This is a genomic window from Bacillus sp. FSL E2-8887 (assembly GCF_038007205.1).
GTDB lineage: Bacteria > Bacillota > Bacilli > Bacillales > Bacillaceae_G > Bacillus_A > Bacillus_A mycoides.
In genome coordinates this window covers 2306859-2364529 of the sequence record NZ_JBBOWS010000001.1, presented here as the reverse complement: position 1 = coordinate 2364529, position 57671 = coordinate 2306859, and the positions used below count along the sequence as shown (strand labels likewise).

The window sequence follows — 57671 nt, the reverse complement described above, 5'->3', positions numbered from 1 at the left end:
GTATTATATTCATGCATAAAGTGTTTACCATACTATTTAAAATGTTTTACAAGCTTTATACATACTTAGCTCTTGTAAATAGTTACACGATTGTCAAATGAATAGTAATAAAATGAGAATTAGATGAGAAAAGTTTAAGCCCATTTTCATATTGATGTTGTATACTGTGTAAATCAAGAACACTTGTATCTTTATTTAAAGTACAATGAGTAATAATAAGGAGAGAGTAATATGAATTACACAGTATTTCAATGGATTAATAACTTTGCTGGATCATCCAAGCTATTAGATACGCTAATGATCGCTATTACAAATAGTGCTGCATATGTAGCTATTCTATTTATGCTTATCCTATGGTTTAATAATGGAAAGAAAGAGAATGCAATTAGAAAACAATATACAGTGTTATATACGACACTTTCAGTTAGTATTGCATTATTAGTAAATGTTCTTATACATGCGGTATATTACCATCCGCGTCCTTTTATAACACATCATGTAAATCAATTAGTACCGCATGCAGCAGATTCATCATTTGTAAGTGATCATTCTGTACTCGTATTTTCGATTGCTTTCGTATTTATTCTAAGAGGAGAAAAACTTAAATATATCGCGTTAATATGGGCAATATTAGTCGGTGTATCACGCATGTACGTAGGCGTTCATTATCCTCTAGATATACTGGGTGCTGCGTTCTTAACATTTATTACAAGTGGATTAGTGATGCAAAGCGCACGTATATTTGAACCGTTAGCAAGTTTTATTTTCAAAATGTATGCACTAGTAGCAAAACGAGTTCCTTTTTTAGCGAAATATAACCACATAGCGTAAACTTAAGAACCTACCAAAAAGTAGGTTCTTTTTATTTGAAGATTCGAAAAATTTCACTCACCGTATTTTATATTAAAAAATACAAAATTAATAAAAAATAAATAGCAACAGAACTGGTTTTCTTATTGTTATAGAGGAATTAGTAAAAAAACTTCGAAAAATATAGTATCTACTATATTAAAGAACATATTTAGTAGCGCATTAATACATTGTAAAGGAAAGGAGATTAGTATGCATAAACTTCAAACGAATAAAGGCGCTCGATATATGATGATTGCTTTTATTGTTTTGTTTCTTACTATGCTTTTACGTATATTTTATATTCAAGCAGTAGGAGTCGTGCATAATGTTAATGTAAAGGATCTTGCGAAGGAACAACAAAACAAAAATGGAGTTTTAGAGGCAAATCGCGGGACAATTTATGATCAAAACGGTAAAGTATTAGTCCAAGACTCAACGACATATCGCATCGTTGTAAACTTAAAAGGAAAAGATAAATTAAAAGATAAAGAAGATACTGCACAACGTTTAGCAGATGCGCTTGAAGTTGATAAAGAGGAGATCATGAAAAATTTTCATGAAGGACGTACGCAAGTTGAAATTGGTAAAATTGGACGTAACTTATCTAGAGAAGCGAAGGAAGAACTTAAAAATTTGAAAATACCAGGTGTATCGTTTACAACAGAAAAAGCCAGAGTATACCCAAATGAAGACTTCGCCTCGTATATACTTGGTTTTGCAAGACCAGATGATAAAGGTAATGCGGAGGGCAAGTTTGGGCTTGAAGAAAGTTTGGATAAATATTTACGCTCTACAAACGGAAATGTAAAATATGTAGGTTCACGAAATGGTATCCCACTTACAAATGATATAGGAAAAATAGAACCTGCTAAAAATGGAAATAACGTATACCTTACGCTTGATAAACAAATTAATAGTTTTTTAGAAGACGCGATGAATAAAGCGGCGCAACACTATGACCCTTCTATGTTAGTAGGAATTATTGCAGATCCAAAAACAGGTAAGATTTTAGCAATGTCTAGTAAGCCTAGTTATAATCCTAACAAGGGAGACATTGAATATTTTTTAAACGATCCAATTGCGAATGCATTCGAACCAGGGTCTACAATGAAAGTTTTTACATTAGCTTCTGCAATTAATGAAGGTGTATATAACGGGAAAGAATATTTCCAATCAGGAAAATACGCAGTTGGTTCAGCAGAGATTAAAGATCATAATGGCGGCTATGGATGGGGCTCAATTACATTTGATGAAGGGTTTGAACGGTCATCGAACGTTGCTTTTTCTATTTTAGAAGACCAGTTACTGAAACCAAATAAATTCAAGCAATATATGAATAAATTTGGTTTCAATCAAAAAACAGGGATAGATTTACCTGGAGAAAGTAAAAATACATTATTGTTAAATACTCAAATTCAACAAGTTACTACTTCTTTCGGCCAAGGCTCAACTGTAACTCCTATTCAAATCGTACAAGCGGCCACAGCTATAGCAAATGACGGGAAAATGATGCAACCTTATATTGTTGATAAGGTTGTAAATCCAACAAATAAACAAGTTATTATGGAAAATCAACCTAAAGAAATAGGGAATCCGATTAAAAAAGAAACTGCAGAAGAGGTAAGGAACTTAATGGAGCGAGTTATTACTTCATCAAAAGGAACGGGAACGATGTATAAAATTGATGGCTATCCGATTGGTGGTAAAACAGGGACAGCGCAAATTCCGAATCCTGAAAATGGACGATATATGGAAGGGAAAGATAATTATATTTTTTCATTCTTAGGAATGGCTCCAATTGATGATCCACAATTAGTCGTATATTTAGCCATTAAGCAACCTAAATTAAAGGGGAATGAATACGGTGCTCAGCCTCTTGCTGAAATTTTTAAACCAGTTATGAAAAATAGTCTAGAATATTTAAAAGTGAAACCATATACAGAAAAGCAAATGGCAGATGCAACAAAGCAATCTGAAATAAAAGTACAAAATTATGTAAATCAAACAATGGATACTGTAAAAAATATTGCAGAAAAAGAGAAACTTCAGCCGGTATTATTAGGAGAAGGAAAGATAATAAAACAATATCCACAGACTAGCGAAGTAATGAGTGAAGGAGATCGCATACTTCTAGTAGGAAGTAATGTGAAAATGCCTAACCTAAAAGGTTGGTCAATGCGTGATGTTATGTATTTCTCCAAGCTATTAAAATTAGATTTAAAAACTTCAGGTATGGGCTATGTAACGAGTCAAAGTATTGAAAAAGGACAAGATTTACAAGAGGGTGACACTTTAGAACTAGAATTAGAACCACCGCTACAACCGTTAGTAGAGGCAAATACGAATTAATTTGGACATTTTGAAGGGCCTATATATAATTGGCTCTTTTTTTAGAGATTCAACTAATTTCACGCACCGTAATTTTTAGAAAAAATAATAAATAAGACTATTAACATTGGCATAACTTAAAATATCTGATTATTTGTTATTTACAGTTAAATGAATATGTGATAATATGGAAAAAATCAAATGCAGTGAAGAGAAGAGTAAATAAAATGAATTTTTCACAGAGAGCTCCATTTAGCTGAAAAGGAGCAAAAATTCTTTATTGAATCAAGCCTCTGAGCAGCACATCGGAACCTTTTAAAAGTGGATGGTGTGACGGGAGCTCCCGTTATAGAGCTAAGGTATAAGCATGAAAATAGTGCAGTACCTGATAAGGTTAATATGGCGACATATTAACAAACTAGGGTGGCACCGCGATGATAAATCTCGTCCCTAAGACTAAAAGTCTTGGGGGTGGGATTTTTTTGTTTTTTTAAGACAATTTAGAAAGTGGGTGCCTAAAGTGAAAAAATTACTTAAAGATTGGAAATATCCTTTATTACTATTGTCCGGAGTTGGTATTGCGAATTTAGGTGCATGGATTTATTTAATCGCACTGAATGTACTTGTCTATAATATGGGTGGCTCAGCCTTAGCTGTCGCTACTTTATATGTGATAAAACCATTAGCCACTTTATTTACAAACGCTTGGTCAGGAAGTATGATAGATCGTTTAAATAAACGAAAGTTAATGATTCACCTCGATATATATCGAGTAGTATTTATCGCTATTTTACCCTTGGTTCCATCCCTTTGGATTGTCTATCTCTTAGTATTTTTTATAAGCATGGCCAGTGCGATTTATGAACCAACTGCTATGACATATATGACGAAATTAATTCCAGTAGAGCAAAGACAACGTTTCAACTCACTACGTAGTTTAATAGGATCTGGTGCATTTTTAATTGGTCCAGCAGTAGCGGGGATATTATTAATAACTGGTACACCAGAGTTTGCTATATATATGAATGCTATAGCATTTCTGTTATCAGGGTTCATTACATTACTTTTACCTAATCTTGATAAAAAAGACGATTCTAATACATCCAATGATAAATTTTCACTAACTGTATTAAAGAAAGATTGGAACATAGTTTTAAATTTTAGTAAAAAATCTATGTATATTGTTTGTGTTTACTTCTTATTTCAAGGGATGATGGTTTTAGCTACCGCTATAGATTCACTTGAACTATCGTTTGCGAAAGAAGTTTTATTGTTAACAGATAGTGAGTATGGCTTCCTAGTTAGTATCGCTGGAGCGGGTTTTATTTTAGGAGCTATAACAAATACAATTTTATCAAAAAAATTAGCACCTTCATTTCTAATTGGGATAGGATCATTATTCATTGCAATCGGATATTTGATTTATGCTTTTTCAAGTGAGTTTTTAATAGCTGCTATCGGATTCTTTATTCTATCTTTCTCTATGGCATATGCAAATACAGGATTTTACACATTTTATCAAAATAACGTTCCGGTTCATATGATGGGACGAATCGGGAGTATATACGGGCTCATTATAGCTGTTTTAACAATTTTTATAACGATTCTGTTCGGCGTTGCAACTCAATTCACTTCTATGCAACTTGTGGTCATTGTAGGAGTACTGGTAATGCTACTTATTACTATCATATTGTGCGTGTTTACCTTATTACCATCGCAGTCTAAGATATATTCCGCTGAATCAATAAAATCGAAATAGTTACCTTGATTTTTATTTGAAACTAAAGGGTGGGTGAATAGGAGGTTTCTTTACCCTATATATGGAAAAATAATAAGGGGAAAGAACAATACCAATAAACAAGGGTGGTTATTATGATAAAAACAAAAGATCAAATAGAGAAAATTGTAAAAGAAATACATCAGAATATAGATTTTTCTGGGGTAGTCTTAATAAAAAAAGATGATGATATTATCTATGAAAATTCATTTGGATATGCTAACCGAAGTGAATGTATAAACAATACACTACAAACAAGATTTGGAATTGCCTCAAGATGCAAATTATTTACTGCTATCATAAAGGGGCAGGACCTGAAAAACTAATGGTAGAAATAGAAGTAGCTTTTTAATTACATGGATATAAAAATTAGTGCATATAAAAAAGAAGACGAAATAGGCTAGGTACGTTGCCGTGCGTTATCTTTTTTAGATACAGCATATTATGACAATGTACTTAGAGCGAAAGAAAAATATGAAAATCCCGCAATTGAACTAGTAGCTATATATGAAGACCAAGTAGTAGGAGACGTATGAGTAAAAAGTACGTCTTTTTACTTTTATAAATAATGCTTAAGGCTGATGGGAAATTACATTCCATATTATACAAATTAAAGTAGCTATCGTATTTCAAGTATGATATGAACAGAGACGAATATAATTTTCAAAGGTAAACAAGTATATAGGAGGACTCTAAATGGATATTCTATTTGTTATTCTACTTGTTATTCTTATAATTGTATTAATTCAAGGTAAGGAATACAAAGTGAATATTAATCGTATTTGGCTCATTCCGGCTTTGCTGTGCTTTGTAACAATCCAGTCCATTATTCATATGGGACAATTAAATATATTGCAAGGACTTCTCTTCGTTGCAATGCTTGGAATTGGATTGGGTCTTGGAGTTATTAGGGGAAAAGCTTTAACATTTCGATTAGATAGTGAAACAGGTCATGTATTACGAAAAGGAAATTGGTTAAGTACAATTATTCTCCTTGTTATTTTAGGTGCAAAAATCGTGATTAAGCAAAGTATGTTTCCTGGCAGTACTCACCACACATTAATGGTTGTAACGAATGCCTTTTTATGTATTACATTAGGTACCGTAATTAGTAGACGCTATTATATTTGGAAAAAATATAATGAATTAACACAAAAAGCGTAAATACATTCGTCCCTTGTTTAACAACGCTGTGAACGGTAATACTAAATAATATTGAACTTTTACAACAAGGGATGATAATATGATATTCATTTACACAGATTTCGGTGGAACGCATTCAACTGCACTCGCTGCAGCTTATCATTTAAATAAATTACCAACAGATCGTAAGTTAACGAAAGAAGAAATATTAAATGTAGATTACTTTAATAAATTGAAAACAGAGGATATGGGAAAGATTATTTTTCATGGACAAGATGAATATGAAAATCCTGTATATACAATTGGGTGCGGGGCATCCAAAGTCGTTGTACCTGCGATGAAGCATTTAGGAGAGATTCTGCAAAAACATTATCATAGCCATGAAAAGATTATCTTTTCTAATACATCACCAACAGTTCCTTTACCAATGACTTTCGGTGGTCTGTTTTCTAGAAGGTTCCACATCGACTTTATCGGCGTACCATTACTCGTATGGGGAGCAAAACTTAGCTGTGATAACATACAAAGGCTTGTTAATTATACGAAAGAAGCTGGCCGATTGACGAATGATTATGTTGTAATTTTAGATAACGAAACATTTAAGTAATGTTAAAAGAAGGCCGGGAAATTTTGTGGTTTTCTTTTTTTTGATAAATAGACAAAAAACATTCACATTTATTATTACATCTACTATAGCCAAAATAATAAAGTCCTGTTACTATTACAGGGGATATTCTCTTTTCGTAAGATAAATATATAGAAAAGTCAGAAAAGAGGAACAGAATAAGGGAGGAACAACATGAAGCGTGTTGCTTGGTTTACTGATAGTACAACTGCGAGTTTTACAACAGATGGTGATAACTTTGTTATCCCAATTGAAGTTATTATTGATGGAGTGTCTTATAAGGATTGTGAAGAAGGAGTTCATAAACGTCTTTATGAAGCGTTAAATGATGGAAGAACAGTTACTACTTCGCAACCTAACATAGGGGAAATGGTAGAATTATTTACTAAATGCAAAGAAGAATATGAAGAAGGCTTTGCAGTTGCTATTAGCGGAAAAGTAAGTGGGACCTATCAAAATATGAAGTTAGCTGCTGATATGGCAGGTTTCCCTTTAACTGTATTAGATAGTGAAACGACAAGTTATCCAATGGATGAACTTTTGAGAAAAGCTAAAACGTTATACAATGATGGTATGACTTTACAAGATATACATAAAACATTAGTAGATGAAAAAAGAAGGCCTTTTTATGTATTTCCAAAAAGCTTAAAAGGTTTATATGCAAGTGGTCGAGTAAAGGGAGTTCAATTTTTACTTGGAAGTTTATTAAGTGTCAACTTAATCTTAGAAGTAAAAGGCGGGGAACTTTTACTTGAAAAGAAAGTGCGTAAAATCCAAAAATGTAGAGAATACATTAAAAATGAGCTTGAAAAAGAATTACCAAAAGTACTTCATATGTTCTATGCTAACGATAAAGATGGAGCTGAAGAATGGATTTCAGATATTAAACAATCATTTCCTGAAATGGATTTCAAACTGTATCCATTACCGATTTCATTTGCTGTTCATGCAGGTGAAGGAACAATAGCAATTAGTTATTAAGAGGAAAACCCGTGAATAATTCGCGGGTTTTTTTATTATATAAAAGCTTCATTACATCATTCTCGTATCATAAATAATAATGTATAGATAAAAGGATTTTCTACTAAAAAAAAGAAGTATGTATAAACAAATATTATAATGGTAGTGATATTATGAAAATCGGAAAGTTTGGAGAAAAAAATAATATAAGTATAGATACAATTAGACATTATATGGATCTCGGACTAATTATTCCTGAAAAGAAGGGTAGCCATTATTTTTTTGATGAGTATTGTCAAAAAGATATAGAGCTTATATTAGAGTACAAATGGCTAGGTTTTAGTTTGAATGAAATTAAAGAACTTTTTCTTTATCAAAATTTAGCAAAATCTATGAATTACGAAAAAGATACTCTTTACCAATCTTTATTTAAATCGAAATACGAAATGTTTGAACAAGAAATACAAATTTTAGAGGAGAGAAGGGATAAATTAAAAGAAGTGTTAAATGATTTATCGCTAACAAATGAAACTCCGAATTCTATTATTGGGATAGATTTAAGCGTACTTCATTTACTTACATGTTCTAAGTGTAGCAAAAACCTAATTCTTCAAAATGGAATTATTAATTGCAATCAAATTACAGAGGGAAAGTTAATTTGTAACTGTGGGGAAGAATACATTATTACTTCAGGTATTCTAACAGCTGGAAATTTATTTAAAGCATATGAGCGATCTTCACTTGAAAGTTCTATTTCAGATTATATTCATGAAACTGATACTGCATATTTGGAAAATATGCATAGAGAAGGAGAATGGGCGAAAAAGAAACTAATGCAATTAGATTTAAATAACAAAATACTACTTGATATAGGATCGGGTCTTGGGTTCTTTTTGCGAAATATTTATGAAGAACTACCCGAGGATTGCTTATTTATTGCAGTTGATCGAGATTTGAATAAACTACTATTTTTAAAAGATGTATTAGAAAGAAGAAATCCGAAAAGAAACATTCTCTTTATCTGTGCTGATTTTTTAAGTATACCTATTCAGAATCAGTCTGTTGATATTGTAATTGATCACTCTGGTACGAGCAATTATAGTTTTGAGCATGAAAATTTTTTATTGCACGAATTAAACTATCTATTCAAACCTGATTGTTATTTATTAAGTTCATTTATTGTATTTAAAAATTTTAGCATAAATAGCCAAATTACAACTAGATTAAGAGATAATTTTACGTCTTCAAAAGTCAAGGGAGAAATCCAAAAGCTACAGTTTAATTCCATAGATGAAAGAACTTCAGAATATATTGAACGAGGAGGAAAATACGAGGATTTCTTTGTTCAAGGAGAAGAAATTTATACATATTCATTTTTCAGAAAAAGATGGGGTTAACCCCATCTTTTTTAATTTTTCTTTTAAAAGTTTTTAATACTAGCATATTGATATTGGGTTGACCCGAGAACTTACACTGTACGTAATACAAAGTTCAGCGGGAGGGAAATGTTATGGGAAGTTTACGATTACATATAGAAAATAAAAAAAGAAACCAAGAACTAAGAAATATTTGTTTATATTCAATTGCAAAAACAGTATCAATATTCGGTAGCTCTATATATAGTTTCGCATTAGGATTATATGTTTTACAAATAACCGGATCTGCGTTAAATTTTGCGATTACGCTCATTTTAGGAACGATTCCAATGATTGTTATGAATCCATTTGCCGGTGTAATTGCTGATAAGGTTGATAAAAAGAAACTGGTTATTTGTATGGATTTACTAAGTGGATGCTTATTAATAACTGTTTATATATTAAGCAGCTATTATGGATTAAACTTATTCATCGTTTATACTACTACCTTTCTTATGACGGTATTTACAACATTTTTTGGAATAGGATTAGAAGCCGCAAAACCAAATATCGTCTCTAAAGAGCGGCTTATGAGTATTAACTCTATAAGTAAAATTATCGATTCTGTATCTTTAATTCTCGGTCCTATGTTAGGTGGCATCGTTTTTGCAGTCTTTGATATTAAAATTTTTATAATTATAAACGGTATTTCATTTATTCTTTCGGGTATATCCATAGTATTTATTCATTTTAAACTGTTCGAGTTCAATATAAATGAGGAATGCCCAAAAAGGAGAATTAATTTTATTAAAGATATAAAAGAGGGGTTTTCATACTTAATTGAAAAGGAAAGCTTAAAGAATACGTTTCGAATTTTAATTTCACTTAATTTCTTCTTAGGGTTTGCTGTAACTGTTCCATTGCCATACATTATTAACACAGTTCTCAATCTTAGTTCTAAGCAATTTGGTATCATTCAAGGGACTTTTCCAGTAGGGATGATAATTGGTGCAATTTTAGTAAAAAAGATAACTAATCGTTTTTCTTACTCTTATCTTTTGAAAAAGCTAAGTTCAATGTTGGCAGTTTTTATGATTATTTCAGGAATTCCAGTTCTATTCAAAAGTTTTGAAGTAAATGATTTTGTATACGTTATTATGTATTGTGTCGTTATGTTCTTTTTAGGGCTAATAATAGCGTTAATTGATATTCCTTTAATTTATTTCATGCAAAAAGAGATTCCTGATGAATATAGGGGGAGGGTACTCAGTATTGGATTAAGTATAGGTAAAATGATGCAGCCAATAGCATTGGCATTATCAGGATTAGTATTAAATTATATCCCTGCTTACACGCTGCCAATTACAGGAGGGATAGTATTTCTTATTTTGAATAAGGCTTACTCAAATAAGTTAAATTTAGAAATTCATTCAAAAGATTATAGTGTTTTGCGTAGCTAAGTGAACTTGTTAAGTAACAAAAAAGATGCTTATTTTGCAATAAAGTCCTTTAAAAAATAATAATGTTGTTTAAAAATCCTTCTTTAACTAAAGTGATAGGTGGTCGAAGTAAAGGCACTTTTTTAAATACAAAATTTATTATTTGATTTCGGCTGTGGAATTTGATTTATCTATTTTGTATTTACTAATAAATGTGTTAATGCTTGCTTTAATGGTGTAGCCTGACGTTCTAATAAGAAATTCAAATGGGTATGTGTTGATTCTAATCCTCCTTCACGAATCCCTTTTTGAATCATTACTAACATTGGAAGGTAGGCTTCAGGTACTCCAGCACCTTTTAACATTCCTTCATAAGAAGAGTCATCTACTTCTAATAAAGGAATTTCTTTTCCTAATACTTCACTTAATGTATCAACAAATTGCTGTTGTTTTAAATTTTCACCAGAAAGTTCATAAATCTTATTTTTGTGACCATCAGCTACCAAAACATTCGCTGCTGCTTCAGCTAAATCCGGACGATATACCCAACCGATTTTCCCTTCTCCTGCAGAAGTCACCCAAGGGGCACCAGCCATACAGCTTTGAATTGTACCAAGTTCATTTTCTACATACCAGTTGTTACGCAGAATCACATAAGGAATACCTGATTCAATAATTGCTACTTCACGTGCTCTATGCATGCCCGCTAGGAAAAAGTCATTTCCTTCTGCTCTTGTAACACTTGGATAAATAATTTGTTTTACACCTGTTGCTTTGGCAGCTTCTACTGCATTTGTATGCTGACGTATAACTGTATCAAAGTCACCAAATGTTGACATGATGAATAAACGATCAACATCTTTGAATGCTGAAAACAAGGTTTCTTGATTTTCAAAATCCGTTACACGTACTTCTAAGCCTTGTTCCTTATAGCTAAGTGCTTTTTCAGACTTGTCATCACGTACCCCAACAATTATTTCTTCAATTGATAATCTGGTAAGTAAATACTCAACAATTTTAGAACCTAAATTTCCGTTTGCACCTGTTACTAAAACTTTCATACAATCTCCTCCGTTACATACAGCGTTATTTTTGATTTTTGTATACATTACATATGCTATTTCTTAAGAAGGATTTATGTAAGTAGGCACAATTTAATAACATAGTCATAAAAATAGTACTTAGCGAAAAAGGAGATTTTATTATGGCACGTTTTAGTTATCAAGATGAATCGGTTTCTGAAGAAACACAGCAAGAAATTTGTCCATTAACAGTTACCCAAAATGCAATTGCAGGAAGATGGAAAATCGTGATTTTGTGGCATTTAAGCAAAAATGAAATTATTAGGTTTAATGAATTATTGAGGATGTTACCTGGCATCTCAAAAGGAATCTTAACTAGACAATTAAGAGAGCTTGAAGAGGACGAGCTAGTACACAGAGAAGTTTATAAAGTTGTTCCACCAAAGGTAGAATATTCTTTAACAGAGCAGGGGGAAAAGTTTATACCTGTATTAGAAGCAATGCAAATCTGGGGTAAAGATTTACTAAATAAAAAAATAGAGATGTATGAAAAGCATAAGGGCTAATAAATTATTAATACCTTCCTATTGGCAATAGGAAGGTATTAAGTTTAAATTAAATACTGAACAATTTATTAATGTGAGTTGTACTGGAAAACTATCGTAATTCAGCCGTCTTTCTAATAACAATCTTATCAATATCATCCTCTTCATCACCAATAAATAATCCACGTTCTTTTAAATATGTTTCGAAGTATAAATCTGCTTCTGCACGTTCATCGTATGGCTTTACAGAAAGAACGAAACCTAATTTATTTTGCTCCTCTAAATGAGAAGTGGAGATGTAAGCCGGTACATTGTGGCGTAAAAAGAGCTCTTTAACCGGAATAATCATATCTTTCATTAATTTCGTTAACATACCCATTTCAAACTCAAAATTAAAGCGATCTATACTAGATAAATCCGCGAATACTACACCAATAAAACCTGTATTAAATACTTCTTGATATTCTACTTCTTCGTTACCGTAAAAATTCTTTTCAATTAAATAATTTATAAAATAAGAAACACCATCACTTTGTTCAAAAGGTTTTGTTGAAAGAACGAAGCCGATTTTCTTTTGTTTATGTAAATACACACATGACATGTATGCAGCGGTATTATGTTCTTTAAATAATGCACTCGTTGCTCCAGATAGACCATCTAGTACGTGATGCACAATTTGAAGTTTTTTACGAGCGAAATAATAGGATTTCTTTTGTAACTCCAATGTATCAATAAAGACAGAGCCGATAAAGCCTGTATTTGAAATAATAGGTGTTTGCTTTTTTCTTCCTCTGCGCTTTGCTTGAGTCATTGTTGAAATCATCCCTTCATGTACAAATAAATTAAAAAGAACATTTGTTCGTATATTTATATTTTACTATTAAAACGCACTAAAGTAAAGGGTTTTTGACGAAAAAACAATAAAAAAGACACCTATAAAAGGTGCCTTAAACGTTGCAGGGAAGAGGTTTCATCCCATTATTTATATTAAGATACAGATACAATCTCTTCTGTATCTTCTACATCTAAATGACAGTCCATAGTACGAACATCTTGATCTTCATGACTTCCGAAATAAATAGTAATTTTCATATGTATCGCTCCTTTATTCTAGGAATACCTAAAATAATTACTAGTAATGTTAATATTTATTATATACCACTTTTTTCATTCCGACAACGTTATATCATTTTTAATTCTTTTAGGGCGCAAAGAGTGATTTATAGAGATATTTTTATAGAAATAGGTACATTTCTTATATGATATATTTAATACTGAAGGATTCGAATACGAATTTTTATGAAAGGAGCAAAATGAATGAATTATAAACAGTTACTAATAGACAATTTTACATATAAAACCTCATATATTGCGCGGCAGGTAAATGGAATGGATGTAAAAGAAACGAAGGATTACATTACTGTCGACTGCGGATTACCTGCAGATACATTTAATATTATCACACTACTAAATAGTAATGTAACGGAAGGAATCGAGAAATTATATAAGGAGGTAGAATACTATAATCAAAAGAAATTTCCAATGAGTGTTTGGTTTTGGGATGATAAGCAAGAGCAGACTATAAAAAGCGAATTAATCAAACTTGGTTTAAAAGAAGCTGAAAAGAATATCGCGATGGTAGCAGAATTAAAAACAATTCATCCAAGAATAAACATGCCAGTAGGTTTTACGATACAAAAAGCATCTTCTTCAGGACAAATCAAAAAGTTTGGAGAAACGTTAGCTAATCTATTTGGTACATCAGAGGAAGGTAAAAATGTACAAGCATACTATAATCAAATTTCTTCTTTAAATTTATGGAATAGCGATAATATGAAACTATACTTAGGTCTTTATAAAGGTGAGGTAGTATCTGTTGGCTCTTTAGTATGTACGAAAGATAGTGTCGGTATTTATGATATAGCGACTAAAGAAGAAATGAGAGGAAAAGGTTTTGGCTCTACTATGTTTAATTTCCTGCTGCAAGAAGCAAAACAATTAAAAAATACGTATTGTGTATTACAAGCTTCACCTGATGGAATAAATATTTATAAAAAATCCGGCTTTCAAGTTGTAGGACAAATGACTGTTTTTGAAAATCGGCATTTATTTGAGTAAATCATCCAAGTCAAATTGTTTTAAATATAGGAGTTAACATACCGTTATGAAAAAAACATCTATAATTACAATCATTTGTTTCTTCACAGTAATAAGCATCTTTGTTTTTCAGCAAGTAAATGAACAAAAATATACAAAAGCTATTAATCAATCAAATCATATTAAAAATATTGCGCATAGAGGGGCTTCTGCATATGCACCGGAACATACATTAGAAGCGTATCAATTAGGACAGCAATTAAAAGGTGACTATATAGAAATAGATCTCCAAATGACAAAAGACGGACATTTAGTAGCTATGCATGATGAAACATTAAACCGCACAACAAACGGTACTGGTTTTGTAAAAGATCATACATTAGATGAAATAAAACAACTGAATGCAGATTCTTTTTTCAATAAAAAGCATCCAAATTTAGCAAAGAAAGAATTTGAAGATACTAAAGTTCCAATATTAGAAGAGATTATTGAAACGTTTGGACATAATGCTAATTATTATATCGAAACAAAATCACCAGATGAATATCCTGGAATGGAGGAAAAACTATTAGAAATTATTAATCACTACCAAATAAATGATAAAGTTATTATTCAATCATTTAGTGAAGAAAGTTTGCGAAAGATTCACAGTTTAAATGATAATATACCGTTAGTACAATTATTATCATATAAAAAAGCAGTTCAATTAACAGACTCAGAAATAGAAAAGTATAAAACATACTGCATAGGTCTTGGTATGAATTATAAATATATTGATGCAGCCTACGTAAAAAAAATAAAGAATTATGGATTAGAAGTTCATCCATTTACAGTAAATAATGAAAAAGATATGAAAAAGTTACTTTCTTGGGGCATCGACGGGATGTTTACTAATTATCCGGATCGTTTACATTCAGTATTAGATTTGAAAAGTCATAATTAAAAAGTATTATTCTTAAGGGAGTAATAAACAAAAAAGAATCCAATAAACATATTGGATTCTTTTTTAGTTCTATACGCCAAACTTGATATAATACAATATTGATTATTATTTTTCATAAGTTTTGTCAGAAAGTAATCAAAATGTAATTAATTTTTCCTTTCTTTTTTATATTTTTTTGATACACTGGCTACGAGAGGAATACCGATTATAGTAGGTAAGAACCAAAACCATATTGGTGGAAGTAGATTTAAAATAGAGATATACATACCAATGTTTACTAAAAGTGCGGTAACTGCACCAATATAAGAGCCTAACATACCTCTAATATGGTGTTGCAACCAATTTCTCCATCGTTTTTTTCTTGCGAGATATCCGTAAATCGCAAATGAATAGGAGATAATTGCTACATAAAATAAATATGCGATTTTATCCCAGTTTAAAATAGACAATATAATTGCAGTAAGGGTTATGACAATATAGGGCGCATGGTATATTTCGCCCCATTCCGTATGTTTTCCTTTCTTTTTTTGAGCAACCATCGCTACAATACCAGTAATTAAACATATGGTTCCAAATAATATGTGTATGGTCAAAAGAATGTTGAAAATGCTCATAAAAGTTCCTCCTTTTTTATTTTTATAGTATTGCAGTATAGGAGAAAAGTTGAACAATATAGTTAGTTTGCCTTAATATATTGAAATAAAGGTACTCCTAGAACAAAATGGAATGATTAAATTTTTTCTCAAATTTAGTGAGACGAGTATTACGTTAAATGAAGGAGAGACTTCTATGTTTACATCTATTACATATTTACAATCTGGGAATGATAAGCAACAAAAAGTTTACGAAGTTATTAATAAACTAAACATAATAGAGGATTTAGCTTTATATAGCCCTGTACTTTGCGGGACAATCCCTATTAGAGTTGATACCCTTCATTCTGACTTAGACATTGTAATGGAAGTACATAATTATGATTTTTTTGAACAGGAAATTAGATCATTGTATGGCTCATACGAAGGATTTGAAATGAAAAAGAAAATCATTAAAAATATCTTAACAATAAAGGTGAATTTTCAATTTGAAGGTTTTGAATTTGAATTATTTGCTCAACCGCGGCCAGTACGTAACCAAAATGCATATAAACATATGATAGTGGAGCACATGCTATTAATGCAGCACCCACACATTAGAGAAGAAGTAATTGAATTAAAAGAACAAGGGTTAAAAACAGAACCGGCTTTTGCTCAAGTATTAAACATTGACGGTGATCCCTATAAAGAACTTATTTTATTAGGACAGGAAATGAGATTATGGTAAAAAAGGCACACAAAAAATCCTCTTTATAAAAAGAGGATTTTTTTATTATGCCATTAACTTACGAATCAAATTACTTAATATAATAATACCTTGAGTAATTTGTTCAGGGGAAGAATACCCATAAGATAAACGTATAAACTGATCTGATTCTTCTTCATAAATACGTCCCGGGTTAAAAAGAACTCCCTTTGATTGAGCCTCTGAAAATATTTTTTTCATCGAAATGTTAGGCACTACCCTTAGCCATATAAAAAATCCACCACTAGGAATATCCCATGTAGTAATGTCAGCGCAGTACGTATTTAGTGCTTGTATCATTATTCGTCTTCGTTTTTTTAGGTGAATCCTTACGTTCGCTACGTGATCCTCACAAAACCCTTTACTTAACCATTCTGCAGCAACTCTTTGAGATAAAGAACTTGACCCATAGTCAGTTTGCATTTTTATGTCTGATAATCTCTCAATAACAGGCTCTGGTCCGATAATCCAACCAATCCTAAGTCCTGGGCTAAGTGTTTTAGATAGACTACCGATATATAAAACATGTCCATATTTATCCATCGACTTTAAAGGAGGGGGCGGTAGTTCATCCATCCATAACTCACGGTAAATATCATCTTCAATGATAGGCAATTGTTCTTTTTCGCATATTCTTAGTATTTCTTTTCGTCGATCCTTGGACATTAATACACCCGTCGGATTTTGAAAACAAGGAATCGAATATAAAATATTTTTCTTTTGACTATAATTAATTTTTCTTAACAAATCATTAGGGATAATTCCATGTTGATCCATCTGTATTCCAGAAAGGTGAATATTAGCCGATTGAAATACGTGAAGAGAATATAAGTAAGAAGGTCGTTCAAGTAAAACAGTTGACTCTCTATGTAAAAGACCGATTGATATTAATTGTAATGCCTGTAATGCACCAGAGACTATTAATATAGAGCTTGGTGATGTATTTATTCCAAATGATTTTACATAATTACTTATTGCTTCACGTAAAGGGAGATATCCTTTTTGTTCTTCATATCCGAAATAATCTAGTTCCTCACATACGTTACGCATAATGAATTGCATAGTTTCTAACGGGAAAAGATGAGGTGCAAGTTCTCCTTTACTAAGATGAATCAATTTTTTATTTGCTTCTGCTTCATTTATTTCCCGTACCATTAACTTGCTTGGTTTATGAATACCAGCCTTTACATATTCACTCCAATCGGGCGGGGGATTGGTGGCTAATAATGACCATGTATTATTCGTTACAATTGTTCCTGACCCGATTTTCCCTTGAATTAAGCCATCTGCCATAAGTTCTTCTAGTGCGGTTATTACAGTACTACGATTTACATGAAATAATTTCGCTAACTGCCGCTGGCTAGGAACCTTACTTCCAATCGGCCATTCTCCGTATTCAATTTTTTCTTTCATATAGTCTATTATCTGCCGATATTTAGGCAGTTTTTTATCAGTAGACATATTAAAAACTCCCTCATTCATTTTAAAAATGCAAAGTGGTTGGTTTTTTCGAGGATTAACTGGTTGAAGACATTGTATCAACTATTAAATATGATGAAAAGAAATAATTGGCAATTAGAAAATGGCTGGTTTATTGGAGAGGGAGAGAAAATATGCATAATAAAAAATGGGATTTTCGTATTGTATGTGCTCACGCTTTTACGATTCTTATATGGGGAACAGCTTTTCCAGGAATTCGGATGGGGCTTGAAGCTTACACCCCTGAACACCTTACTTTGCTACGATTATTAATCGCTTCTTTGATTCTTTTTCTGTTTTCACTTATATACAAATTACGTTTACCTGATTTGAAAGATATTCCAGTGATTTTTATATTTGGTGCTCTTGGATTTACAATTTATCATATTGCACTGAACTACGGTGAAAAGAGTGTGAATGCTGGACCTGCTAGTTTAATTGTATCAGTAACACCTATATTAACGGCAATTCTTGCTTCTGTTTTTTTGAATGAAAAAATGAAATTAAATGGTTGGATCGGTGGTGTAATTAGTTTTGTAGGAATTGCTTTTTTATCGTTAAGTCAAGGAGATTCCATTCAATTGAATAGTGGGGGATTACTAATTTTATTGGCGGCAATTTCAGAAAGTCTATTTTTCGTTTTTCAAAGGCCATACTTAAAAAAGTACGGTTTCTTGCCATTTACAATATATACAATTTGGTCTGGTACTGTATTTATGCTTATTTTTTTGCCAGGGATTTATGAAGAAATTGTAGCAGCTCCTATAGAAGTTACTTTGAGTGTTATATATTTAGGTGTGTTCCCGACAGTACTGCCGTATATTGCATTAGCATATATTACATCCCATGCCAGTGCTTCTGAGGCAACAAGTTCTCTATATTTAACACCAGTAACTGCATGTATTATCGCTTGGATATGGTTAGGTGAGGTGCCAACCTTTGTTTCGATAATTGGAGGGGGAATTACTATACTTGGAGTTGTGATTGCTCATTTAACATTTAATAAAGATAATTATAAGCAAATTGAGAGTGAAAAAGTATGGTAAGACATCCCTGCGAGTATTTGCAATTTAAATGCAAAATTTCGGATTAATAACAGGCTTTCCATTCTATAAATATAGTGAAAAAAATCTATATTAAAATCAGCTAGTCCAATATTTGTACGAGATTTAATTAAACTGGTAGATTATTTATCTGCAAAAGAACTAGCATAATGCTAGTTCTTTTTTATCAATACATTACTCACCATTAATATTTGCTTAGAACTGTATAGATTTAAATTATTTCCACATATACATAATTATCTTACCTATGAAAGGAGTGCATTTCTTGGAGAAGGTTTTATTTTTTGGAGACCCAGGTATTGATGATTCGTTTGCAATTATGTATGGCTTACTGCATCCTGAAATTGAAATCGTTGGTATCGTAACTGGATATGGAAATGTTGAACATATACATGCCGCTCATAATGCCGCATATATTTTACAGTTAGCAAACAGACAAGATATTCCTGTAATTAGCGGTGCAACAGGCCCACTTACAAATGAAATTACAACGTATTACCCTGAAATTCATGGACCAGAAGGATTAGGGCCCATCCATGTACCGGAAAGTGTGTTATCTATTCCTATATACAATTTTGGTAGTATTGCTGCGATTCTTGTAAAGTATGGAGAAGATTTAACAATTGTCGATGTAGGAAGATCTACCTCATTAGCGATTGCTTTTAATTTATGGAACGACTTGATGTTAAATATAAAAGGAATTTATTTTATGGGTGGTGTCTTTTTAGAAGCAGGGAATGTTACTCCATTAGCAGAGGCAAACGTGTACGGAGATCCTATAGCAAGTCAAATTGTATTTCAGCAAGCGAAAAATATAACGTTATTCCCTTTAAATGTAACAAATAAAACGGTTTTAACCCCAAGTGTATTTACTTATATTTTAGTTAATACACAAAATCCATTTAAGCCGATTATGAAACCCCTGTACGATTATTATTTATCAGCATACCAAAAACTCAATCCATATATTGAAGGGCCATTATTACACGATGTACTTGCTATAAGCGGTTTAGTGAATCCTACATTTTTAAATTATACATCCCGAAAAGTGACTGTGGATATATGTGGCGAAACGAAGGGACAAACTTTTGCTGATTTTCGTCCACACTCTAAATCTGAAGGGGCGCGTATAGCGTTACAATTAGATGAGGAAAAATTTATTCAGGATTTTATGAAAATCATGTTATAAGTTGATGTCGAAAAAGGGAATCATTTCACTCCGTTGAATATAAAAGATAAATTCTCTTTTTAAAGGAGCTTAAAATAGTGAACGTCCAATTAAAAATTGTTACGAGAGAAAATTGGGAAGACGCATTAAAGTTACAAGTTAAAGAAAACCAAATACACTTTGTTCCGGCAGTGGCAGTATCACTTGCTAAAGTATACATAAAACCAGATGGTGAAAATGTCGAATATATTCCATTCGCTATATATGATGGTGACCTTATAGTTGGTTTTATTATGCATGCTTTTGTGCGAGAGTCAACAGATATGTATTGGATTAACGGATTTATCATTGATGAAAAAGAGCAAGGAAAAGGATATGGAAAAGCAGCATTACAGGAAATCATTAACTTAATAAAAAATAACTTTAAAGAGTGTGAGGAAATTAGATTAACTGTCCATAAAGATAATATTTCTGCAAAGAAACTATATGAATGTTATGATTTTAAACCATTAGGAAATGTATATGACGGTGAGGAAGTATATCGCTTATTGTTATTGAAATAAAGATATACTGTTTTGAAACAATAAGTTGTTCCGTTAAAGGGTCATATCGCGGAGAATTGGTTGTACTAATTCATATAAATTATCGCAAACTCAATTCACGCAATTATTTAAACATTTTATTATAAAACAGTATTTATATATACTTAAACTATCATTAATAAAAACATCAATGGAGGAACTAATATGAAAGAAAGCAATAAAAAAGAGTTGTCACTAGAGCAACGTGAAGAATTACTACAAACATTGAAAGATCGTTTTGAGAATAATATGAACCGTCATAAAGGTTTAGAATGGGCTAATGTTCAAGAAAGGCTGGATGCTAATACTGAAAAGTTGTGGTCGCTCAACGAAATGGAACGAACTGGTGGCGAACCTGATGTTGTTGATTTTGATAAAGAAAAAAGCGAATATATTTTTTATGATTGTTCAGCAGAAAGTCCTAAAGGTCGTAGAAGTGTTTGTTACGATCTTGAAGCGCTAGAATCAAGAAAGAAACATAAACCAGAAAATAACGCTATTGATATGGCAACTGCCATGGGTATTGAACTATTAACGGAAGAAGAATATCGTACATTACATAATCTTGAAAATTTCGATATGAAGACGTCGAGTTGGGTGGAAACACCTTCTGATATTAGAGAACTTGGCGGTGCCCTTTTTTGCGATTATCGCTTTGGACACGTCTTTGTGTATCACAATGGGGCAGAATCTTACTATGCCGCAAGAGGCTTTCGTGGTTCGTTAAGAGTCTAAAATTTGTACAGGCAGGTAAATTTGAAGTAGAGAATAGATTTGCTTAGGGAATAGTAGTGATTGCATACTTTAGCTACGGATTCGATTTTGAGGCCGCAAAGAATAGGGCTAATCAAACCTTATTGTAAAAGAATGAATCAACTAAAAATATTAAGAGTATGTTTTGATAATTTTCTTCATAAACATACTCTTTTTTAGAATCATTTATCAAAATCATTAGTTTTAATTAACGTATAAACGAGAACTTGTAAAAGGTACTCTTGCAATTATCAATGAAATTCACCCATATGAAACACCTATGATTTATATTATCCCGCTTTTAAATGAAAATTTTCGAGCAAGTATAAAGTGAATGATTAGGAGGAATACAAAATGAAAAGTAAATTCCATCATATTGTACGAGCTATCATGATAAAAGATGAAAAACTACTAGTCGCTGAATACATAGGCCATCACTATTTTTTACCCGGTGGTCATGTTGAAATTGGGGAATCAGCAGAGAATGCACTAATAAGAGAGTTACGAGAAGAACTTGGAGTAACTTGCAGTATAAAACAATTTTTAGGCGTCATAGAAAATCAATGGCAAGCCAAAGAAACCCTCCACCATGAAATTAACCACATTTTTGAAATAGATTCAAATGAGTTAAAATCCGATTTCACTCCAATATCTAAAGAGTCCCATTTAGCATTTCACTGGATTGATTTTAATAAAGAAAATATAAATTCCTATACAATAATGCCGACACCTTCAGTAAAAGAATTACTAGAAAGAAAATTAAGTGATGAACTATTAACTTGCTGGATTAGTAACTTTTAATTGTCTCTATTTATATTAATTCCGTCCACTAAAAGAATATAAAGAAAATAGGCTCATAAACAAGGTACATCACCTAGTGTAAAGTCATATTTTGTTGATGTACGCATTTAGTCTATAGCCTTATTTCTACTTTATTTTTAAAAGTAAATAAACTCGGAAATTTGGACGGAATTTACATTTGTAAATGGAGGGTTTCATAATGAATGAGTTTCAACAAGAACTACAAGCGTTAAACCTTAATGCTTATCAACCTGGTAATGTTGTGTATTGGGATCAGCAACAAAATCAATATCCATATTACTACATTCAAGACGATGCACGTCGTTGTGGCGGATGCGGTGGCGGCGGACGTTGTGGCGGTTGTGGTGGTCGCTGTGGTGGTTGTGGCGGCGGACGTTGCGGCGGTTGCGTAGGTTGTGTAGGCTGTGGTGGTTGTTTCAGCTGTTCTAATTGCTGGAACTGGTGGATTATTTAAGTACTATAGATCAATAATATTTCACATGAAAGAAAAGTGCAGATGCAAAGTTATAATGTATTGAAACTTTTCTTTCATGCTGTTATTTTTATATGTTTTAGGGGGATATTTATTTGTACAAATATAAAAAATTAATTTCATGGGTAGAAAACATTAAAGAGACAAATCAAAGTTCTACGGCAGCACTTTGTATTATGAAAGATAATAAGATTGTGCTAGAGCATTATAGTGGAACGCATTCAAATATTCCTACTAGTAAAAAAGTAACTATATCTTCACAATTCAATGTCGCTTCCGCAAGAAAAAGCTATTTAGGATTAATGGTAGCTTATGCAGTTTATGAGGGGAAAATAAAATCTCTTGATGACGAGGCTGTAAATTATTTTAAAGAATATGATCCTTCATTACTTGGAAAGACAACGATAAGACATTTAGTAACTCATTCACACGGTTTAAATGAAACCGATGATGGGACAGCATTTCGTGAATTTGAGCCAGGACAAGCTTGGGCGTACAGAGATATTAATGTAAGAATGGTGACGCAGCTTATTTATCACTTGTATAACAAAAGTTTTCCTGAACTATTAAAGGAGCGTGTATTCATACCTGCTGATTTCAAAGAAACTGGATGGAGAATAAAACAAGATGATAATTTAGTTAAGGTTGTTGTAAACCCAGATGAAGATGCAATAAGTAGTGTTGGTGCAGTAGATGACGGCTCCGAGAAAAATCTATTTGTCTCTGCGAGAGAATTTGCATTTTGGGGTAACCTTCATTTAAATAAAGGGTTTTTAAATGGTAAACAAATTGTGCCAAAAGAAGTTATAGCACTTGCTACGAGCTTACAAAGTCCAGAGTATACAAATAAAGAACTACCTCAAAACGGGTTGTTTTGGTTCGTTCAAAATGAACCTGCTTTATTTAGCGAACTTGGTGAGCGAGTTCCTAAAGGTTCCTATCAAATATTAGGAATTACAGGACCAACGATATTAGTCATTCCAGAATATAATGTCGTCGTTGCTAAAATGTACAATAAAAGATACAACTATGGTGGGGATAATTATTTATATTATTTACGTGAATTTAGCAATTTAGTCGCTGATACATTTAGTAGCAGTAAAAATACTATGGTTAGGGTATAACTACTCCTATAATAAAAAGGAGTGAACTTTAATGAAAAATGAAGTGAATAAAAATAAAAAGCAAAATATAAAGGATGTAAACACAGAACAAAACGCGATTTATAGCGATCCGAAAGATTTTGAGGAAATTGAATATTAATTTTCTCTCCGACTTATTTATGAAAGAAAAATACGTCTTAAGTCTCATCACTTTCAGCAAATTATTTGATAACATATATACATAAGCATTCGAAAATGTCTTATCTTAACAAAGCTTTCTTTAAATGCTGTATATAACCTACAAAAAGGCACTTCTTGATGAAGTGTCTTTTTGTGTAAGCTAACTCAATTTCCATTTTCCGTACAGTATCTTGCAATTTATCATGGATATACTAACTGTGAAAATTCATGTCATGATAAAAGAAGGGGACAGTTAGCATGAAACAAACATCTATAAATCCATTGCTAATTGTTCTAGGTACAATCATTGTTCAAATTGGCCTAGGAACAATTTACACATGGAGTTTATTTAATCAACCCCTTGTAAGTAAGTTTGGATGGAACCTCAATTCAGTCGCGATCACGTTCTCAATTACGAGTTTTTCTTTATCATTCTCAACTCTATTTGCAGGAAAGCTACAACAAAAATTTGGACTTCGTAAACTTATCGCTACTGCAGGAATTGTTTTAGGACTCGGTTTAATACTTAGTTCACAAGTTTCCTCATTACCATTACTTTATTTATTAGCCGGTGTTGTCGTTGGATACGCTGATGGAACAGCGTATATTACATCACTATCTAATTTAATTAAATGGTTTCCAAACCGTAAAGGACTTATTTCTGGTATATCTGTTTCGGCATATGGAATGGGAAGCTTAATCTTTAGATATATAAACGGAAATCTTATCAACAGTCTTGGAGTATCACAAGCATTTTTATATTGGGGTATTATCGTCTTACTATTAGTGTTGATAGGATCATTCTTCTTACGTGAAGCAATTGTAAGTAACACTGCAACTGAAACATTACACAATGATTATACGCCGCGTGAAATGATGAAAACAAAACAAGTATATCTCTTATTTTTCATGTTATTCACATCATGTATGGGCGGACTGTATTTAATCGGTATGGTAAAAGACATCGGGGTGCAGCTCGTTGGTCTTAGTGCAGCGACTGCCGCAAATGCCGTCGCAATGATCGCAATCTTTAATACAATAGGTAGAATTATTCTTGGAACGTTATCAGATAAAATAGGTCGATTAAAAATCGTCTCTGCTACATTTATTATTATTGGATTGTCCGTCTTCACTTTAAGTTTTATTCCACTAAATTACGGAATTTATTTTGCTTGTGTAGCAAGTGTTGCCTTTTGCTTTGGTGGTAACATCACTATCTTCCCAGCAATTGTCGGAGACTTCTTCGGATTAAAAAACCATAGTACAAACTACGGGATTGTTTACCAAGGTTTCGGATTTGGTGCACTTGCAGGATCATTCATTGGAGCACTACTTGGCGGATTTCAACCAACCTTCATTACAATCGGTGTTCTATGTGTTATATCTTTCGTTATCTCTATAGTAATCCGCCCTCCAAATGCAGAAAAGAAGAAGGAAATAAAACAGTTAAATCGAAAAATAGCTTAATGCTAAGAAAGAGTCCTTATGCTAGGGCTCTTTTTCATTACAGCATAATGTATAAACAATGGATGCCATTCAAAAAATCTAATTTTGTCCCTGTACTTACTACATAACTAACATTAAAGAAGATAGGAAATTCCGATTATTAATGTAAAGGGGCGTGATAGTTAAAATGCAAATAGTAAAGCAATGGGTACAAGAAGATAGTGATTACATAAGAGAAAAAGTAATTGAATATAACCAAAAACAACTTTCAAATGAAGAAAAAACACCTTCAGAAAAGATTAGTTTTATAGTGAAGAATGAAAAAGAAGAAATAGTAGGAGGGATAACGGCAATCACATTTTGGCACCATGTATATGTTGACTTCCTATGGGTTTCTGAAGAATACAGGCATGAAGGTTATGGAAGCAATTTAATGAATCTTATTGAAGAATTTGCAATAAAAAAAGAATGTAGGCTAATCAAATTAGATACTTTTAGTTTCCAAGCCCCTAATTTTTATAAGAAGCATGGATATAAAGTGATAGGGATAAGTGAAGATTATCCTAAAGGGCATAATCATTACTATTTAGAAAAAAGGTTATAAATGAATCATTAAAGAGTGTATTATGATTAATCTTTTTCAAAATATGCTCTTTTCTTTTGTGTGTCTATGAACACGATATCGTTTCGTATTAGTTATTTACTCAAATTACTTTTTATGAATCAAAACAATTTAATGATAGAATAAAATAAAGACAGAAAATTTTCACCATTCCAGGGGGTTACATATGAAAAAAGTAAATGTTACATACGCACTTCTATATGATGAAACTCATGAAAAGCTATTAATGGTTAAAAACAAAGGGGAAAATGGTTCTTATTACACTTTACCAGGTGGAGCAGTTAAATTCGGGGAAACGTTAGAAGAGGCAGCAATTCGTGAAGTGAAAGAAGAAACAGGGCTAGACATATCCGTAAAAGGGGTTTGTTCCATTAGTGAAGCCTTTTTTGAGGAGAGAGGACATCATGCAATCTTCTTTAATTTTTTAGGAGAAATAATGGGGGGGGAATCTGTATATCACGGCCAAAAGAGATTGAGGAGATTACCTGGATGGAATTAGATTCAGCAGAACCTTATTTACGTATACCAGAACACTTAAAAAGCCTTTTACAAAAGAAAGAAACAGTTCCTTATATTTTTAATGGAACTATTATTCATCAATCTTCATAAAGATAGTATTTCATTTAAGGCGGGGGAAAAATGGAGTTTATCGTTAATCACAAACAATTTACACAAGCTCTTTCAGAAGTAAGTAAAGCTATCACAACAAAAACTTTAATTCCTATATTATCCGGAATAAAGATAACAGCAGATCAATCTGGAATTACTTTAATCGCAAGTAATTCGAATATTTTCATTGAAAAATTTATACCTATTTCAATTGAAGACGAACAAATTACAACTATTTTAAAAGCAGGGAGTATTGTTGTACCAGCAAAGTATTTCATTGAAATTATTAAGAAAATGCCAAGTGAGATTTTAATAAAAAGTATGAATGAGCAGTTGATTACAATTCAATCAGATGAAATTACTTTAAACTTAAATGGACTCTCGGCAAATGAATTTCCTAATGTACCATTTTTAGACTCACATACAGAAATACAAGTAGAAACGGAACAGCTGATTGAGGTATTCAAACAAACTGTCTTTGCAACTGCTAAAAATGAATCTAGACCAGTTCTTACTGGCGTACATTTCGTTATTGATCATAACAAATTAATTTGTGCTGCTACTGATTCGCACAGACTGGCTTTACGTAAAATACCCATTTCTTCACATGCGAAATTAAATTGCATTGTACCAAGTTCCACTATTAGTGAACTACTAAAATTAATGAACAGTAATTCAAATTTAGTATACATATATCTTTCAGAAAGTCACATTATTTTTAAATTCGGTACAATTACGTTGTATTCAAGACTTATTGAAGGAAAATATCCTAATATATCCGGCCTAATTCCAAATGAATCCCAAACGGTTATTAATATAGATAGAAAAAAGATTTTACAAGGTGTAGATCGTTCAAGTTTATTAGCTAGTGAATGGGCAAACAACAACGTTAACTTAGAAATCATCGACGAATTCACAATACAAATCTCTTCCAACGCTTCTCAAATTGGTAAAATATCCGAGACACAACAACTAGATGCTATTCACGGTGAAAAGCAATTAAATATATCTTTTGATGGACGGTATATGGTCGATACTTTAAAAGCAATAAAAGAAGATAGAGTTACTTTAAGTTTTGGCGGTTCCATGAGACCGATATTAATTGAAGCAGGTGAACAATCTGCAGCAGTATATTTAATATCACCTGTTAGAACTTATTGAGAACAAAGGAAAGAATTAAATTATGTACAAGCACACTTTATGTTTTATAAAAAGAAATGAAGAAATACTTATGCTAAATAGAGAATATGATCCTGTAAAAGGATTATGGAATGGTGTAGGAGGGAAGATAGAAAAGGAGAAACACCGTTTGAAAATGCAATTCGTGAAATAAAAGAAGAAACAAATATAGATGTTGAACAAAATCAAATTCAATTTAAAGGCATTATTAAATGGGAGGATTCCTCATATTTTGGTGGCATGTATGTCTATTTAGTAGAGCTACTTAATGAATTTACATATCACACTCCAAAAAAAGTCTCAGAAGGAATTCTAGATTGGAAAGAGGTATCTTGGATTCTAAGTGACTATAATTACGGCGTAGGAGAGATGATACCTAAATTTTTAACTGAAGTACTTTATAATGAATTAATATTAGAGCACTCTTGCGTTTTATCAAATCATAAATTAATAGAGTATAAGAATAAAGAATTAGCTAAGCAGACCAGCATAGTAAAGTAGTAATTAGGGGAGATTAGTATGTAATTGAAGGAGGAGCTCATGAAAAAAGGAAATCAATTATTTTGGATATATATAACTAGTATTACTATTATAATACCTTTAATTATTTACTTAGCATTGGCAGCCTCTAGCGAAAAAGATACTCTTACTCAAGTGAAAAAAGCTCCCAATATCCCATCTGTTATTCAAGATTCAAACGATATGGAAGACCCTACAGGATATTGGACAACAGAAAAGATGAAAAATGCAATTCCAGTAGATAAAACAAAGAATTTTAATAGATGAGTCATAAATGAATAAAAAGCGAACCATCAATATTAAATTGGTTCGCTTTTTATTATACTTACACTTCTCGCCACCAAGCAGCCGTAGGATAATCTTTAGATTGTAACGTAATAGCTTCACCGATTTGTGGCGTTGCAATATTAACCCCTAAACGATTTGCTTCTTTCGTAACACGTTCAATAGGATCACTCCATTCATGTAATGCTAACGTAAAAGCACCCCAATGAATAGGAACGAGCAATTCTCCTTTAACGTCAATATGAGCTTGTACTGTTTCTTCTGGCAACATATGAATAGCAGACCATCTCGTATCGTACTGTCCGCATTCCATTAAAGTAAGATCGAATGGACCATATTTCTCACCAATTTCCTTAAAGTGAGGCGCATAACCACTATCACCACTAAAGAAGACTTTAGTTTCTTGACCAAGAATAAGCCATGAACACCATAACGAACAATCTCTATCTGTCATACTTCGTCCAGAGAAATGCCTTGCAGGTGCACAAACTAACTTAATATTATCAAACGTAATTTCATCCCACCAATTATGCTCACTAATTTTACTAGGTGAAATACCCCATTTAATAAGATATTGCGCAACTCCCGCTGGAACATAAAAGTGCTTTGCGCGATCTTTTAACTGCATAATACTCTTGTAATTTAAATGGTCATAGTGATTATGAGAAATGATAATCGCATCAATTTCCTTGAAATCTTCACGTTCTAAAGAAAAAGCACCACTATAACGTTTACTATTAAAAACAGGGAACGGGGAAGAGGCATCGCCAAACATAGGATCTAACAACAGCTTTTTACCTTCTATTTTCAAAAGAGAAGCAGAGTGACCAAACCATGTAACACTCTCTAAAGACCCATTATCTTTATTCGGTAAAACGATAGATAAGTCTTGTATAGGACGTAGCTTTGTTTTCATTTTAAAGTAATCAGTCATTAAACCGATAATATCTTTTGGTTTAAAACTTACATCAGTATGAATTTGATTTATATATTTCTTTTTCATTAGTTCTCCTTTTTATGTTTAACAATATACGTATGTTGTTATTCTAGCCGTTATTAGTGTAAACTATATCATTTTACCTTTCATCTTTAATGCAGTACATTTCATAAATTCTTCAAATTTATTATTTATATATATAAAATAGAATTCATTTAGCAGCAGCTAAAACTAATATTATGTATTTGTGAATTGTTTTGTTTAAGTAAATTCTTTCTTATAAACAACAAAGACCGTATGTTTCTTTATATGTTATAGAAGCAGATAGGTAACTAATTATCCACAGGAAGGAGAGTCTATAAATGCTTGAAGAAAGAAAAAAGAAGTCTAAATATAAACTATTAAATAGCAATAACTAAATATAGAATTCTAGATAACCTTAGTATAGGTATTAACATAGCTATACTAAGGTTTTTTATTTGAAATCATTAAAGGATACTTATTTTTATTTATAGAACATAGTAAATACATAGATTTTACAATTAAATTACTAAAAAAGAAGGGATTTTAAAATGCTTGCTAATTATACTTCGGAGAAAATACTTAAAACAACTTATGAGACAAAAATGATTTCATAAGTTGACAATTATCCAACTTTAAAAATAAGCAGAACAAACCTTCAATATTTACTTGTAATGCTCCATCTGGGCATAGAATCAAATACTATAAAAACGAAGCTAAATTGGACTAGCGAGGAATTCGAAAAACAAATGCACGCATTAGAACTAGAAGGTTTATTGAATAAGACAGAAGGGAGTTACTATCCAACATGTATGGTTATAACAGCTAATGAAGGAGAAAAGCTGTATAACCTATGTGAGCCTCTAATTAAACCTACACTTAACATAATTGAAAAATATTCTAATCAAATTGATGCTATGTCTAAAAGAATCGAGACATTTAATCATTTATCTAAAGAATCGTATAGTCTTTTACTATATAGTGGTGTGTTATTAGATTTTGGACAAATAATTAACATTGAAGAAAACTATTTAGAAACAGAACGGCCTTTGAGAAACAATAAAAGATATTATTATGCGATTCTAGAACAAGAACAAACAGACAAAGAGTCCTTTGGAATGTATGTTAATACGTATTTAGATTTAGGGGAATATCAAATTGGTCTTTATGGAAACACTCGATATACAACTTTGAATTTAATAACTGCGAATGAAGAAACGTTTGAAGCATATTTTCACGATGCTATTATCGATATTAATTATACGAAAAAGCAATTAGTTGAAAATTTTGTAGCAGTAGATAGACAAGTAGACTTAAATTCAAATGTATTATACGAAAAATTAGGCTTATATAAAAATTCACAACCTGTTATCCCAGTGTTTACAGCCGTAGATTTATCTATACTTAACGAAATCGCGAACACGATCAGTGAAGATTTGATTTTATTATGTAAAGAAAATGAGAAGCCTTTAAAAGAATACTTTGCAAGCAGCAGATACTCAAAAGAAATAACTTACGAAGAATTTTTTATTTGGTGGTATCACTTTTTCTATATAAAAGTAACTGAAGAATTAATACAAAAAGGCGTAATTATAACAAGCGCTCAAAAAAACAAACGTACATAATCTATTAAAAACTTTAAATTAAAGTGACTAATATCCTTTTGCATATGTAGCAGCTGAATGATGTATAGACAATAAATTAGTAAATAGAGGATAATCCAAAATTAAAACCTAATATAAAGAAAATAAGATATTAAAAGGAGAGAAGAGCCATGCAAAAGAAATTTATCAATCCAGAAACAATGCCAGCAACTTTTGGATACTCACATGTAGTCGAAGTTAGTAATGCTAAACGAACCATTTACATATCAGGACAAGTAGCAATTAATACTGACGGTCAAATAGTTGGAATTGATGATTTAGCTACACAAACACGACAAGTATTTGAAAATATTAAAATCGCATTAAAAACTTCAGACTTAAATTTTAATGATGTAGTAAAATTAACATTTTTCTTGACGGACATTTCTCAAATGGCCATTGTTAGAGATATTCGAGATCAATATATCAACACAAACAATCCACCAGCAAGTTCAGCTGTAGAAGTTAACAAATTGATTAACAATAAATTATTAATCGAAATCGAAGCAATTGCTGTAGCAAACTAATTTTAAAAACTTATTCTTAATCATATCAACGCAATTCGTTCACTTTAAACGAATTGCGTTTTTTATTAACTAAAATATAAATTATACACGGAAACATTCTTATCAATAACACAACATAAATAACTTAAAAAAACAAATAACCACACAATCTACAACACATTATGAACCCAATTAAAAAGGGGAGACTAATAACCGTAACTAATATATAATAAGTTTATTACTTTTTACTAGTTAACATAATATATATTATACGAAGTTGTATAGAGTAAGTGTTTATCTGTATCAAAAACCAAGTAAACTATACTTAATGAGACGAAACGGGTTTTATCGTTTATTTTGCTATAAATTAATCACAGCAAATCTTAATCGATTAATTATCGTTTAACGAGTCAAAAATAATTTTGATTAGCACGGAATTTTTTTATGCGAAATAAATTTTTCTATACAAATGATAAATTTCATTTTATGTTTTGCTTTATAGATTTATTGCTAATTACATATGTTTTATTATTTTATATTTTTGTTGTTATTTCTTTTATTTACGCTTGACTTTCATTGTATTCTACATTCTAGTTAACATAACGTTTATTTTTAACGTAAAAAAATCCTCCTCACCTTCAGGAAGATTTCTTTTGCTAGCTAGTAATCCATTTATCTATTTTTAGTAACAATCCCAATTGTAAATAACATTGGAAAAATCTAGATTTAATAAATCATCTTTCTTTATAAAGAAATTAGCAACACCAGAATCTCCCCACATAATATTTAATGAATCATCTGTATCGATTTGCAGCAATAATATATCATGTTGCTGGTATTTTTCTTCCCATTCCCTTGGATCTGTCTGTGTGAAAAATGGATAACCACCAATTTTATGCCCTTGATCTTTACATAAATCATCATACAGTTCGCCTAATTCTGTATTATTTTCTTCATCAACAATTTCTTCCCAATCAATTTCCTCACTAAACATCTTTTCAAATCGATAATCCCTTGATGTTACGGGTTGATAACCCAATTCAAACTTTAATTTCGCTGCTTCAGGTATGATAAAGTCCTCTAATTCTGAAGTGTTTAAATAACTAAAATCAGTAATAACCTTATTTAAATCTTCTATAATTGTAGAATGATAAATAATTCGAAAGTCTTTTTGGATTGTTGGATGATCAAAATCTGCTCCGTAAAGCTCATCTTCAGCACTTACGAAAAACTGCAGCATACCCTTTTGAGGCATATATTCAACATGCGGCATTTCTTCAAAGTTTAGCTGCGCAAGTAACATCATAGGTTGTCCATTTGAATCTTTAGGATGCTCTTGATCTATAGGTACATACGGATAGCCACCAAACTTACTTTCAAAAAGAGTTGTTTCTGCTTGCGTTCCAGACACTTTAATATACGGTTTCACACTTTCTTCTAAAATACTACGATACTGCTCTAGTTCTTTCGGAATTTGAAGTTGATACGTATTCTTCATTACATTTGCCTCCCCTTAATAATGAATTGAAAATGCCTTACTTAATTATATAGCAAAAGATAACTTCATTGAAAATCGTTAAATATCCGTTTTCACCCTCGTTTTTTGCGCACTTGGTGGACAAAGTAAATTATGTTCTAAAACCTTTTTATTAATAGTTCGAATTATATCCGCTGCTTCTGCAGTATTTGTAGTTTCTTTTAGCCTTTCTTTTAAATCATCAATTTCCTTTGAAAGCTCAATCCACCTAGGTAAAACATGATTATTTTTTAAAGTTCTATACAGTTGTTTTTCAGGATTATACGAAAGATCTTTATCTAGATTTAGAGGTTTCCCTTTACCTGGAAAATTATCAAAAGACCCTTTCTTTTCTGCTTCTTTAACGATAGAGCTAATATGATCCTCATACGTGAACGACCAAACTTTTTCATCTTTAACTAAAATTTCTTGTTTTTTTAGTTTTTTATCTAGCTCATCTTGATTCATAGATTCTCTCTCCTTTTTATTTTATAGTGTGGTTTTTGTATGTTTTAATGCTTTCAACCGATCAAATAACTTTTTCCGCTACCAAACACCGTCATGACCGTCTTGAAACTCTTCATAAGTAATTTGGTATCCTTTTTCTTTTAAAGCTTTATACAGGCGTCTGTTAGCCGTTAAAAGAGGTTTGTTTTCAAGTTCTCCTGCTGCTATATAAAAATGAGGTTGACTCGTATTGGAATCTATAGATGAAATTTGATTTTCAATCCAAGGAATTTGATTTTCATAACTATCCTTTTTCCAATGTACGGATCCAGACATTGACAACACGTTTCCGAAAACATGTGGATTTTGAAGCGCTGCATAAAAAGCTGCTAAGCCACCAAGACTGAAACCAGCAATTGTTGTATGATTCTTTTCTTGATATACGTGATACCTAGCTTGAATCCATGGAAGTAGTTCCTCCGTTAAAAATGTATTCATTTTATCGTTATAAGTTAGCTCTTCTAGTCGATCAACGGGTTCTATTGCAACAGCAATACAAGATGGGATTTCTTTTTCGTATATTAAATAATTGAGTGTTCTTGCGATTGAAAGGTTATTAATGAATGAATTCCCATCAAACACAATGAGAAGTTCTTGAAGATGTGAAGTGTGAGAATAGTCATGAGGCGTATAAATATAAATTTTACGTGTGTCATTTAAAATCGTACTATGAAAAGAATATGTTTCAATTTTTCCAGATGGATAATGATCTGAAGGAAAACGACTGCTATACTGTACTTCCATTCCTATGTTTAACACAGACGCTTTATTGGCATCTTCTCCAAATGTATTTTTATTAAATCGGTCTAGTTGGTACTTTTCACTGCGCTTTATCCAATCATTTTCGAAAAAATCGTTTACTGAAAAATAGTACGTTGAAATAAAACTCTCATCCGTCCTAAACGTTACATACCAAATATCTGTCTGTAACAACCGTTGTAGTTGATTTACAGACAGATCCCAACCAGGAAAACTACCGAATACATAGACGTTTTCAGTTTTTTGATCCCCTAACCATATATACGTTATAAGCTTATACTGATTTTCTACAGGACATTGTTCTATTAGTGGCGTATTATTTGACTTTATTTCATGCAAAAAAGTATAAATTGCTTTCTCGTTTCCTTTTTTAATTGATTATTAAGCTCCTCTAACTTAGGACTAATTATTGAAGTCACCCATCTGCCTCCCTTGTATTTCTTTCTTTTCATTAGATTGCTTTTATAAAATTTAAGATTAGTATGTTATGTATTTAGATGAGTTATTTATTAGAAGGTTTATCAATTGCCTGAATAGAAAGTTCCAACGCTTTTATTCTTCTTTCTAAAAGTGTTCTTTGAGGACTACCAGCCTTAGACTTATCATAGGCTCTCTCAATTGATGGGAGCAAACCAGCAAGGACATTACGTGCTTCTGCTAACTCTTCTTGGCTATACCGATGACTTTCTTGATTCCACACGTTCTCTAACACTGCTAGCCCTATACAAACGGCTTTAAGCCTTTTTTTCACTAAGGTAGTATTTGCTCCCTTTTGAGTCATCTGTGAAAAAGCATTTTCAAGTTTACGAATTGTCGATTGTAAAGATTTTATTGATTCCAATTTATCTATATTTGACACGTTTTCCATGTTACTATTGTTCCTCCTGGCTTAACTTATTTAATACTGGATATAATAAGTACTTGATTTCACTCGAAATATTTTATCATAAATAACTAACTATATTCGAATTGGATAATGGATTAAAGGAAAACGGTATCTAAACGCCTCTCCCTCCTTTACATCATTCTATATGTACTTCTTTCTTCGTATTAGAATCCCTATATAAACAAGGTATTAAAATTGTATTTTTTATGAACAAAAAAACGCACAAGCAGCATAACTTGTACGTTTTTATTTTTATTCAGTAAGATAATACAGTAATAGTTTCCGGGCCTTCTCATAATTCATGAAATCTCTATACAAAATGGGATACTTCACAATTTCTGTTTCTATAAAACGATATTGCGGAAACCATTCAAAAAACGATTTCTTTAGCCACTTTATTTGATCAAACACAATCTCCTTTTCGTTGTTATTAAGTATGTAACTTAAAGTACCTGCTGTATGCATCCAATAATAATTTAAATTAGCATTTATACAGTCATCATCTGTAAATTTACTTTTTAAGTCTCGTTGCAATTTTCCTGTAGCACGATACGGAAACGGTTAATGCAGCGGACTATGCATTTTCTGCAATTCATTAAAAATAACCATTTTACCTAATAGCAACTTTCCACCCCTTTATTTCTCTATCCAATTTAATAATTTTTCATAATGATATTGAGCATCTGTATAGCCGAGATTATATAAATTAACGAGTTTTTCTTTATTTCTTTCTATTCCGCTTATAGGAAGCTGTACGCTAGGCTGAATGATATAAAAATTGTCTTTTTGTTCTATTTGATTCATATAAGTTATCGTCTCATTATAAAAACGATAATGTTCTACTAAAGATTGTGCGATATTCGGATATTTTCTATATAACATTTTAGCCAGGCCTGAAAATTTGTTTCGCTGCTTCTCATACCCTTCTGGCTTTGTCATTATAACAACGTTTTTTAAATAACCATCATTTTGCGCTTTAAAAACTGGAATAGGATCTATAATCCCTCCATCTAACAATTTTCGATTATCATATTCTACAGCAGGTGCTATAAACGGCACAGAGCTTGATGCACGAATAATTTTTAAAATATCATTTCCATGTTCTGTTTTATTATAATAAACTGCCTGTCCTGATTCACAATCAGTCGTTCCGATTACAAACTGTTCATTTGAATTTAGGAATGTTTGAAAATCAAACGGTACAATTTTGTTTGGTACTTCATCAAATAAAAAATCCATTCCAAATAATTCACGTTTTCTAATTAAGTTTCGATAAGATATATACCTGTGATCTCCTACTAGCTCTGTATTCACTTTCTTATTTCTTCCTTTTTGGCGTGATAAATAGGTCGCTCCCATACATGCTCCGGCGGATACACCGACTACATACGGAAAGAATAAGTCCCTTTCCATAAAATATTCGAGTACTCCTGCAGTATATAATCCTTTCATTCCGCCGCCTTCTAATACTAAACCGATATTCTTCATGCTCAGTCCCTCTGCTTCTGTTTTCTTAATTACATGTTAGCACAAGATTTTAGGATGAGGTTATATAAATTAGTTGCAATAATAACAAAAAACTATTGAAGCAATGTCATAATCTATTAGTCACTCGCATGGTACAATATAAGAAACTCATTCCACATATTATAAAGGAGGAATTTCATATGGGTTTATTTAGTGGTATTTTAGGAAATGCATCAAGTGCGAGTACAGAAAGCGTTGAACGTGATTTAGAAAAGATTATGCTAGATGATGAAAAAGTTGAGCATGCTTATAAATTAATTCGTGATTTAATCGTATTTACAAATCGTCGTCTTATTTTAGTTGATAAACAAGGAATATCAGGTAAAAAAACAGAGTATCATTCTATTCCTTATAAAAGCATTACACAATTTAGCATTGAAACAGCTGGGCATTTTGATTTAGATGCAGAACTTAAAATATGGGTATCTAGTTTGAGCGCGCCAATTACGAAAGAATTTAAAGGCGATGATAGCATATTAAGTATTCAAAAAGCGTTAGTAACATATACGACAAAATAGTTGGTTTTTGTATATTTATTCGAATTCTAAATTACTAACCCGAATATCTTGGAAGAATATGCATTATTTTTGTATATTTAATCTAAAACAATACAAAAAGGTAAAGCATTTAAAATGTGCTTTACCTTTCTTTTGTATAATAAATTAAAGTTGCTTTATCATTTAATTTCTTTTTAAATTCCGCTCTTATATATCCCATCTTTTCGTATAGAAAACAATTTCGTTCTTCCTCTAAAATTGTAGCAAGCTCCCAATTCGTTATTTCCGGAAACATCTCCTCGATTAAAATTAATACTTTTTGAGCAATTCCGTTCCCTTGATAGTTTGGAATAATAAATATCGGGCTTATCCAAAATTTAGATGCCTCTTCTTTACGTGATATACATATCGCGCCGACAAGATTCGTATTTACGAAAATTTTATAAAATCCACCGTCCAGATTATTTATTCTTGAAATCGTTCTTTCAATACGTTCATTTGCCGGACTTGTTTCATAGTCCTTATACTTTTCTAATAATGAACTAAATGATTCACTTGCATTTGAAATATAATCTCTGCATCAATTTCTGTCGCCTTCTCTAATGTTACCAATTTAAACGCTCTCTTAAAGAAGTAATGTGAGCTGTATGATGACAACCGTGCCATGCATATAGTCCAATTGCAGCAGCAAGTTTTGTTTCTCCTGATTCAGGATGATTAAATGTCTTTTCTAAATCTGCCGGTTCTAAAGAATATAATAAGTTAACCCATCTTTTATGTAATGAATCTAGCATTACAAGTGAAACATCTACTGGTAATTTCGAGTCAGGTAGCTCTGCCCATTTTTCTTCTTTGTACGGTTTAATAGTTGGATTCTTTTCTGTCATTGCTAATTTAAAGCGTATGTAGCTATTCATATGACTATCAACAACATGATGAACAACTTGGCGAACAGTCCATCCACCGACGCGATACGGTGTATCTAACTGCTTCTGATCTAAATCTTTTATCGCTCTTGCTAGTTCATTAGGTAAATCCTCTATTTCTTGAATCCATTTATCAATTATTTCTTCTGTAATAGTTCCTACGTAAGTAAATTGACCTATTGGATAACGTAAATCCTTCATGTACATGTCCCTCCCTATTATTTTTAACCCTTAGTAGTCCTCCAAATATAATGTACGAAATTTACGTCTTCCCCGTTTAAATCTACAGTAGTTGTCTCCGCTTCCTTTTCACGAGAAAATCCGTTCTTTTCTAATACAATTTGTGAAGCTATGTTATTTGTTGTTGTCATAGCACGTATTTCATTAATTTCATAGACTCTTGCTTGAGCCAAAATCAATTTTACAGATGATGCTGCAACTCCTTTTTTTGTAAAACCCTCTCCAACTCGGTAGCCTAACGACCCAATTCGTTTTTCCTTATCTACATCAACTAAATTGATACGTCCTACAATTTCTTTTTCTGTATTACGTATGAGATGAAAATAAGAAATCCCCTCAGTTTGTTCTTTTAATAGTTCGGCAAGTTGCTTTTGAAAGTATTCATACACGTAATAATTAGAGCCACGACCTGGTACCATTGTTTCAAAAAATGATTTGTTCGTGAGTTCAAAATTAAATAAATCTTCAGCGTCTTGATTCTTTAATTGTTCTATGTATATTTCCATCCCGTTTACCCCTTCTTGATTTACTAACTGTTATACATTCTTTTTTAAACGATAATTTTCCTGCTATTTCTTTCGTCTGAGTAATACAGTAAGTAATACTCTAGGATGAAAAAGATGAAATGGACTACGAATTAAGTTCATAACTCTGACTAACCGAATATAAATATCAGAATCACTTGCAGAAAGTTGATATATTTGTTTCGTATACCATTGCTGAAATTTTTGTTTCGTAGTTAATTCTTTCTGTAACTTAGGATGACATGCTATCTCCGTTGTGGTCATTTCCCAAGGTGTTTTGATAATCATAGCAGTCTTCCTATAAAACTCTCGAGTTAATGTTTTATCAAGCCTTTTTCTCCCTTGAAGAATTAGTTGCAATTGGTGAGCTTCCATAGCTGCAACTGAAACACCTTGTCCGAAAACTGGATCAAAACGACAATGCGCATCTCCAACTACTAACAATCCTTCAGGCAAATTATTAACTAGATCAAATCGCCTGCGTACTTGATATGGAATTTTGTACGTTTTTATATCGGTAATCGCCTCAGATTTGTTTAGAAACTCTGTAACATTAGTGATTGATAGGTTTTCAGCAAAATCATAAAATTCATCATCTGTTTGCGGTGCTTTTTCATTTGCATATCCACTAAAAGTAACAAAATAACGATCATCTTCAATCGTTTGAATTAGAACACCATAAGGATTCTCAGGAAAACTTGGAGACATAAGCATATTACAGCAGTCTAATTTCTCTTTTTCTTTGAGCCTAAACATTCTAGTTGCGTAAAACAAATCAATTCTTACTTTCTCTTCTTGTACTTCGAAATTGTATTCTTGTAACCAATCTATACTTTTCGAACCAAATCCACTCGCATCAACAACAAGATCTGCATGAAATTCTTCTTTCATTCCTGTTTTCAAACATTTAGCTCTTATTCCATAGACTTTATTAAGCTTGTTATCTACTAGTAATCCTTCAACCAACATTTCATACTTCGAAGTAACATTTGAAACTTGTTCAATTCGTTTTTGAATATGCGATTCTAACAGAAGACGACTTTGTTGAATCATATTTATTTCGCCTTTGAAAGGCTGCTTCCATAGGCCGAACTGATGCCATTTTAAATCGCGAGTAAAATTATTTACGATGCTACCTGCTTCAATTAATTCATTAGTAATGTTAGGAAACAACTCCTCAAGTGCTTCTTCGCCGCCTTTTAATAACACATGCGGATGATTACTTTGCGGAACTCTTTTTCGCGGACCTTTTCCATCCCATTCTTCACCAGCTTCTACAATGATTACTTCTTCAAACGTATTTGATAAAGCCTTTGCGGCGAGTTTTCCTGCGATACTTCCACCAATAACAATAGCCTTAGTAAACATTTTTTCCCCCTTAATGAAAAGAGATCCTGTCGTGTATGAATGGAACAGGATCTTAACTAATAATTCCTTGATAATTATATTTAAAACACCTGTGTGAATTGCAACATTAAAATTAAAATACCTAATCCCCATACGTAATACGCGAATACTTTTAAAGAATGACGTTTTAAATATTGGATCATCCATGAAACTGCTATGTAACCAAAGAACGTTGCTGATAATGTTCCGACAATTAATGATGTACTAGAAATAGATTCAGCTTTCCCTTGAAAAACATCTGCACATTGCAAGATGATAGCTCCGACAATAGCTGGTGTTGATAATAAAAAGGAAAAGTACGCCGCTGTTTCACGGTCTAACTTTCTCCATAATGCAGCGACAATTGTCATTCCAGAACGGGAAATTGCTGGAAATATAGCTACTGCTTGAAATGAACCAATTATGAATGCATCTTTATATGTAATATCATTCATTTTTTTACGACCGTTCTTTTGTTTATCGGCCATATAAAGAAATAAACCCGTCACTAAAAACTCCCAACCTATTGTTATACCTGTTTTTGAAATATCTTCAAAAAAGTCTTTAAATAATAAGCCGATTACAACCGCAGGTATCGTCCCGACAATAAGTAATAGCATAAGCTTTGAAAATGGATTTTTTATTAAATAAATAAATTCTTTTCTATAATAAATAAACACCGCAAGTAACGTCCCTATATGCAGCATCGTATCTAAAAACAAACCTGCCTCATCTAACTGAAAAATATGTCGCCCTAAATATAGGTGACCTGTACTGCTTATAGGTAAAAACTCTGTCAGCCCTTGAATAATTCCTAAAATAAAAGCTTCTAGCCAATTCATGATGATCTCCTTTCTCATTTGCTTGTACCAATATATGATGCTTTAATTTTTGTTATGAAAGAAAATATATTTCTCTTGGGGATTTACTTTAACCTTTATTTAGAAGTTATGGATTGCGATAAAGATGGATATATATGTAAAAAAGGAGGGTTTACATGGAGAAACATACAAAATTAGGAAACATATTACTTTGGATTGGACCAATTCTTGTGTTCTTAGGCTTATGTATGACAAATGTAATTACAGACATACCTTTCTTCGAAGGAAAGCATAAAACTTTTGGAATTATTATGTTATTTATAGGGGTACTTTGTTTAATTGCCGCTCATTACTTTAAAATACGAAAAAATTCTGCCGATTAAATAATCTATTCCCTTATAAGGAGGAACAAATGCGAGGAAAATCATTACGGACAAAAATTACAAAGCTATATAAATAAAAACAATCCTAGTGTATGTACTAGGATTGTTTCATTTCGCTAATGTTGTTTATTTATAAAACACTTTATCAACGTTATATTTCGCTTTGTACTTATTAATGATGTATGTTTCGTAAATTTCTCTTTCAGTTGGATCTTCTACGATACATGCATCGATACGGTATACTTCATCACGATTATTTTTGATTGGTGAAACATTATCTTCAAAATGCTTTTTAATACGTTGTCTAATTTTACGAGCTTTACCTACGAAAAGAAGTTCGTCATTAATATTGTAAAACATAAAAATGCCGCCTTTATCTCTAGGGAACAAGTGGAAATCGATAAAACCGTTAATTGGAGTAATTAATGGCTCGTCTCCTTTAATAACTTGGTTACGTTCAGTAATGGAAACATCAGCTTCAGGAATATTAATTTTAATCAAGTTCATTCACGTCCTCTTTTATTATAAAGATAAATAATAGCATAAGTATGTAAGAAAAGCTATGTTAAGAGAGATATTTCATTTTATAATTCAAATATTATAGGTATATCATGTAAACTTTTTTTCCAAATCATATGATCGTTTGATTCGCCCCAATAATCCTTCAGCACATAACTAGGTTTTCCAAACTTTTTTGTCCATATACTTTGTGCTTTTTTGTATCCACTATCTAAACAGCATTCGGTTATTCCTCTGCTAAGTAATGTAAGATACATTGTATTTAGTAGTAAACTCCCTATACCTTTTCTTTGATACTCCGGAAGTATAAATACAGTTCCTATTTCATACAAATCCTTAAGTACACCGTCTGTACAACTATTAATCAATGCACTTGCTGGACCGATTTCAATCGTTCCAATGATTTTATCGTTACTTGTATCTATCGCTAATAAAAAGTAACGATTTTCTCCATTACTATCAAAATCATTTTTTAAATATTTCTTTTTCGAGTTAATTTCATTTTCTATGTCATCTAATAGATGTGATAACCCTTCGTTTTTAAATGTATTAGTAATAACAAGACGAAAAAACAAATGTAATTCATCTAAATCATTCGAATTCGGCCTTCTAATTTCAATGTTATACATGGCTTACATCTCCAATTTTTAAAAATATATGAGAAAGTGTATTTGTTCAAAAAGATTTTATGCAATTGCTAAGACCATACTTTATATACTCTATTCATTATTATTCTACACAACTCTGCATAGATCCAGCAGTATAAAAAACTCAGTATAAATATTAATGTAATAACTTTTATATCCATAGTCGTATGAATACTAGGACCAAGTACAGGAAAACGGAAGATATCGAGAATGATCATAATTCCTATAAGTAGACATATCGCTGAAAAGGAAATTACCCAAATCCTCCTCTTGAATTGTAAAAAGGATACTCCTAACGCTATACCTAATAAGCCTGTAGTAAAGGGAAAGACAATTAGTTCACTTGGCTCAATAATGAATAGTAGGAAAATAGTAAGAATATAAGAAAGTACTCCCTCACGAATAGAATAACAAATAGCCAGAAAAATCGGTAGCGTCGCGAAAGGACTAATAAATAACCCAATTCCAGGGATTAAGTTCCCCGCAGATTGAAAAATAGCAGCAAATGAACCGAGTAATGCTGTAATGACTAACCTACTTGCAGGCGTCACCTTTCTTTTATGAACAAAATTCGCATCCTGCTCTATCATCCATTGATACCAATAGCTTCTAAAGCGATTCATCAAATTCCCCCCTAAAGAGACTTAATTCACCACTTTCTATTTTTATTCAAATACTTATTGGTTATGTTTTACTTTCTGCTTGTTAGGAATCACTATACAATAGATGTTTATCCATAGAAGGTTTTTTAAGAGGCGCTAAGTCGTGCGTTTGAAAAAGTATGAATTCCATATATTTTTAGACTAAGGGTTTATACCGTATCATGGAACAATTTCAAAAATCGTACCTTTGTTAAATTCAGTTACTTTCATAGAACCATAAACTCCTAAATATAATCTAGTTTGATCTAAGTTTGTTCCTAAACTAACATAATAAGCTGCTTGAGTCCCAAAATCATAAGTGGTTTCAATAACATGAAAATCATTACGTTTCCCGTCTAGAGCTGCTCTAGTAAAAGCTAACACTCCCTTTACTGGAGATTGAAATTCTTCTTTCTTAGCAAGATCAGTAAACACGATACTACCAGTTAAACTAGAAATTGTAGTTCCCATATATGGTTGTACTCCTGTAAGTGAGGTTCCTCCAAACTTATCTGCTCTGGAATCTTTATGAAAATAACTAATTAGGGGCTGTATGCGCCTCACTGATGTTTCTATTGTTTCATTATAATAAGCCATTGTTCTCTCATCCAAAGTAGGGTTCTTAGAACAGTGCCTTATAAAAGAAGTAGGAAATTCTCCTTCCCATCCTCGCCAACCAAAATTAATAAATCCATCTTGATTGGGAGTGGATCTCATTAAAGGCGTTTGAACAAGTTCGGTAACCGGTATGGGTTTATAATGAACAAACGAAAAAATAGACTCTACAATATCCTGCCCGACATTTCCAGCATATTTGATATATTGATTATAAAACCTTTGAAATGAAATACCTGTTATATTCCGAACTCCTTTCGCAATTACTGTAAGTGTTTCTTGTATAGATAAAGGAAACTCATTAAAGTGTGTAACTACTGGAGGGTTATTTATGAATGTATTTTTACTTACATCAATTTCAATTATTTTACCCGCTATTTCTAAATCATCCTGGCTTAAATTAAATGGATCATAACCCGATCCACCATCTCCATTTGTAAAAACAAGTTTTCCACTCTCAGGTGAAAAGTTTAAACTATTGACTCCGTTATGATTAAAAAAGGGCCTTCTTATGTTAAGTAATGTCCGTCGTTTTTGAGGTTGACTATGTGATTGTAAAATCCATTCCTCAACCGTATCAATATGATCATATTGAGTATCTCTATTTACCCACTTTAAGTTTAAAGTTTTCGGATCACACGGATTAGGTTTAAAAGGTTCAGAAAGGGCACCCGGACCTTGAGTGCCAGCTACTGAATAATGAAGGTAAAATAAACCGTTTTGATAAAATTGTGGATGAAACGCTAGTCCTAGCAATCCGCGTTCATCATATCCAGTACCAGAAACACCTTCTTCAGACTTACCTAATTTTATGATTCGCGAGCGAATATCTAAAAAAGTCCTTATAACTCCATCTCCTATGTAAAAGATTTCTCCTACCTGGGTTGCAATAAATAACCTTTCAATTGAGTCACCTGGTAGTATAGTTGTTTTCAAAACAGTAGGTAAATTGAACTTACTTGCAATGGGCCGTAAACTAACCTTAACTTTTGTCAACTCACTTTACACCCCTTTAATTGCGTTTTATTAAAAGAATATGATTAGAACTGTTCAATTAGTATCCAATTAGGGACTAGAGAATTGGATACTATTTCTGACTGCGCTGCTTTTCCTGCTTCTCCATATAACTACGCATCCGTCGCATATATTCAGGTGCGTCCATTCGATTCCCTGCGATCATTTCAATTATACAGAGTCTTTCGGCGCTTTCCTTTTCAGCATGGATTATAGCCTGATCAAGCTCTCCATAGGTCCGGACCGTAACGGTAAACGCGTTACCTCCAAAAGCTTCGGCCAGCTTGGTGTAAGACCATCGAGGGATTTGGTTGTACTTTTGATCCTCTGTTTTGACATTTAAATATCTCTCGATTGTATAACCATCGTTGTTCAAAACAAAGATTATAGGCTTGCAGCCGTAATAGAGCATAGAACTGATTCCCTGTACCGTTAGCTGCAGGGCACCGTCACCTGTAAACACCAATACTCGGCGTTCCGGCGCGGCCATAATAGCACCAAACGCCGAAGGGATTGCGTAACCGATGGACTGCCATCCACCTTGTCCAATATATATTACATTGCCCGGCAGTCTTATCTCTCCCATTCCGTAATAAAGCGTTCCGGTCTCGGCGATTACAATATCACCCTCTTTCAGCATACGCTGAAAACGCGGATAATAGCCGTCAGCCATTAGAGGTCCGTCGGCAGTAGTTGTGAATTGCTCATAAGGGAATGACAATTTTTTTGTCAAACCTTTGCCCTTATAATTCACCTTCTGAACGGCAAGTAGCATGTCGGCTGCAAGAACATTCGGATATTCCGCCTCAGCGATTTTAACTATATCTGGTTGAATATTGACAGTTATCAGTGGGTTCAGCTTTGCGGTAAAACTTGCGGTGTTTGTATCCGCCCATACCATACCAATCGCAATGATACAATCTGCATTCTCCACTGTACTTTGGACTTCAGTCCTCCCGAAAGAGCCTAAATACATTCCGATATAATTTGGATGGTTCTCGTCGAATCCACCCTTCCCGTAAATCATCGTTACAACAGGCACATTCATTGCATCGGCTAGCTGCTGAGTCGCTGTCTGAAGGCCGAATCGCATCGTTTTCACATCCACCAGGATAACCGGTCGTTGGGCACGTTCCAAAAGCGGACGGACATGATTCACTGCAGCCTGAAGGGTATTCGGGTTGGATGTTGGACGTGGTGGTACCGGTTCTGCCCAGACTTTAATCGGCTTGGTCACTAAATCATTAGCCACAACCAGGTATACCGGCTTTTTCTTTTCCTTAGCAATGCGAATCGCAGTCTGAATTTCAATCTTGGCATTTTCCGGCGTAAGCACCGCGGTATATGCCGTAATCTGCTCATACACCTTGCGAAAAACGTCAAAATTCCCATCCATTAAGGTGTGATGCATAAGCTTATGCTCTTTTTGATCCTTCTCAGGAGGCGCACCCACAATGTGTATAATTGGCACATGCTCGCTGTTGGCTCCCGCTATCGCATTGCATGCACTGAGCTCCCCGACCCCAAATGTCGTAATAAGAGCCGATATTCCTTTGATTCTTGCATAGCCATCTGCAGCGTAGCCCGAGTTTAGTTCATTTCGTCCTTTTATAAAACGGATGCCGTTATAACACTCCAAAGTATCAAGAAGTGTAAAATTATAGTCCCCTGCGACACCAAAAATTTCGGTAATGCCCTCGAGTTTCAGGCAATCGAACAAATACTGGCCAACCGTTTTTGGATCAGGTCCCCTTTGTAAACCAAAGCTGCCCGTATTAATCATGTTGTCCATCGCTTGCTCACTCCTTATCTATTTCTTTGGCTTGTTCTATTTTATAGTACCCTTTTTGATAATTCCCTTTAATTAAACCGGTTATCCGTTGTGCAACAATTAATCGGGAAGAAATGCTCCTTATCTTTGGAGATATTCATAAAACAAGAGAAGGAGGAGAAACACTAAAACATTACAAGAATGTATTAATTAATCTTCTAATGTTCTTTTTAAATTGTTTCCCTTTAAAACATCCCATTTATCATGCTCCTCACTCTGTTTTGCAAAAGTCTAGCTTACTTTTTAAAATTTTGTAACAGAACCTTAAAAATAATAAAAACCCACGAAGAAAATGCATTTTCTTCGTGGGTTTAGTTATTTAAATGGACTTTCACCTACTAACTCAAGAAGCATCCGCACCTTCAAACTGACTATTATAAAGCGAAGCATAGAAACCATCAGCTTTCAATAACTCTTCATGATTACCTTGTTCTACAATATCTCCGTCTTTCATGACAAGGATTAAATCTGCATCACGTATTGTTGATAATCTATGAGCGATAATGAAGCTTGTTCTACCTTCCATAAGGTTTTCCATCGCTTTTTGAATCAGTACTTCTGTACGAGTGTCAATGGAGCTTGTTGCTTCATCGAGTATTAATATTTTCGGATCCGCTATAAGGGCACGTGCAATTGTTAGTAGTTGCTTTTGTCCTTGGGATACGTTGCTTGCTTCTTCGTTTAGTTCCATTTGATATTTATTTGGTAATGTTTTTACGAAGTTGTGAACGTGAGCTGCTTTCGCTGCTTCAATTACCTCTTCGTCTGTAGCATCGAGTCTACCGTAACGTATATTTTCCATGATGGAGCCGTTAAATAGCCAAGTGTCTTGAAGTACCATACCAAACATGTTGCGCAGGTCTTCTCGCGTGAAGTCTTTTATATCGTGACCGTCGATACATATTGCACCGCTGTTTATGTCATAAAAACGCATTAACAGTTTTACAATCGTTGTTTTACCAGCTCCGGTTGGTCCGACGATTGCTACCTTTTGTCCAGGTTTAATGTTAGATGAGAAATTATTGATGATGATCTTATCTGGATTGTATCCAAATTGAACATCTTGGAAGGTAACTTCTCCTTGAACTTTTTGCAGCTTCACTGGATTTTCTGCTTCTGGCACTTCCTCTTCTTCTTCTAAAAATTCGAAGACTCTTTCTGCAGCAGCTGCAGTAGATTGAAGTACGTTCGCGATTTGTGCTACTTGAGCGATTGGTTGCGTAAAGCTTCTAACATATTGCACAAAGGCTAAAATGTCTCCAACTGCGATGGTTCTCTTTACCGCAAGCCATCCACCTAAAATAGATACAGCGACGTAACCGATATTACCGATAAATGTCATAATCGGCATCATCATTCCAGATAGAAATTGAGATTTCCATGCGGAATGGTAAAGGGTATCATTTACCTTTTCGAATTTTTTCACTTCTTCTTCTTCTTTGTTGAAGGCTTTTACGATATTGTGACCACTATAAATTTCTTCGACCTGACCGTTTACGTGTCCTAAATATTCTTGCTGGGATTTGAAGTATTTTTGTGATCGTTTTACGACTGCCATGATGAGAATCATGGATACTGGCAATATTAAAAGCGCCACTAATGTCATTTGCCAGCTGATTGATAACATCATGATAAGTACACCGATGATTGTAATAACGGATGTGATGATTTGCGACATACTTTGGTTTAAAGTTTGGCTCACCGTATCTACGTCATTTGTAATTCTCGATAATACTTCGCCGTGCGTTGTTTTATCAAAGTATTTCAGCGGCATACGGTTAATTTTTTCATCGATTTCTTTTCTGAAGTTATAAGATACTTTTTGAGCTACTCCAGAAATAATGTACCCCTGGATAATACCAAACACAGTGCTCAGTATATATAATCCAAGGAGTAAAATGACAATGTTTCCGATATAGGTAAAGTCAATGGCCGCACCGGGTGCTCCTGATACTTTGCTTACGAGTCCTTCGAAAAGTTTTGTTGTCGCGTTTCCTAAAATTTTTGGACCAACGATTGTAAAGGCTGCACTGCCGATTGCGAAAAGGATAACGATTAAGATTGATAATTTATAGGGCTTCAAGTATTGAAGGAGTTTATTCATCGTTCCTTTGAAGTTTTTTGCTTTCTCAATCTTTCTCATGCCGCCGCCCATAGGACCGCCACCGCCAGGACCAGGGCCGCTTTGTTTTCTATTTTCTATTTTTCTATCACTCATGATGACAACTCCTCTCTTGAAAGTTGTGATAAAGCAATTTGCTTATAAACTTCACAGTTTTCCATAAGCTCTTCATGAGTACCAGTTCCAATTATTTTTCCTTCGTCAAGTACAATAATCTTATCGGCATTCATGATTGTACTGATTCTTTGGGCAATAAGTAAAATAGTACTTCCTGTAATCTCATTGTTTAAAGCTCTGCGCAATGCTGCGTCTGTCTTAAAGTCAAGAGCTGAGAAACTATCATCGAATATGAAGATTTCCGATTTTTTCGTAAGAGCACGCGCAATAGAAAGTCTTTGTTTTTGACCACCGGAAACGTTCGTACCACCTTGTGATATTTCTGTGCGGAAGCTTTCAGGCTTCGCGTTAATAAACTCCATAGCTTGCGCGATTTCCGCCGCTTTTTCGAGTTCTTCTTCAGTTGCTTCTTTTTTACCATATTTCAAATTACTCTCGATTGTACCTGAGAAGAGAACTCCTTTTTGCGGTACATAACCAATTTTCTCTCTTAATTCCTTCTGAGATACTTCTCTAATATCCGTGCCATTTATTAATATTTGGCCGCTTGTGACATCGTAAAAGCGTGGAATTAAGTTGATTAATGTTGATTTACCACTACCTGTACTACCGATGAAAGCTGTCGTTTCACCAGGTTTTGCAGTAAAGGTGATATTGGAAAGCACATCTTCTTCTGCACCTGGGTATCTAAAGCCAACATTTTTAAATTCAACGTAACCTTTCTTGTCTGAAGCAAATGTTTTCGGCTCTTTTACATCACTAATGGTAATGTCAGTATCTAAAACTTCTGCGATACGTTGTGCGGAAACTGAAGCACGTGGAACCATAATAGATACCATTGAAATCATTAAGAAGGCCATGATGATTTGCATTGTATATTGCATAAATGCCATCAAATCACCAACTTGCATATGTCCCATATCCACTTGGTGTGATCCGACCCAAATAATAAGTACAGTAACGGCATTCATGATAAACATCATCATTGGCATCATAAATGACATTAAACGGCTTACAAATAAATTTGTTTTTGTTAAATCTTGATTTCCTTTTTCAAATTTCTTTTCTTCATGTTTTTGAGTATTAAAAGCACGAATAACGAGCATACCGGTTAAAGATTCACGAGTGATTAAGTTAATTTTATCTACTAACTTTTGGATACGCTTAAACTTAGGAATCGCGATGCTAAATAAACCAATGACTAGGCTTAAAATCGCAATTACCGCAACTGCGATAATCCATCCCATTGAAAGGTCTGTAGTAAGTACTTTAATAATGCCGCCGATACCTAAAATTGGTGCATAGAATACAATGCGAAGCATCATAACCATAAGTGTTTGAACTTGTTGGATATCATTTGTACTTCTTGTGATTAGAGATGCAGTGGAAAACTTATCAAACTCCGCATTCGAGAAGTTTGTAACTTTCCGGAATACTTTCTTTCTAAGGTCTCTGCCGAGTCCTGCAGCTACTTTTGCAGCAAGTAAACTCACGATAACGGTAGCTGCCATACTTACTAAGGATAAAAGCAGCATTTTCCCGCCGGAAGTAAGGATAAAATTAGATTGAAGTTTATCAGTATTGATACCGATTTTCTTATACTCATTCTCAATGTATGAAACAGCTGATTGTGTTACCATGCTACCTGGCATATTCTTAAACTTTTCATCTGCCTTTTCTTTCATTGCATTGATTTGATCTTGAGGAAGTTTCGCAATGACTGCAAAAGGATCTGTATTTGGCGGAAGTTTCGCTGGTGTGTTGTTGTCACCTGTCGCAGCAGGAGAGAAAGCAGATGAGCCACCTTTTTCAATTCCTTGTGTAATTAACATTGGTTTCCCAAAGATATCGTTAAGTTCGTTAATTATTTTTTTATCTTCTGTATGTAACTTATAAAGTGGCTCTTTATCAAGCTGCGGATAATCTTTTAAGTCATTTTTCAGTTCACTTTGAGAGAGGTTGTTCTTATCTAAAAGCACATAGTTATCAGCAACTTTTTTCTTCTCATTTTCATTCATAAAGAGCGTAAGTTTATCCATTTCACTTTTACGAATAACCTCAGGTACTGCATTTTCTACACCTTTTTGTTGAATCCCTACATTGACAATGTTAGACATGTAGTCTGGCAGTGATAGATCGCATACTGCCTGTACAGTTAAAAGACATACAACTGCAATGATGGAAGCAATAAATGGTTTTAAATGCTTGATGATCTTTAACATTTAGTTCATCTCTCCATTTTCTTTGTCTAATTTTTTTAGTTTTTACTCAGCTTCTCTCCTTTATTCTTCGTATTCTCAGTAATTCATTCTTGCAGCTCTTTACGTATTTTCGACTACAGATTAATTTTATGAATATATGAAGATATGATGCATCTTTTAGTGTGTAGATGTTGTTTTATAGGACTTAAATCCAAAAATAGAACGCACATGTTTCTTAATAAAACGATGATCTTGTTCCACTATATAATTAATATATCTAACTAATCTTTTCTGGCGGAAAACCAGAATTTCGTAAACTACCTGAATTGATTGATGAATATCGGATTAATATGTTTCCTGTAGTCTTAGGCAGTGGACTACCTTTATTAAAGAAATTACGGACAAAATTAATCTTAAACTTATAAAAAACAATACATTTAAAACCGGAGGAAAATGCTTGACTACTTGGCACTTCAACTATCGGGTGCTAATGTTCAACAACGCGTACCGAAAATAATCAAACATATTTTATAAAAAGTGATTCTATAAAATATGTTTAGAGCCTATTTTGATAACTCTTTTTTTTCAAAAACAGGCTTTTTATATTAGGTAAATCAGCAGTAATAGACTTACCTTTGATCAAATATGTTTATAAACCAACATAACGTACAGGAAATCGGTTTTTCTCTTGCCGAAATTTACTTAGCATACAGTGGTCATATTTTTTCAAGAATAACGGAAGAATATATAGAAAATGCTACATAAACGTGAAGTTTGATCAACTTAGGGGGGACAACCTTGTTCAATCAAATAGTAAAAGCTGTACCCAATTTATTTACGATTGGAAATTTATTGTGCGGTGTTTTTTCAATTACCATGAATATGAGTGACTATTTGGAAGTAGCCTCCATTTTCATTTTCTTTTCAGCTGTTTTAGATCTCCTTGATGGAAGAATTGCGAGGAAATTAAAAGTGAACAGTGAGTTTGGTGTACAATTGGATTCCTTAGCTGATATTGTTAGTTTCGGAGTTGCTCCTGCACTTTTATTTCATTCGATAGCAACACCTTCTATTTTAACTTCTTTGGCATTTATCCTTTTCCCAACGATGGGTGCTTTAAGATTAGCTAAATTTAGTGTAAAACCAACCATTGGATATTTTAAGGGATTACCTATTCCAGCTGCTGGATTACCATTGGCCGGTATGGGATTGTTTTCATATAGCAATGCATGGATTACATTAATCCTCGCTCTCTTAATGGTAAGTCCAATTAGGTTTAAAAAACTTTAATTGGGATCCCGTCTATCGCTTTAATTTCATTTGTGGAACGGTTCGCTAATATCCATCAAGTTGAGGGTTTTGATGTTATTCATCATTTTACGAATGCAGCGATGGGACAGACTTTAAAGAGCTTATCTATTGTAATTAATCATAATAGATTGTGAAATTGAATAGCCTCCAGTTTTTGAGGCTATTGTTTATATTTCTGATATGTATTTTCGCCTCTATATTGAACGAATCAATCTTTCTTCTCTAATACCTCAAACGATAAAAATGTACTTCGTTGCTATAAAGGGCAAAAAATTTTCGTTTTGTGGATATTATTTATTTTTTTAGCTTGATAGCGATGTGGTGATCCCGCTTGTTTAAAAGAACTCCTACCTCTCAAAATACTTAGTTACGCCCAAATAACATAACAAAAAGATTAGGAAATCACTCCTAATCTTTTTGTTTATTACTATTCCATTGCCCCAGCAACATCATAATCATTTAAATCTAATTCAATCGGTTGCCCTAACGCAAGTTTCGCAAGTTCTGATCCTAAGTATGGACCTGCTGTTAATCCTGAAGCACCTAATCCGTTTGCAATGAGTATGCCTTCAAAATTAGGGAGTGGGCCAATAACAGGTAAGAATCCTGGCGTAAACGGCCTGAATCCAACTCTGGTTTCAAGCATTGTACCATCTTCTAAACCAGGCGCTACTGTTAACGCTTTATGGAATACTTCATGTAAACCACCAGCTGTTACACGGTGATCGAAACCAGTATCATTCTCATGCGTTGCACCAATTACGATATGGCCATTGTCAAATGTTAAAATATATTGATCGTTCGGCGGCATTACAACTGGCATATTTTCTGTTGCTGTATTTTCCATTTGCAAATGAACAATTTGTCCTTTTTGGAACGTAACTAAGAAATTAATTCCTAATGGATTCAAGATTTCGTTCGCCCATGCGCCTGCAGTTACCATTACCTTTTCCGCTACAATTGTTTCGTCATTTACTTTAACTCCCGTAATATGATTCCCTTCACGGACTAATACTGCATCACCTTTAATGAAAGTTGCACCATGTTTTTTCGCAGCGCTTATTAATGCGTTGCGTAATAATCTTCCATTTACTCGTGCAGCGCCACTAATATGAACAGAACTATATTCTTCCGATAATGCTGGGAATAACTTTTTCGTTTCTTCAGCTGATAAGCGAGTGATTTCACCAATCTCCGGTGCATCTTCACGGCGTTTATACGCTCGCTCTTCCATTTGATCTAGTTTTTTCTCATCAGTATGTAAACTAATTGCACCTACACGGTTGTAACCTGTATCCGTTTCACCGTCTTCTTCTAATTGCTGAATTAACGAAGAATAGTAACGTGCACCGCCTTTAACGATTTTATACCATGCTTTATTACGACGTTGCGACAGCCACGGACAGACAATACCTGCTGCTGCATCAGTTGCTTGACCTAAATCTTGACGATCTACAATAGTAACCTTCGCACCAGCCTTAGCAAGATGATAGGCAGTAGATGCCCCTAAAATTCCAGATCCAACTACAATATACGATTTCATTTCAAACACCTTTTCTCTTTTGCTAATTATTTAAATATAAGAACATACTTTAGTATACTGAAAGGAATCCTTTTTTCAATGTGCTCAACGTAATTAATTGTTGCATCATTGTGACGTTCCTAATCATTATTTTTTCTTCTTACGGAATAATTCAATTGTTTTATAGCCTTGTGAAAGGATTTCAATCATTTTCTCAAGACGTTTATCGCGTGTTTTTTCTTGTTTCACAGAAAATAAATTACGTGCCCAATCTTTTTGATAACCAGGAGTTAAACTTTGATAAAACTTAAGTTCAGCTGGATGATTAGCCAATAATGCTTCAACATCTTGAATACGGTCTGCATAATCAGCAACACATTGACTCGCTGCAGGTGTTTTCTTCGCTTTTTTCTTTTCACGTTTTAAACCTACAACTGTAAAGACATCATCCATACTTACCATTCGCGCAAATTTAATTTCGCTTTCCCCCACATATCCATCATCTCCAACGTTTAATGCCGGAAACATCTCATCACGGTGAATAAACGTACTGTAACGAGCATTACCTTTTTTCGGATATGCGAAAAACACGTAACCTTTTTCAATTAGTAATTCTTCATTACTAATAATAAAATTCGTTTGTTTCACCATTTCATCAAGTGTTTCAACAAAAATAAAAATAGCATCATGTTCTTTTGAAAATGAGGTTTCTTTACCTGTGAAAATGTCATAATCACTTGGTTCGTTAATTACGACCATATTTGTATACTTATTTAGTTTCAATTTATCAATAACTGACATTATAATCTTCCTTTGCATCCAATATTCATTTTATATACTTCTTTATACTGTTCTAGTGTATTATATCTATTAAGAAAATTAAACTTGAAATCGTATCATTCTGTTTCAATAGACCATAATTTTTTACTATAAGGAATGGTTTTATGCCGTATGTAATCCGGGATGAAGGGCTAGTTTTGCAAGGAGATCATGGAAAAGAGCCAGTCTTTCATACATATGAAAAAGCTGAGGAAACGTTAAAAACGTTAACTATACCGCAGTTTCCGAAACATATTAGACGAAAACCATTTAAACCAAAAATAATAAAAATAGCCGATTCTGAATAAGAACCGGCTATTTTTATATTCACAACTCAATAGCAAATAAAGTATATAAAAGCTCTTTATATTTATTTTCTGTAATTTCACGCTTCGTTTTTTCTCCATAAATAATTTCAGTTAAACTAGTATTCGTTAATGAGACATGGCCAAAGTTCGTCAATTTTACTGCAATGGGTCCTTTATTGAAAATAGATTTCTCATCTTTTATCACTCTTCTTTGAACATCGTTTACTACTGTCTCATCAATAATATGTTTATAAAAAGCATGACAAACTTTCCATTCTCCATCAACATCTATTCTTTCTAGAACATAGTTTCCTTTACTCGTATCTTTTTGTCTTACTCGATACGAACCGTTTTTAGAAGAAACAAGTTCGCCAGTAAACGGTACTGGTACAAGAGGTACTAATGAAGCAATACCTACATCAATTAAGTACCTTACGTTTTCGTAATTTAAAATAATTGTTATATGCCCATCTTCAAGTGCCCAATCGTTTATATCATTTTTATATACGGTACCTAGTGCGAGTTGTACATCATAACCACTATCTTTTAAAAAATAGTAAAAAAGAGTATTTAATTCATAACAAAGCCCACCTCGAGAACTAGTTAAAATTTTCTCTTGTAAATTTTTCATAGAAATTGTATTCGCATTACTTGCTATTACATTTAAATTCTCAAACGGGATTGTGTGGGCAAATGCAAAGAGTATTGTACTTAATTCTTCAAATTTTATTTCAGTACGTTTTTCAAGGTTTAATCTTGTAAAGAGTTGATCTTGTAACTTTGTCATATTCAGCACCCCTTAATAAGTTATAAATTAAAATAATATATGCTGATTGTAAATTTGAAGGGATATAGTAACAATGTACATTTGCAGTTACTGTACCGGTACAAAATTTAAATTTGAAAAACATATTTATATAAAAATACAAATAAGAGGCACCTTCACGGATGCCTCTTTCGAATTACATTTTATATCTTTATTTCAATGAGCTTAATTTTTCAATTGCTTGTTGCTCAGTTGCTAATAAAAAAATATCCTTACCTTTATTACATTCATAAATAAAATCCTTTAAGCTTTTACTCGTATACATAGAGAAATCTCCAATAATAGAAATCTTTACTCTGTAGTTTATAAACTTTTGAAGAATATCACCCGCAAGCCGTGTTTTTAAGTCAAAGAAGCTTTCACTTATTAATGATTTATTGATAGCAATCCGCTTTGAATCCACTTCATATTGAACTGTTGCCATGAGATCTAATGCAGATTGAACGTCGGATATTAATACTGTATCGTTTCTGACGACGGCAATATTTATTCCGCCAATTACTACTTTCTTTATTTCCATAGTCTCACCCCTCTATAATTTATAAAGTATATATTAAACACGCTGTGTAGCTCTTCATTAACACACATAAATGATTTGCCCCTGGCCCAATATCCTTTATATCCTCGTAAATAAATATTGTTTTAAAACTTCTCATACGGTCAATGAAATTAAGGGTAATCTATCTTTTTACTATTTTTGAAAATTTATCTCTCCACAATAACTTAATAAATTATCAAAAGAAGTAATCTCGGCATATGGTTTAGTGTCGGTATTATTCTTAATCACATTAGGATTGAACCATATGCCCTTTATATTTGCATTTTGACAACCGGCAATATCCTTTTCTAAGTCATCTCCAACAAATAGTACATCTTCTGATTGTACATTTAGCTTATTTAATGCTAGTTCGAATATACGTTTATCAGGTTTACTAAATCCCACTTCTTCAGAAATAATAATCGTATCAAAATACTCATTTAAACCCGTATTCATTATTTTAGCTTTTTGCCTCTGAGTTGAGCCATTTGTAATAATTCCAACTTTAAAGTGCCTCTTTATATGATTTAAGAAAAGAATAGTATTTTGGTCAATTGAAAAACATTTAGGCAAGTTTTCATTCCAAAAATCTTGGATATAATTGCGTGGCAATCTATATTTCGGCGCGAATTCATCAAATAATGATTCTAAAACTATTGTTTTATCACTAATGCCATATTCTCTTTTATCATATTCTTTGAATTTCTGTAACATATTGTTTTTGACTGTATCACTAACATCCCCATAACACTTCTCTAAAACTAATAAAAACAAGTTATCTACTGCCTTATCCCTATCGAGTAACGTATCATCTAAATCAAATAGCATAGCTTTATAACTCCTCAAATAATTTCA

The 57671-nt window shown here is 32.8% G+C and carries 54 protein-coding genes, 8 pseudogenes and 1 other annotated feature; of the genes and pseudogenes, 33 read left to right on the top strand and 29 right to left on the bottom strand.

Annotated features, from left to right (window positions below):
- Positions 1-231: 231 nt before the first annotated feature.
- The 10 genes and pseudogenes from NSQ08_RS11760 (at position 232) to NSQ08_RS11715 (ending at position 10500) form a co-directional block, all read left to right on the top strand.
- Positions 232-831 carry an undecaprenyl-diphosphatase gene (locus NSQ08_RS11760; protein ID WP_002141978.1) on the top strand — a complete coding sequence of 200 codons (600 nt, stop codon included), beginning with the start codon at positions 232-234 and terminating at the stop codon, positions 829-831.
- A gap of 231 nt (positions 832-1062) precedes the next feature.
- Positions 1063-3201, top strand: coding sequence for a penicillin-binding protein (locus NSQ08_RS11755; RefSeq protein ID WP_340774938.1), 2139 nt, complete (start codon positions 1063-1065; stop codon positions 3199-3201).
- Positions 3202-3377: 176 nt separating this feature from the next.
- Positions 3378-3635: a binding site (T-box leader), on the top strand.
- A 65-nt stretch (positions 3636-3700) separates the two neighbouring features.
- Positions 3701-4939, top strand: coding sequence for an MFS transporter (locus NSQ08_RS11750; protein WP_002189759.1), 1239 nt, complete (start codon positions 3701-3703; stop codon positions 4937-4939).
- A 113-nt stretch (positions 4940-5052) separates the two neighbouring features.
- Positions 5053-5256, top strand: a pseudogene (locus tag NSQ08_RS11745) (penicillin-binding protein); the annotation flags it as partial.
- Between the two features lie 57 nt (positions 5257-5313).
- Positions 5314-5484: pseudogene (locus NSQ08_RS11740) on the top strand (GNAT family N-acetyltransferase); the annotation flags it as partial.
- A 169-nt stretch (positions 5485-5653) separates the two neighbouring features.
- Positions 5654-6121 (top strand): DUF1453 family protein, encoded by a 468-nt coding sequence (locus NSQ08_RS11735; protein ID WP_002032414.1) that lies wholly within the window; start codon positions 5654-5656, stop codon positions 6119-6121.
- A 79-nt stretch (positions 6122-6200) separates the two neighbouring features.
- On the top strand, positions 6201-6707 hold the full coding sequence (locus NSQ08_RS11730) for a DUF3189 family protein (protein WP_002141972.1): 507 nt from the start codon (positions 6201-6203) through the stop codon (positions 6705-6707).
- Positions 6708-6899: 192 nt separating this feature from the next.
- Positions 6900-7706, top strand: a complete 807-nt coding sequence (locus NSQ08_RS11725; protein ID WP_078176616.1) for a DegV family protein — start codon at positions 6900-6902, stop codon at positions 7704-7706.
- Positions 7707-7858: 152 nt separating this feature from the next.
- Complete coding sequence (locus tag NSQ08_RS11720; protein WP_340774923.1) at positions 7859-9082, top strand: methyltransferase domain-containing protein; 1224 nt, start codon at positions 7859-7861, stop codon at positions 9080-9082.
- Positions 9083-9195: 113 nt separating this feature from the next.
- Positions 9196-10500 (top strand): MFS transporter, encoded by a 1305-nt coding sequence (locus tag NSQ08_RS11715; RefSeq protein WP_002032410.1) that lies wholly within the window; start codon positions 9196-9198, stop codon positions 10498-10500.
- 170 nt (positions 10501-10670) lie between these two features.
- Here the strand turns inward: NSQ08_RS11715 and NSQ08_RS11710 are convergent, their stop codons facing one another.
- A complete protein-coding gene (locus NSQ08_RS11710) occupies positions 10671-11540 on the bottom strand; it encodes an SDR family oxidoreductase (RefSeq protein ID WP_002189755.1) in 870 nt (289 codons plus the stop codon).
- A gap of 143 nt (positions 11541-11683) precedes the next feature.
- On the opposite strand from NSQ08_RS11710, the gene NSQ08_RS11705 reads away from it, so the two are divergent.
- A complete protein-coding gene (locus tag NSQ08_RS11705) occupies positions 11684-12067 on the top strand; it encodes a winged helix-turn-helix transcriptional regulator (RefSeq protein ID WP_012261013.1) in 384 nt (127 codons plus the stop codon).
- 91 nt (positions 12068-12158) lie between these two features.
- Here the strand turns inward: NSQ08_RS11705 and NSQ08_RS11700 are convergent, their stop codons facing one another.
- The gene (locus tag NSQ08_RS11700; protein ID WP_012261012.1) at positions 12159-12857 is read right to left on the bottom strand and encodes a hypothetical protein; all 699 of its coding nucleotides are present in this window, start codon (positions 12855-12857) and stop codon (positions 12159-12161) included.
- Between the two features lie 506 nt (positions 12858-13363).
- Here NSQ08_RS11700 and NSQ08_RS11695 point away from each other — a divergent pair.
- Entirely contained in the window at positions 13364-14164 is an 801-nt protein-coding gene (locus NSQ08_RS11695) for a GNAT family N-acetyltransferase (RefSeq protein ID WP_002189753.1), read from the top strand.
- Between the two features lie 46 nt (positions 14165-14210).
- A complete protein-coding gene (locus tag NSQ08_RS11690) occupies positions 14211-15086 on the top strand; it encodes a glycerophosphodiester phosphodiesterase (protein ID WP_340774913.1) in 876 nt (291 codons plus the stop codon).
- A 146-nt stretch (positions 15087-15232) separates the two neighbouring features.
- Here NSQ08_RS11690 and NSQ08_RS11685 read toward each other — a convergent pair whose 3' ends face one another.
- A complete protein-coding gene (locus NSQ08_RS11685; RefSeq protein ID WP_340774910.1) occupies positions 15233-15700 on the bottom strand; it encodes a DUF2306 domain-containing protein in 468 nt (155 codons plus the stop codon).
- A 175-nt stretch (positions 15701-15875) separates the two neighbouring features.
- Here NSQ08_RS11685 and NSQ08_RS11680 point away from each other — a divergent pair, with 175 nt between their 5' ends.
- Positions 15876-16406, top strand: coding sequence for a DUF4269 domain-containing protein (locus NSQ08_RS11680; protein ID WP_002192869.1), 531 nt, complete (start codon positions 15876-15878; stop codon positions 16404-16406).
- 45 nt (positions 16407-16451) lie between these two features.
- On the opposite strand, the gene pdxR is transcribed toward NSQ08_RS11680, so the two are convergent.
- A complete protein-coding gene (gene pdxR / locus NSQ08_RS11675) occupies positions 16452-17885 on the bottom strand; it encodes a MocR-like pyridoxine biosynthesis transcription factor PdxR (protein ID WP_340774903.1) in 1434 nt (477 codons plus the stop codon).
- A 152-nt stretch (positions 17886-18037) separates the two neighbouring features.
- Here pdxR and NSQ08_RS11670 point away from each other — a divergent pair, with 152 nt between their 5' ends.
- The 13 genes and pseudogenes from NSQ08_RS11670 (at position 18038) to NSQ08_RS11610 (ending at position 28688) form a co-directional block, all read left to right on the top strand.
- Positions 18038-18949, top strand: coding sequence for a DMT family transporter (locus NSQ08_RS11670; RefSeq protein ID WP_061690150.1), 912 nt, complete (start codon positions 18038-18040; stop codon positions 18947-18949).
- Between the two features lie 283 nt (positions 18950-19232).
- Entirely contained in the window at positions 19233-20156 is a 924-nt protein-coding gene (locus NSQ08_RS11665; protein ID WP_002189748.1) for a nucleoside hydrolase, read from the top strand.
- A gap of 77 nt (positions 20157-20233) precedes the next feature.
- Positions 20234-20698, top strand: coding sequence for a GNAT family N-acetyltransferase (locus tag NSQ08_RS11660; RefSeq protein WP_002032392.1), 465 nt, complete (start codon positions 20234-20236; stop codon positions 20696-20698).
- A 183-nt stretch (positions 20699-20881) separates the two neighbouring features.
- Positions 20882-21451 (top strand): DUF4256 domain-containing protein, encoded by a 570-nt coding sequence (locus tag NSQ08_RS11655; RefSeq protein WP_340774889.1) that lies wholly within the window; start codon positions 20882-20884, stop codon positions 21449-21451.
- Between the two features lie 372 nt (positions 21452-21823).
- Positions 21824-22270 (top strand): NUDIX domain-containing protein, encoded by a 447-nt coding sequence (locus NSQ08_RS11650; protein ID WP_002032390.1) that lies wholly within the window; start codon positions 21824-21826, stop codon positions 22268-22270.
- A 199-nt stretch (positions 22271-22469) separates the two neighbouring features.
- Positions 22470-22745 (top strand): heterocycloanthracin/sonorensin family bacteriocin, encoded by a 276-nt coding sequence (locus NSQ08_RS11645; RefSeq protein ID WP_340774885.1) that lies wholly within the window; start codon positions 22470-22472, stop codon positions 22743-22745.
- 113 nt (positions 22746-22858) lie between these two features.
- Positions 22859-23887, top strand: coding sequence for a serine hydrolase domain-containing protein (locus NSQ08_RS11640; RefSeq protein WP_340774883.1), 1029 nt, complete (start codon positions 22859-22861; stop codon positions 23885-23887).
- Positions 23888-24304: 417 nt separating this feature from the next.
- Entirely contained in the window at positions 24305-25513 is a 1209-nt protein-coding gene (locus tag NSQ08_RS11635) for an L-lactate MFS transporter (RefSeq protein WP_002013226.1), read from the top strand.
- Between the two features lie 166 nt (positions 25514-25679).
- Positions 25680-26096 carry a GNAT family N-acetyltransferase gene (locus NSQ08_RS11630; protein WP_340774878.1) on the top strand — a complete coding sequence of 139 codons (417 nt, stop codon included), beginning with the start codon at positions 25680-25682 and terminating at the stop codon, positions 26094-26096.
- Positions 26097-26280: 184 nt separating this feature from the next.
- Positions 26281-26723 (top strand): annotated as a pseudogene (locus NSQ08_RS11625) (NUDIX hydrolase).
- Positions 26724-26753: 30 nt separating this feature from the next.
- Entirely contained in the window at positions 26754-27884 is a 1131-nt protein-coding gene (gene dnaN / locus NSQ08_RS11620; protein WP_340774876.1) for a DNA polymerase III subunit beta, read from the top strand.
- Positions 27885-27906: 22 nt separating this feature from the next.
- Positions 27907-28403 (top strand): annotated as a pseudogene (locus NSQ08_RS11615) (NUDIX hydrolase).
- A gap of 39 nt (positions 28404-28442) precedes the next feature.
- Complete coding sequence (locus tag NSQ08_RS11610; RefSeq protein WP_201065676.1) at positions 28443-28688, top strand: hypothetical protein; 246 nt, start codon at positions 28443-28445, stop codon at positions 28686-28688.
- A gap of 58 nt (positions 28689-28746) precedes the next feature.
- Here NSQ08_RS11610 and NSQ08_RS11605 read toward each other — a convergent pair whose 3' ends face one another.
- Positions 28747-29709 (bottom strand): MBL fold metallo-hydrolase, encoded by a 963-nt coding sequence (locus NSQ08_RS11605; RefSeq protein ID WP_113769501.1) that lies wholly within the window; start codon positions 29707-29709, stop codon positions 28747-28749.
- Between the two features lie 596 nt (positions 29710-30305).
- Here NSQ08_RS11605 and NSQ08_RS11600 point away from each other — a divergent pair.
- A complete protein-coding gene (locus tag NSQ08_RS11600; RefSeq protein WP_445686604.1) occupies positions 30306-31289 on the top strand; it encodes a hypothetical protein in 984 nt (327 codons plus the stop codon).
- A gap of 149 nt (positions 31290-31438) precedes the next feature.
- Positions 31439-31834 (top strand): RidA family protein, encoded by a 396-nt coding sequence (locus tag NSQ08_RS11595; RefSeq protein ID WP_113769500.1) that lies wholly within the window; start codon positions 31439-31441, stop codon positions 31832-31834.
- Positions 31835-32495: 661 nt separating this feature from the next.
- Here NSQ08_RS11595 and NSQ08_RS11590 read toward each other — a convergent pair.
- The 6 genes and pseudogenes from NSQ08_RS11590 to NSQ08_RS11565 all read right to left on the bottom strand — a co-directional run bounded on the left by NSQ08_RS11590 (position 32496) and on the right by NSQ08_RS11565 (position 36969).
- On the bottom strand, positions 32496-33311 hold the full coding sequence (locus NSQ08_RS11590) for a YwqG family protein (protein WP_002032372.1): 816 nt from the start codon (positions 33309-33311) through the stop codon (positions 32496-32498).
- Between the two features lie 78 nt (positions 33312-33389).
- Positions 33390-33797, bottom strand: coding sequence for a DnaJ family domain-containing protein (locus NSQ08_RS11585; protein WP_340774861.1), 408 nt, complete (start codon positions 33795-33797; stop codon positions 33390-33392).
- A gap of 78 nt (positions 33798-33875) precedes the next feature.
- Positions 33876-35014 (bottom strand): annotated as a pseudogene (locus tag NSQ08_RS11580) (alpha/beta hydrolase-fold protein).
- A gap of 83 nt (positions 35015-35097) precedes the next feature.
- Complete coding sequence (locus NSQ08_RS11575) at positions 35098-35463, bottom strand: hypothetical protein (RefSeq protein ID WP_085311357.1); 366 nt, start codon at positions 35461-35463, stop codon at positions 35098-35100.
- Positions 35464-35733: 270 nt separating this feature from the next.
- Positions 35734-36105: pseudogene (locus NSQ08_RS11570) on the bottom strand (YxiJ-like family protein).
- Positions 36106-36117: 12 nt separating this feature from the next.
- Positions 36118-36969 carry a patatin-like phospholipase family protein gene (locus tag NSQ08_RS11565; RefSeq protein WP_340774854.1) on the bottom strand — a complete coding sequence of 284 codons (852 nt, stop codon included), beginning with the start codon at positions 36967-36969 and terminating at the stop codon, positions 36118-36120.
- A 179-nt stretch (positions 36970-37148) separates the two neighbouring features.
- Here NSQ08_RS11565 and NSQ08_RS11560 point away from each other — a divergent pair, with 179 nt between their 5' ends.
- A complete protein-coding gene (locus NSQ08_RS11560; RefSeq protein ID WP_002141936.1) occupies positions 37149-37526 on the top strand; it encodes a PH domain-containing protein in 378 nt (125 codons plus the stop codon).
- 121 nt (positions 37527-37647) lie between these two features.
- Here NSQ08_RS11560 and NSQ08_RS11555 read toward each other — a convergent pair.
- The 5 genes and pseudogenes from NSQ08_RS11555 to NSQ08_RS11535 all read right to left on the bottom strand — a co-directional run bounded on the left by NSQ08_RS11555 (position 37648) and on the right by NSQ08_RS11535 (position 41423).
- Positions 37648-38171: pseudogene (locus NSQ08_RS11555) on the bottom strand (GNAT family N-acetyltransferase).
- Entirely contained in the window at positions 38111-38632 is a 522-nt protein-coding gene (locus tag NSQ08_RS11550; protein ID WP_340774850.1) for a YfiT family bacillithiol transferase, read from the bottom strand. The pseudogene NSQ08_RS11555 and the gene NSQ08_RS11550 overlap by 61 nt, the downstream one beginning before the upstream one ends.
- 23 nt (positions 38633-38655) lie before the next feature.
- Positions 38656-39177, bottom strand: coding sequence for a GNAT family N-acetyltransferase (locus NSQ08_RS11545; RefSeq protein WP_340774848.1), 522 nt, complete (start codon positions 39175-39177; stop codon positions 38656-38658).
- A 63-nt stretch (positions 39178-39240) separates the two neighbouring features.
- Positions 39241-40563: an FAD-dependent oxidoreductase gene (locus NSQ08_RS11540; RefSeq protein ID WP_340774846.1), complete on the bottom strand. Its 1323-nt coding sequence runs from the start codon at positions 40561-40563 to the stop codon at positions 39241-39243.
- A gap of 80 nt (positions 40564-40643) precedes the next feature.
- A complete protein-coding gene (locus tag NSQ08_RS11535) occupies positions 40644-41423 on the bottom strand; it encodes an undecaprenyl-diphosphate phosphatase (protein WP_340774845.1) in 780 nt (259 codons plus the stop codon).
- A 155-nt stretch (positions 41424-41578) separates the two neighbouring features.
- Here NSQ08_RS11535 and NSQ08_RS11530 point away from each other — a divergent pair, with 155 nt between their 5' ends.
- On the top strand, positions 41579-41785 hold the full coding sequence (locus NSQ08_RS11530; protein ID WP_002127593.1) for a hypothetical protein: 207 nt from the start codon (positions 41579-41581) through the stop codon (positions 41783-41785).
- Positions 41786-41911: 126 nt separating this feature from the next.
- Here NSQ08_RS11530 and NSQ08_RS11525 read toward each other — a convergent pair whose 3' ends face one another.
- The 8 genes and pseudogenes from NSQ08_RS11525 to NSQ08_RS11490 form a co-directional block, all read right to left on the bottom strand.
- Positions 41912-42292 (bottom strand): nucleotide excision repair endonuclease, encoded by a 381-nt coding sequence (locus NSQ08_RS11525; RefSeq protein ID WP_002013261.1) that lies wholly within the window; start codon positions 42290-42292, stop codon positions 41912-41914.
- 77 nt (positions 42293-42369) lie between these two features.
- Positions 42370-42933 carry a GNAT family N-acetyltransferase gene (locus NSQ08_RS11520; RefSeq protein WP_002141923.1) on the bottom strand — a complete coding sequence of 188 codons (564 nt, stop codon included), beginning with the start codon at positions 42931-42933 and terminating at the stop codon, positions 42370-42372.
- Between the two features lie 68 nt (positions 42934-43001).
- On the bottom strand, positions 43002-43574 hold the full coding sequence (locus NSQ08_RS11515; protein WP_002189725.1) for a hypothetical protein: 573 nt from the start codon (positions 43572-43574) through the stop codon (positions 43002-43004).
- Between the two features lie 198 nt (positions 43575-43772).
- On the bottom strand, positions 43773-45203 hold the full coding sequence (locus NSQ08_RS11510) for a PQQ-dependent sugar dehydrogenase (RefSeq protein WP_340774832.1): 1431 nt from the start codon (positions 45201-45203) through the stop codon (positions 43773-43775).
- Positions 45204-45294: 91 nt separating this feature from the next.
- Positions 45295-47013: an alpha-keto acid decarboxylase family protein gene (locus NSQ08_RS11505; RefSeq protein WP_340774829.1), complete on the bottom strand. Its 1719-nt coding sequence runs from the start codon at positions 47011-47013 to the stop codon at positions 45295-45297.
- Between the two features lie 382 nt (positions 47014-47395).
- Positions 47396-49270 carry an ABC transporter ATP-binding protein gene (locus tag NSQ08_RS11500; protein WP_002165711.1) on the bottom strand — a complete coding sequence of 625 codons (1875 nt, stop codon included), beginning with the start codon at positions 49268-49270 and terminating at the stop codon, positions 47396-47398.
- Positions 49267-51513 carry an ABC transporter ATP-binding protein gene (locus NSQ08_RS11495; protein WP_340774822.1) on the bottom strand — a complete coding sequence of 749 codons (2247 nt, stop codon included), beginning with the start codon at positions 51511-51513 and terminating at the stop codon, positions 49267-49269. The genes NSQ08_RS11500 and NSQ08_RS11495 overlap by 4 nt, the downstream gene beginning before the upstream one ends.
- Positions 51514-51675: 162 nt before the next feature.
- Positions 51676-51780, bottom strand: a pseudogene (locus NSQ08_RS11490) (IS6 family transposase); the annotation flags it as partial.
- Positions 51781-52290: 510 nt separating this feature from the next.
- On the opposite strand from NSQ08_RS11490, the gene pssA reads away from it, so the two are divergent.
- On the top strand, positions 52291-52782 hold the full coding sequence (gene pssA, locus NSQ08_RS11485; protein WP_002085344.1) for a CDP-diacylglycerol--serine O-phosphatidyltransferase: 492 nt from the start codon (positions 52291-52293) through the stop codon (positions 52780-52782).
- 448 nt (positions 52783-53230) lie between these two features.
- On the opposite strand, the gene NSQ08_RS11480 is transcribed toward pssA, so the two are convergent.
- Entirely contained in the window at positions 53231-54346 is a 1116-nt protein-coding gene (locus NSQ08_RS11480) for an NAD(P)/FAD-dependent oxidoreductase (protein WP_340774817.1), read from the bottom strand.
- Positions 54347-54472: 126 nt separating this feature from the next.
- Positions 54473-55126 (bottom strand): YdeI/OmpD-associated family protein, encoded by a 654-nt coding sequence (locus tag NSQ08_RS11475; RefSeq protein WP_002085348.1) that lies wholly within the window; start codon positions 55124-55126, stop codon positions 54473-54475.
- A gap of 143 nt (positions 55127-55269) precedes the next feature.
- On the opposite strand from NSQ08_RS11475, the gene NSQ08_RS11470 reads away from it, so the two are divergent.
- The gene (locus NSQ08_RS11470; protein WP_256485923.1) at positions 55270-55452 is read left to right on the top strand and encodes a hypothetical protein; all 183 of its coding nucleotides are present in this window, start codon (positions 55270-55272) and stop codon (positions 55450-55452) included.
- A gap of 19 nt (positions 55453-55471) precedes the next feature.
- Here the strand turns inward: NSQ08_RS11470 and NSQ08_RS11465 are convergent, their stop codons facing one another.
- From NSQ08_RS11465 to NSQ08_RS11455, 3 genes are all read right to left on the bottom strand, one after another.
- The gene (locus NSQ08_RS11465) at positions 55472-56239 is read right to left on the bottom strand and encodes an arylamine N-acetyltransferase family protein (protein ID WP_002141910.1); all 768 of its coding nucleotides are present in this window, start codon (positions 56237-56239) and stop codon (positions 55472-55474) included.
- 190 nt (positions 56240-56429) lie between these two features.
- A complete protein-coding gene (locus NSQ08_RS11460; protein ID WP_340774802.1) occupies positions 56430-56798 on the bottom strand; it encodes a DUF4180 domain-containing protein in 369 nt (122 codons plus the stop codon).
- A gap of 171 nt (positions 56799-56969) precedes the next feature.
- Positions 56970-57644, bottom strand: a complete 675-nt coding sequence (locus tag NSQ08_RS11455) for an HAD family hydrolase (RefSeq protein WP_340774799.1) — start codon at positions 57642-57644, stop codon at positions 56970-56972.
- Between the last annotated feature and the right edge of the window lie 27 nt (positions 57645-57671).

What these genes read in the sequence shown, in the direction of transcription:
- NSQ08_RS11465 (WP_002141910.1), bottom strand. Translation starts at nt 56,239, where the DNA reads ATGACAAAGTTACAAGATCAACTCTTTACAAGATTAAACCTTGAAAAA.
- NSQ08_RS11725 (WP_078176616.1), top strand. Translation starts at nt 6,900, where the DNA reads ATGAAGCGTGTTGCTTGGTTTACTGATAGTACAACTGCGAGTTTTACA.
- NSQ08_RS11480 (WP_340774817.1), bottom strand. Translation starts at nt 54,346, where the DNA reads ATGAAATCGTATATTGTAGTTGGATCTGGAATTTTAGGGGCATCTACT.
- NSQ08_RS11530 (WP_002127593.1), top strand. Translation starts at nt 41,579, where the DNA reads ATGGAGAAACATACAAAATTAGGAAACATATTACTTTGGATTGGACCA.
- NSQ08_RS11495 (WP_340774822.1), bottom strand. Translation starts at nt 51,513, where the DNA reads ATGTTAAAGATCATCAAGCATTTAAAACCATTTATTGCTTCCATCATT.
- NSQ08_RS11455 (WP_340774799.1), bottom strand. Translation starts at nt 57,644, where the DNA reads ATGCTATTTGATTTAGATGATACGTTACTCGATAGGGATAAGGCAGTA.
- NSQ08_RS11700 (WP_012261012.1), bottom strand. Translation starts at nt 12,857, where the DNA reads ATGACTCAAGCAAAGCGCAGAGGAAGAAAAAAGCAAACACCTATTATT.
- NSQ08_RS11670 (WP_061690150.1), top strand. Translation starts at nt 18,038, where the DNA reads ATGCATAATAAAAAATGGGATTTTCGTATTGTATGTGCTCACGCTTTT.
- NSQ08_RS11715 (WP_002032410.1), top strand. Translation starts at nt 9,196, where the DNA reads ATGGGAAGTTTACGATTACATATAGAAAATAAAAAAAGAAACCAAGAA.
- NSQ08_RS11695 (WP_002189753.1), top strand. Translation starts at nt 13,364, where the DNA reads ATGAATTATAAACAGTTACTAATAGACAATTTTACATATAAAACCTCA.
- NSQ08_RS11525 (WP_002013261.1), bottom strand. Translation starts at nt 42,292, where the DNA reads ATGAACTTGATTAAAATTAATATTCCTGAAGCTGATGTTTCCATTACT.
- dnaN (WP_340774876.1), top strand. Translation starts at nt 26,754, where the DNA reads ATGGAGTTTATCGTTAATCACAAACAATTTACACAAGCTCTTTCAGAA.
- pdxR (WP_340774903.1), bottom strand. Translation starts at nt 17,885, where the DNA reads ATGTCTACTGATAAAAAACTGCCTAAATATCGGCAGATAATAGACTAT.
- NSQ08_RS11690 (WP_340774913.1), top strand. Translation starts at nt 14,211, where the DNA reads ATGAAAAAAACATCTATAATTACAATCATTTGTTTCTTCACAGTAATA.
- NSQ08_RS11470 (WP_256485923.1), top strand. Translation starts at nt 55,270, where the DNA reads ATGCCGTATGTAATCCGGGATGAAGGGCTAGTTTTGCAAGGAGATCAT.
- NSQ08_RS11535 (WP_340774845.1), bottom strand. Translation starts at nt 41,423, where the DNA reads ATGAATTGGCTAGAAGCTTTTATTTTAGGAATTATTCAAGGGCTGACA.
- NSQ08_RS11595 (WP_113769500.1), top strand. Translation starts at nt 31,439, where the DNA reads ATGCAAAAGAAATTTATCAATCCAGAAACAATGCCAGCAACTTTTGGA.
- NSQ08_RS11630 (WP_340774878.1), top strand. Translation starts at nt 25,680, where the DNA reads ATGCAAATAGTAAAGCAATGGGTACAAGAAGATAGTGATTACATAAGA.
- NSQ08_RS11585 (WP_340774861.1), bottom strand. Translation starts at nt 33,797, where the DNA reads ATGAATCAAGATGAGCTAGATAAAAAACTAAAAAAACAAGAAATTTTA.
- NSQ08_RS11635 (WP_002013226.1), top strand. Translation starts at nt 24,305, where the DNA reads ATGAAACAAACATCTATAAATCCATTGCTAATTGTTCTAGGTACAATC.
- NSQ08_RS11505 (WP_340774829.1), bottom strand. Translation starts at nt 47,013, where the DNA reads ATGGACAACATGATTAATACGGGCAGCTTTGGTTTACAAAGGGGACCT.
- NSQ08_RS11560 (WP_002141936.1), top strand. Translation starts at nt 37,149, where the DNA reads ATGGGTTTATTTAGTGGTATTTTAGGAAATGCATCAAGTGCGAGTACA.
- NSQ08_RS11515 (WP_002189725.1), bottom strand. Translation starts at nt 43,574, where the DNA reads ATGAATCGCTTTAGAAGCTATTGGTATCAATGGATGATAGAGCAGGAT.
- NSQ08_RS11550 (WP_340774850.1), bottom strand. Translation starts at nt 38,632, where the DNA reads ATGAAGGATTTACGTTATCCAATAGGTCAATTTACTTACGTAGGAACT.
- NSQ08_RS11755 (WP_340774938.1), top strand. Translation starts at nt 1,063, where the DNA reads ATGCATAAACTTCAAACGAATAAAGGCGCTCGATATATGATGATTGCT.
- NSQ08_RS11540 (WP_340774846.1), bottom strand. Translation starts at nt 40,563, where the DNA reads ATGTTTACTAAGGCTATTGTTATTGGTGGAAGTATCGCAGGAAAACTC.
- NSQ08_RS11545 (WP_340774848.1), bottom strand. Translation starts at nt 39,177, where the DNA reads ATGGAAATATACATAGAACAATTAAAGAATCAAGACGCTGAAGATTTA.
- NSQ08_RS11610 (WP_201065676.1), top strand. Translation starts at nt 28,443, where the DNA reads ATGAAAAAAGGAAATCAATTATTTTGGATATATATAACTAGTATTACT.
- NSQ08_RS11520 (WP_002141923.1), bottom strand. Translation starts at nt 42,933, where the DNA reads ATGTATAACATTGAAATTAGAAGGCCGAATTCGAATGATTTAGATGAA.
- NSQ08_RS11720 (WP_340774923.1), top strand. Translation starts at nt 7,859, where the DNA reads ATGAAAATCGGAAAGTTTGGAGAAAAAAATAATATAAGTATAGATACA.
- NSQ08_RS11605 (WP_113769501.1), bottom strand. Translation starts at nt 29,709, where the DNA reads ATGAAAAAGAAATATATAAATCAAATTCATACTGATGTAAGTTTTAAA.
- NSQ08_RS11475 (WP_002085348.1), bottom strand. Translation starts at nt 55,126, where the DNA reads ATGTCAGTTATTGATAAATTGAAACTAAATAAGTATACAAATATGGTC.
- NSQ08_RS11730 (WP_002141972.1), top strand. Translation starts at nt 6,201, where the DNA reads ATGATATTCATTTACACAGATTTCGGTGGAACGCATTCAACTGCACTC.
- NSQ08_RS11705 (WP_012261013.1), top strand. Translation starts at nt 11,684, where the DNA reads ATGGCACGTTTTAGTTATCAAGATGAATCGGTTTCTGAAGAAACACAG.
- NSQ08_RS11645 (WP_340774885.1), top strand. Translation starts at nt 22,470, where the DNA reads ATGAATGAGTTTCAACAAGAACTACAAGCGTTAAACCTTAATGCTTAT.
- NSQ08_RS11565 (WP_340774854.1), bottom strand. Translation starts at nt 36,969, where the DNA reads ATGAAGAATATCGGTTTAGTATTAGAAGGCGGCGGAATGAAAGGATTA.
- NSQ08_RS11735 (WP_002032414.1), top strand. Translation starts at nt 5,654, where the DNA reads ATGGATATTCTATTTGTTATTCTACTTGTTATTCTTATAATTGTATTA.
- NSQ08_RS11575 (WP_085311357.1), bottom strand. Translation starts at nt 35,463, where the DNA reads ATGGAAAACGTGTCAAATATAGATAAATTGGAATCAATAAAATCTTTA.
- NSQ08_RS11685 (WP_340774910.1), bottom strand. Translation starts at nt 15,700, where the DNA reads ATGAGCATTTTCAACATTCTTTTGACCATACACATATTATTTGGAACC.
- NSQ08_RS11680 (WP_002192869.1), top strand. Translation starts at nt 15,876, where the DNA reads ATGTTTACATCTATTACATATTTACAATCTGGGAATGATAAGCAACAA.
- NSQ08_RS11710 (WP_002189755.1), bottom strand. Translation starts at nt 11,540, where the DNA reads ATGAAAGTTTTAGTAACAGGTGCAAACGGAAATTTAGGTTCTAAAATT.
- NSQ08_RS11760 (WP_002141978.1), top strand. Translation starts at nt 232, where the DNA reads ATGAATTACACAGTATTTCAATGGATTAATAACTTTGCTGGATCATCC.
- NSQ08_RS11500 (WP_002165711.1), bottom strand. Translation starts at nt 49,270, where the DNA reads ATGAGTGATAGAAAAATAGAAAATAGAAAACAAAGCGGCCCTGGTCCT.
- NSQ08_RS11460 (WP_340774802.1), bottom strand. Translation starts at nt 56,798, where the DNA reads ATGGAAATAAAGAAAGTAGTAATTGGCGGAATAAATATTGCCGTCGTC.
- NSQ08_RS11590 (WP_002032372.1), bottom strand. Translation starts at nt 33,311, where the DNA reads ATGAAGAATACGTATCAACTTCAAATTCCGAAAGAACTAGAGCAGTAT.
- NSQ08_RS11650 (WP_002032390.1), top strand. Translation starts at nt 21,824, where the DNA reads ATGAAAAGTAAATTCCATCATATTGTACGAGCTATCATGATAAAAGAT.
- NSQ08_RS11655 (WP_340774889.1), top strand. Translation starts at nt 20,882, where the DNA reads ATGAAAGAAAGCAATAAAAAAGAGTTGTCACTAGAGCAACGTGAAGAA.